The organism is Micromonospora maris AB-18-032, from assembly GCF_000204155.1.
Lineage (GTDB): Bacteria > Actinomycetota > Actinomycetes > Mycobacteriales > Micromonosporaceae > Micromonospora > Micromonospora gifhornensis.
Genome location: NC_015434.1, coordinates 6,610,389 through 6,668,059, shown reverse-complemented (window position 1 = coordinate 6,668,059; position 57,671 = coordinate 6,610,389). Strand labels below are relative to the sequence as shown.

Annotated in this window: 47 protein-coding genes (2 of these 47 cut by a window edge); 26 read left to right on the top strand and 21 right to left on the bottom strand. The window is 69.4% G+C overall.

The genetic code is table 11. The features are described 5' to 3' along the window. Positions 1–1,064: the 5' portion of a DNA polymerase III subunit beta gene (gene dnaN / locus VAB18032_RS29525; protein WP_043722439.1), read on the bottom strand. Its footprint begins 70 nt before the window's first position; 1,064 of the gene's 1,134 nt are visible here — the first part of the coding sequence; it begins with the start codon at positions 1,062–1,064; its stop codon lies off the left edge, out of view. Positions 1,065–1,829: 765 nt separating this feature from the next. Next, positions 1,830–3,626, bottom strand: coding sequence for a chromosomal replication initiator protein DnaA (gene dnaA, locus VAB18032_RS29520; RefSeq protein ID WP_232510920.1), 1,797 nt, complete (start codon positions 3,624–3,626; stop codon positions 1,830–1,832). A gap of 672 nt (positions 3,627–4,298) precedes the next feature. Between dnaA and rpmH the strand changes: the two genes are divergently transcribed. The 9 genes from rpmH (at position 4,299) to VAB18032_RS33095 (ending at position 12,488) form a co-directional block, all read left to right on the top strand. Then, positions 4,299–4,436, top strand: coding sequence for a 50S ribosomal protein L34 (gene rpmH / locus VAB18032_RS29515; protein ID WP_013736606.1), 138 nt, complete (start codon positions 4,299–4,301; stop codon positions 4,434–4,436). 34 nt (positions 4,437–4,470) lie between these two features. Next, positions 4,471–4,884, top strand: a complete 414-nt coding sequence (gene rnpA / locus VAB18032_RS29510; RefSeq protein ID WP_013736605.1) for a ribonuclease P protein component — start codon at positions 4,471–4,473, stop codon at positions 4,882–4,884. Between the two features lie 44 nt (positions 4,885–4,928). Continuing rightward, positions 4,929–5,168: a membrane protein insertion efficiency factor YidD gene (gene yidD / locus VAB18032_RS31085; RefSeq protein WP_204292969.1), complete on the top strand. Its 240-nt coding sequence runs from the start codon at positions 4,929–4,931 to the stop codon at positions 5,166–5,168. Next, positions 5,169–6,146 (top strand): membrane protein insertase YidC, encoded by a 978-nt coding sequence (gene yidC / locus VAB18032_RS29505; protein ID WP_013736603.1) that lies wholly within the window; start codon positions 5,169–5,171, stop codon positions 6,144–6,146. 213 nt (positions 6,147–6,359) lie between these two features. Then, the gene (locus tag VAB18032_RS29500; RefSeq protein ID WP_013736602.1) at positions 6,360–6,932 is read left to right on the top strand and encodes a Jag family protein; all 573 of its coding nucleotides are present in this window, start codon (positions 6,360–6,362) and stop codon (positions 6,930–6,932) included. A gap of 100 nt (positions 6,933–7,032) precedes the next feature. Then, positions 7,033–7,743: a 16S rRNA (guanine(527)-N(7))-methyltransferase RsmG gene (rsmG, locus tag VAB18032_RS29495; RefSeq protein WP_013736601.1), complete on the top strand. Its 711-nt coding sequence runs from the start codon at positions 7,033–7,035 to the stop codon at positions 7,741–7,743. Between the two features lie 245 nt (positions 7,744–7,988). Then, a complete protein-coding gene (locus VAB18032_RS33270; protein ID WP_081476224.1) occupies positions 7,989–9,263 on the top strand; it encodes a ParA family protein in 1,275 nt (424 codons plus the stop codon). A gap of 27 nt (positions 9,264–9,290) precedes the next feature. Beyond that, positions 9,291–10,301 (top strand): ParB/RepB/Spo0J family partition protein, encoded by a 1,011-nt coding sequence (locus tag VAB18032_RS29485; RefSeq protein ID WP_043722431.1) that lies wholly within the window; start codon positions 9,291–9,293, stop codon positions 10,299–10,301. A 1,212-nt stretch (positions 10,302–11,513) separates the two neighbouring features. Further along, complete coding sequence (locus VAB18032_RS33095) at positions 11,514–12,488, top strand: hypothetical protein (protein ID WP_013736598.1); 975 nt, start codon at positions 11,514–11,516, stop codon at positions 12,486–12,488. Here the strand turns inward: VAB18032_RS33095 and VAB18032_RS29475 are convergent. Next, positions 12,475–13,467: a D-alanine--D-alanine ligase family protein gene (locus tag VAB18032_RS29475; RefSeq protein WP_043722426.1), complete on the bottom strand. Its 993-nt coding sequence runs from the start codon at positions 13,465–13,467 to the stop codon at positions 12,475–12,477. The two genes, VAB18032_RS33095 and VAB18032_RS29475, sit on opposite strands and share 14 nt — an antisense overlap. An 8-nt stretch (positions 13,468–13,475) precedes the next feature. Beyond that, positions 13,476–14,789 (bottom strand): aminotransferase-like domain-containing protein, encoded by a 1,314-nt coding sequence (locus VAB18032_RS29470; protein ID WP_013736596.1) that lies wholly within the window; start codon positions 14,787–14,789, stop codon positions 13,476–13,478. Between the two features lie 292 nt (positions 14,790–15,081). Between VAB18032_RS29470 and VAB18032_RS29465 the strand changes: the two genes are divergently transcribed. Then, positions 15,082–15,747 carry a hypothetical protein gene (locus VAB18032_RS29465; protein ID WP_013736595.1) on the top strand — a complete coding sequence of 222 codons (666 nt, stop codon included), beginning with the start codon at positions 15,082–15,084 and terminating at the stop codon, positions 15,745–15,747. 47 nt (positions 15,748–15,794) lie between these two features. On the opposite strand, the gene VAB18032_RS29460 is transcribed toward VAB18032_RS29465, so the two are convergent. The 7 genes from VAB18032_RS29460 to murJ form a co-directional block, all read right to left on the bottom strand. Beyond that, on the bottom strand, positions 15,795–16,961 hold the full coding sequence (locus VAB18032_RS29460; RefSeq protein WP_013736594.1) for an N-acetylmuramoyl-L-alanine amidase: 1,167 nt from the start codon (positions 16,959–16,961) through the stop codon (positions 15,795–15,797). Positions 16,962–17,157: 196 nt separating this feature from the next. Continuing rightward, positions 17,158–17,481 (bottom strand): thioredoxin, encoded by a 324-nt coding sequence (gene trxA / locus VAB18032_RS29455; protein WP_013736593.1) that lies wholly within the window; start codon positions 17,479–17,481, stop codon positions 17,158–17,160. A 32-nt stretch (positions 17,482–17,513) separates the two neighbouring features. Next, positions 17,514–18,464: a thioredoxin-disulfide reductase gene (trxB, locus tag VAB18032_RS29450; protein WP_013736592.1), complete on the bottom strand. Its 951-nt coding sequence runs from the start codon at positions 18,462–18,464 to the stop codon at positions 17,514–17,516. Between the two features lie 174 nt (positions 18,465–18,638). Further along, positions 18,639–19,712: a hypothetical protein gene (locus tag VAB18032_RS29445; RefSeq protein WP_013736591.1), complete on the bottom strand. Its 1,074-nt coding sequence runs from the start codon at positions 19,710–19,712 to the stop codon at positions 18,639–18,641. After that, positions 19,709–20,446: an RNA polymerase sigma factor SigM gene (sigM, locus tag VAB18032_RS29440; protein WP_050814667.1), complete on the bottom strand. Its 738-nt coding sequence runs from the start codon at positions 20,444–20,446 to the stop codon at positions 19,709–19,711. The genes VAB18032_RS29445 and sigM overlap by 4 nt, the downstream gene beginning before the upstream one ends. Before the next feature lie 40 nt (positions 20,447–20,486). Then, positions 20,487–22,088 (bottom strand): protein kinase family protein, encoded by a 1,602-nt coding sequence (locus VAB18032_RS29435; protein ID WP_013736589.1) that lies wholly within the window; start codon positions 22,086–22,088, stop codon positions 20,487–20,489. A gap of 428 nt (positions 22,089–22,516) precedes the next feature. Then, entirely contained in the window at positions 22,517–24,262 is a 1,746-nt protein-coding gene (gene murJ / locus VAB18032_RS29430) for a murein biosynthesis integral membrane protein MurJ (RefSeq protein WP_013736588.1), read from the bottom strand. A 126-nt stretch (positions 24,263–24,388) separates the two neighbouring features. On the opposite strand from murJ, the gene VAB18032_RS29425 reads away from it, so the two are divergent. The 3 genes from VAB18032_RS29425 to VAB18032_RS29415 all read left to right on the top strand — a co-directional run bounded on the left by VAB18032_RS29425 (position 24,389) and on the right by VAB18032_RS29415 (position 28,966). Continuing rightward, positions 24,389–25,849: a CCA tRNA nucleotidyltransferase gene (locus VAB18032_RS29425; RefSeq protein ID WP_013736587.1), complete on the top strand. Its 1,461-nt coding sequence runs from the start codon at positions 24,389–24,391 to the stop codon at positions 25,847–25,849. A 210-nt stretch (positions 25,850–26,059) separates the two neighbouring features. Continuing rightward, the gene (locus VAB18032_RS29420) at positions 26,060–28,141 is read left to right on the top strand and encodes a S8 family serine peptidase (RefSeq protein ID WP_013736586.1); all 2,082 of its coding nucleotides are present in this window, start codon (positions 26,060–26,062) and stop codon (positions 28,139–28,141) included. A gap of 345 nt (positions 28,142–28,486) precedes the next feature. Further along, positions 28,487–28,966, top strand: coding sequence for a methylated-DNA--[protein]-cysteine S-methyltransferase (locus VAB18032_RS29415; protein WP_013736585.1), 480 nt, complete (start codon positions 28,487–28,489; stop codon positions 28,964–28,966). A 138-nt stretch (positions 28,967–29,104) separates the two neighbouring features. Here VAB18032_RS29415 and VAB18032_RS29410 read toward each other — a convergent pair whose 3' ends face one another. From VAB18032_RS29410 to VAB18032_RS29400, 3 genes are all read right to left on the bottom strand, one after another. Continuing rightward, positions 29,105–29,734, bottom strand: coding sequence for a hypothetical protein (locus VAB18032_RS29410; RefSeq protein WP_013736584.1), 630 nt, complete (start codon positions 29,732–29,734; stop codon positions 29,105–29,107). 293 nt (positions 29,735–30,027) lie between these two features. Next, on the bottom strand, positions 30,028–31,107 hold the full coding sequence (locus tag VAB18032_RS29405; RefSeq protein WP_013736583.1) for an inositol-3-phosphate synthase: 1,080 nt from the start codon (positions 31,105–31,107) through the stop codon (positions 30,028–30,030). Between the two features lie 23 nt (positions 31,108–31,130). Continuing rightward, entirely contained in the window at positions 31,131–31,769 is a 639-nt protein-coding gene (locus tag VAB18032_RS29400) for a PadR family transcriptional regulator (RefSeq protein WP_013736582.1), read from the bottom strand. A 190-nt stretch (positions 31,770–31,959) separates the two neighbouring features. On the opposite strand from VAB18032_RS29400, the gene VAB18032_RS29395 reads away from it, so the two are divergent. The 3 genes from VAB18032_RS29395 (at position 31,960) to VAB18032_RS29385 (ending at position 37,195) form a co-directional block, all read left to right on the top strand. Next, complete coding sequence (locus VAB18032_RS29395) at positions 31,960–32,418, top strand: DUF5318 family protein (protein WP_013736581.1); 459 nt, start codon at positions 31,960–31,962, stop codon at positions 32,416–32,418. A gap of 196 nt (positions 32,419–32,614) precedes the next feature. Continuing rightward, positions 32,615–35,521 (top strand): transglycosylase domain-containing protein, encoded by a 2,907-nt coding sequence (locus tag VAB18032_RS29390; RefSeq protein ID WP_081476223.1) that lies wholly within the window; start codon positions 32,615–32,617, stop codon positions 35,519–35,521. Between the two features lie 150 nt (positions 35,522–35,671). Next, a complete protein-coding gene (locus VAB18032_RS29385; protein ID WP_013736579.1) occupies positions 35,672–37,195 on the top strand; it encodes a glycosyltransferase family 87 protein in 1,524 nt (507 codons plus the stop codon). Between the two features lie 35 nt (positions 37,196–37,230). Here VAB18032_RS29385 and VAB18032_RS29380 read toward each other — a convergent pair whose 3' ends face one another. Both VAB18032_RS29380 and VAB18032_RS29375 read right to left on the bottom strand, forming a co-directional pair. Continuing rightward, a complete protein-coding gene (locus VAB18032_RS29380) occupies positions 37,231–39,423 on the bottom strand; it encodes a hypothetical protein (protein WP_013736578.1) in 2,193 nt (730 codons plus the stop codon). After that, on the bottom strand, positions 39,420–40,211 hold the full coding sequence (locus VAB18032_RS29375; protein WP_013736577.1) for a deoxyribonuclease IV: 792 nt from the start codon (positions 40,209–40,211) through the stop codon (positions 39,420–39,422). The genes VAB18032_RS29380 and VAB18032_RS29375 overlap by 4 nt, the downstream gene beginning before the upstream one ends. Positions 40,212–40,709: 498 nt before the next feature. Between VAB18032_RS29375 and rpsF the strand changes: the two genes are divergently transcribed. The 4 genes from rpsF to rplI all read left to right on the top strand — a co-directional run bounded on the left by rpsF (position 40,710) and on the right by rplI (position 42,352). Beyond that, positions 40,710–41,000, top strand: a complete 291-nt coding sequence (gene rpsF / locus VAB18032_RS29370; RefSeq protein ID WP_013736576.1) for a 30S ribosomal protein S6 — start codon at positions 40,710–40,712, stop codon at positions 40,998–41,000. Positions 41,001–41,079: 79 nt separating this feature from the next. Continuing rightward, positions 41,080–41,610, top strand: a complete 531-nt coding sequence (locus tag VAB18032_RS29365; protein WP_013736575.1) for a single-stranded DNA-binding protein — start codon at positions 41,080–41,082, stop codon at positions 41,608–41,610. Positions 41,611–41,651: 41 nt separating this feature from the next. Then, positions 41,652–41,891, top strand: a complete 240-nt coding sequence (gene rpsR / locus VAB18032_RS29360) for a 30S ribosomal protein S18 (protein WP_007073789.1) — start codon at positions 41,652–41,654, stop codon at positions 41,889–41,891. A gap of 14 nt (positions 41,892–41,905) precedes the next feature. Then, complete coding sequence (gene rplI, locus VAB18032_RS29355) at positions 41,906–42,352, top strand: 50S ribosomal protein L9 (protein WP_013736574.1); 447 nt, start codon at positions 41,906–41,908, stop codon at positions 42,350–42,352. 203 nt (positions 42,353–42,555) lie between these two features. On the opposite strand, the gene VAB18032_RS33090 is transcribed toward rplI, so the two are convergent. Beyond that, positions 42,556–42,987, bottom strand: a complete 432-nt coding sequence (locus VAB18032_RS33090; protein WP_232510872.1) for a hypothetical protein — start codon at positions 42,985–42,987, stop codon at positions 42,556–42,558. Between VAB18032_RS33090 and VAB18032_RS33085 the strand changes: the two genes are divergently transcribed. After that, complete coding sequence (locus tag VAB18032_RS33085; protein ID WP_232510871.1) at positions 42,965–43,258, top strand: hypothetical protein; 294 nt, start codon at positions 42,965–42,967, stop codon at positions 43,256–43,258. The genes VAB18032_RS33090 and VAB18032_RS33085 overlap by 23 nt on opposite strands. A 1,358-nt stretch (positions 43,259–44,616) precedes the next feature. Next, entirely contained in the window at positions 44,617–47,529 is a 2,913-nt protein-coding gene (gene dnaB / locus VAB18032_RS29345) for a replicative DNA helicase (protein ID WP_353505308.1), read from the top strand. 79 nt (positions 47,530–47,608) lie between these two features. Here dnaB and VAB18032_RS29340 read toward each other — a convergent pair whose 3' ends face one another. From VAB18032_RS29340 to VAB18032_RS29325, 4 genes are read right to left on the bottom strand one after another with little or no spacing between them, the layout of a single operon-like run. Then, entirely contained in the window at positions 47,609–47,983 is a 375-nt protein-coding gene (locus VAB18032_RS29340) for a TFIIB-type zinc ribbon-containing protein (protein WP_043722417.1), read from the bottom strand. 19 nt (positions 47,984–48,002) lie between these two features. Continuing rightward, entirely contained in the window at positions 48,003–48,635 is a 633-nt protein-coding gene (locus VAB18032_RS29335; RefSeq protein WP_013736570.1) for a phosphoribosyltransferase, read from the bottom strand. Continuing rightward, positions 48,632–49,951, bottom strand: a complete 1,320-nt coding sequence (locus VAB18032_RS29330) for a glycosyltransferase 87 family protein (protein ID WP_013736569.1) — start codon at positions 49,949–49,951, stop codon at positions 48,632–48,634. The genes VAB18032_RS29335 and VAB18032_RS29330 overlap by 4 nt, the downstream gene beginning before the upstream one ends. 13 nt (positions 49,952–49,964) lie before the next feature. Further along, entirely contained in the window at positions 49,965–52,469 is a 2,505-nt protein-coding gene (locus tag VAB18032_RS29325; protein ID WP_013736568.1) for a putative bifunctional diguanylate cyclase/phosphodiesterase, read from the bottom strand. Between the two features lie 422 nt (positions 52,470–52,891). Here VAB18032_RS29325 and VAB18032_RS29320 point away from each other — a divergent pair, with 422 nt between their 5' ends. From VAB18032_RS29320 to VAB18032_RS29305, 4 genes are all read left to right on the top strand, one after another. Further along, positions 52,892–55,957, top strand: coding sequence for an AfsR/SARP family transcriptional regulator (locus VAB18032_RS29320; RefSeq protein WP_081476222.1), 3,066 nt, complete (start codon positions 52,892–52,894; stop codon positions 55,955–55,957). A 268-nt stretch (positions 55,958–56,225) separates the two neighbouring features. Further along, a complete protein-coding gene (gene moaC, locus VAB18032_RS29315) occupies positions 56,226–56,717 on the top strand; it encodes a cyclic pyranopterin monophosphate synthase MoaC (RefSeq protein ID WP_013736566.1) in 492 nt (163 codons plus the stop codon). Then, positions 56,714–57,184: a MogA/MoaB family molybdenum cofactor biosynthesis protein gene (locus VAB18032_RS29310; RefSeq protein ID WP_013736565.1), complete on the top strand. Its 471-nt coding sequence runs from the start codon at positions 56,714–56,716 to the stop codon at positions 57,182–57,184. Before moaC ends, VAB18032_RS29310 begins: the two co-directional genes overlap by 4 nt. Positions 57,185–57,242: 58 nt before the next feature. After that, positions 57,243–57,671, top strand: the 5' end (the start) of a protein-coding gene (locus tag VAB18032_RS29305) for a molybdopterin molybdotransferase MoeA (RefSeq protein ID WP_013736564.1). The gene runs 780 nt beyond the window's last position; only the first 429 of its 1,209 coding nucleotides appear in the window; it begins with the start codon at positions 57,243–57,245; its stop codon lies beyond the right edge, outside the window.

Sequence of the window (57,671 nt, the reverse complement as noted above, 5' to 3'; positions counted from 1 at the left end):
GGGGAAATGACCGCAGGCTTGAAGGCGTCGACGAACTGGAGCACGGCGAACTGCGCGCCGAGGTTTGCCAGCCCGTCGATGAGGTATTGCGGGTTGAAGCCGATGGTGAGTGGCTCGCCGGTGAAGGTGGCCTCCATCGCCTCGCTGGCCCGTGCCTCCTCGGTGCCGCCGGCCTCGACGACCAGCCCGTCGGCGCTGAAGCTGAGCAGCACGGGGGTGGTGCGTTCGGCGACCAGGGCGACTCGCTTGACGACCTCGATGAGGGTGCTGACCGGCACCCGGGCCTCGGCGTTGTGGCTGGCGGGGAAGAGCGAGCGCACCGGCGGGTAGTTGGCGCCGTCGAGCAGGCGGCTGGTGGTGCGCCGGGTGCCGCCGGAGAATCCGATCATGCCCTCACCGGCTGCGCCCTGGGACAGGGCCATGGTGACCTGGCCGCCGACCGGGCCGAGGGCCTTGGCGGTGTCGTTGAGGGTGCGGGCCGGCACCAGCGCGTTGATGCTGATCTCCGGGTCGTCCGGGTTCCACTCCATCTCGCGCAGGGCGAGGCGGTAGCGGTCGGTGGCGAGCATGGACAGGGTGCCACCGGACAGCTCGACGCGTACGCCGGTCATCATCGGCAGCGTCTCGTCCCGGCTGGCCGCGACGGCCACCTGGGCGACGGCGGCGGCGAAGGCGGCGGCGTCGATCGTGCCGGCGCTTTCCGGCATCTCCGGCAGGGTCGGGTAGTCCTCCACCGGCATGGTGGGCAGGGTGAACCGGGCGCTGCCGCAGACCAGTTCGAGGTGCGCGCCGACTGCGGCGATGTCCACCGGCTTGCCGGGCAGTGCCTTGGTGATCTCGGCCAGCAGGCGGCCGGAGACCAGCGCGGCGCCGTCGGCGTCGCCCTGCACCTCCACCGTCACCTGGCTGGAAACCTCGTAGTCGAAGCCGGACACCTGCAGGGTGCCGTCGGTGACACGGAGCATCACGCCGGCCAGCACCGGTACGGACGGCCGGTTGGGCAGGCTCTTTGCGGTCCAGGCCACGGCCTCGGCGAGCGCGTCGCGCTCCACTCGGAACTTCATCAATGCCTCCGCGTCGACGTCGACGTCGTCAACTCTCTCATGCCGGCTGCTGCCCACCGACCCGCCTGGCGTGCGGTACCCCTCGCACCTTAGGGCGCGTGGGTATCGGCTGTGCGTCCGACCCCGTGGATCGTGTCGGTGCTGACGACTGAGTTCGGCAGCAATCGAACGATCCACAGGAAGTCCAACGGTGATGATTGGTTTTCGTTCTTTCAGAAGAGATAACTCATCGTCTTCATCGCACCTGTGCAAACTGTGGAGAACCCTCATCTGCCCAGGTCAGCGGGTTATCCACCGGTGGTTTTGCTGTGGAGAACCCGGGGTACAACTGGGCCCTCGGTCCACAGGTGGGTTCGGTGTCCCCAGTTGTCCACCGCTGTCCACTGGTTATCCACCGGTTATCCACCGACTTTCTCCCCAGCCCTGTGGATCGGGGTGGCCGGCGCGACGCCGGTTTTCCCCAGAACCTTCAACAGCTTCCCCACAGGTGGGTCGTCCGCGGTGGACAGAGCGAACGGTTGTCCCCAGGCGTCCACAGGCGTCCACAACGTTGTCCCCAGCTTTTCTCCACAGCCTGTGGGTAACCGGCCATATGCAGTGCGTGGTTGTCCACAGGCTGTGGGTGACGAGCTGTGGACAACGAGTGGGAACCTGTGTGGTCACGGCCTCGATGCTGTGGTCTACACCTCGTCGAGAGTCAACCCGCCGGGCACCAGAAAGCCCGGCCGGGTGGTCCCAGCCGGGCTCGTACGGGCGCGTACGCCCTCAGGTGTTCTGCTTGATCCGGTTGGTCAGCTCGGCGATCTGGTTGTAGAGCGAGCGCCGCTCGGCCATCTGCTGCCGGATCTTCCGGTCGGCGTGCATGACGGTGGTGTGGTCCCGGCCACCGAACGCCTGACCGATGCGGGGCAACGACAGGTCGGTCAGCTCGCGACACAGGTACATGGCCACCTGACGGGCGTTGACGAGCACCCGGGAGCGGGAGTGGCCGCGCAGATCCTCCAGGCTGACGCCGAAGTAGTCGGCCGTGGAGACCATGATCTGGTCGGCGGTGATCTCCGGGCCGGCGCCGTCCGGGATGAAGTCCCGCAGCACCTCCTCGGCCAGCGACAGCTCGACGCTGGAGCGGGTCAGGCTGGCGAAGGCGGTGACCCTGATCAGGGCCCCCTCCAACTCCCGGATCGAGTTCGACACCCGCGAGGCGATGAACTCCAGCACGTCCGGTGGGGCGTACAGCCGCTCCTGCGCCGCCTTCTTCTGCAGGATCGCGATCCGGGTCTCCAGATCCGGCGGCTGGATGTCGGCCAGCAGACCCCACTCGAAGCGGGTCCGCAGCCGGTCCTCCAGCGTGGCGAGCTGCTTCGGCGAGCGGTCGGAGGTGATCACGATCTGCTTGTTGGCGTTGTGCAGCGTGTTGAAGGTGTGGAAGAACTCCTCCTGGGTCCGCTCGCGGTTCTCCAGGAACTGGATGTCGTCGATCAGCAGGATGTCGACGTCGCGGTAGCGGCGCTGGAAGGCGCTTGTCTTGTCGTCCCGCAGCGAGTTGATGAAGTCGTTGGTGAACTCTTCGGTCGAGACGTACCGGACCGAGCGGGCGTTGCCCAGCGTGGTGGCGTAATGCCCGATGGCGTGCAGCAGGTGGGTCTTGCCCAGCCCGGAACTGCCGTAGATGAACAGCGGGTTGTACGCCTTCGCCGGTGACTCGGCCACCGCGACGGAGGCGGCATGGGCGAACCGGTTGGACGAGCCGATGACGAACGTCTCGAACATGTACTTCGGGTTGAGCCGGTTGCCCCCGCTGTCCGCGCCGGCGGGCAGTCGTCGGTCGTCCCGGCTGCGATGGTCCGTGCCGCTGCGACCGGGACCGCTGTCGGTGCCCCCACCGTCGCCGGGCAGCGAGCGGATCACGTGCTGGTCGCGGGGGGAGACTCCGGGGTCGTCGCCGTACCGGCCGGCGAATCCGCGCGGGCCGGGGTTCGGCGGATCCAGCTGGCCGGCCTGGTCGGCGAAGCCGAGTCGCTGGGGTTGCCGCCGCGCTTCCCCACCCGAGCGGCCGGGCTCGACGAACGCCGCGCCGAAGAGGGTCTCCTGGCCGTCGGCCACGGGCGGGCCGGTACGCGGACCGCCGTCGGCGACGTGCGGAGTCTCCGGTACGGGTCGGTCGAACCGGTGGGGGTGGTGCTGCTCGGGAATGAGCGGAAGCTGCTGGCGGTCGTCGGTGGTCGACCCCGACTCGGCCGGGCCTGCGTAATCGACCGGGCCGCCGTCGTGAACGGCCGGCCCGGTTTCTGCGGCGCTGTGGTAGACGGTGCCCTCGGTACGGCCGTCCTCGGGTAGCCGAACGGTGACCGCTACCTGGATCGGTCGGCCGAGTCTGCGGGTGAGCGCCTCGGTGATGGCCGGTCGCAGTCGGGATTCGATCACGTCTCGGGTGAACGCGTCGGGCACGGAGAGCAGCACGGTGTCCTCGACGATGGCCCGTAACCGGGTCAACCGCAGGTACGCCCGCTGCTGTGCGGAGATGATCTCGTCGGCGAGTTCATCCGTGGTCGCCGTCCACACCGCGGCAAGGTCGGTCGTACCGGCCACCGTCGTGCCACCCCCTCGCCTCTGCTCCCGGATGCCGCCGTTCCCCCGGCCATCCGGAGGTCCAGTGCCGGGTAGGTGTGACCGGTAGCCCACCCGTCGTCCCACCCGGTCGTTCTCCACAAGTTATCCACAGCCTGTGTGCCGACCGATTGTGGCCGCCTGCCGGGCATGGGTCGGACCTACCCCTGCCATGGCCGGGTGCTGAAGCGGGGTTCACCGTGCCGAACGATTCACCACCGTGTCCGGTCTTGCCCTGCCGGCGACATCCGGACCTGGAGACGCTGACCGCAATCGGGCACGGTAACAGCGTTGTCGCCGCATCATCAACCGTCGACGCGCCCGGTGCCTTGTCGGCATCAGTGAAATCCACCGCTTCGGTCGTACTTCACCGCAGGTAAACCGTACGGGTAGGTCGGTTTGACGGTGATTGCACCCCGACCTACGCTGGAGGGGCTGCTCTCACGCCCTCTGCTAGGGTGATGGGTGCTCGCTGCCTGTGGGGGCTCCCGGTGTTCTTGAGATGCCGCGGAGTGTGCGCTCGTCGCACCGTCCGGGCAGCACCGATCGAGGCCGCCAGCGCGGCGGCCTGGACCACCACGACCTCGGCGGTTGAAGCCGTGGCCGTCCGACAACGGAGAGCCTGACGTGAGCAAGCGCACCTACCAGCCGAACAACCGCCGGCGCGCGAAGACCCACGGCTTCCGGCTGCGTATGCGCACCCGGGCCGGCCGCGCCATCATCTCGACCCGTCGCGCCAAGGGTCGCGCCCGCCTGTCGGCCTGAGGCCGACCGGGCCCGCTCCCGGGGACTGGCAGTCGTGCTGACAGCCGCGCAGCGACTGCGGCGCAGCAGCGACTTCGCCGCAGCGGTCCGCAGTGGCCGTCGGGCTGGTCGGGGCACGGTGGTCGTGCACCTGACACTGCCGGACACAACCGGAGGCACCCCAGACGTAGCGCCGGAACCGGTGCGGGGCGGCACGGAGGAGAACTCCGCGCCGGTGTCCCGTGCCGGTTTCGTGGTTTCCAAGGCCGTCGGGCCGGCAGTGGTCCGGAACAAGGTCCGCCGTCGGTTGCGGCATCTGGTCCGGGAGCGGCTGTCGGAGCTGCCGGCCGGAAGCACCCTCGTCGTACGGGCCCTGCCGGCTGCCGCCGAGGCCACGTACCAGCGGCTCGGTGCTGACCTGGGCGACGCGCTGCGGGCCGCTCGGACCAGCCGGGGACGGCGACGGTGAACACCGAACCGAAAACGGGTCGTCCGGCTACCCTCGGTGCCCGGATGCTGGCCCTTCCTATTATCGCGTACCGTCGGTGGATAAGTCCGGCGCTGCCGGCCCGCTGTCGGTTCTACCCGTCGTGCAGTGCGTACGCCTTGGAGGCGGTAACCCGACATGGCGCGCTTCGGGGAGCCGGTCTGACGGTCCGGCGGCTGTCGCGCTGCCATCCATTCAATCCTGGTGGATACGACCCGGTGCCGGTGCCGGGCGACCGCCGAGCTGCCGACGTGACTGGAGCCTGAGTGTTTAGTCTCGACTGGATCTACTACGCGATCTCGTGGATCCTGCTGGCCTGGCATTCGGCCTGGGACGCCATCGGGGTCCCGGAGACCGCGGTCCTCGGTACCAACTGGTCGTGGATCCTCGCCATCATCTTCCTGGTGGTCACCGTTCGGGTGATCCTCTTCCCGATCTTCGTCAAGCAGATCAAGTCGCAGCGGGCGATGCAGGCGCTTCAGCCGCAGGTCAAGGCCCTGCAGGAGAAGCACAAGGGTGACCGGGAGACGCTCCAGAAGGAAATGATGGAGCTCTATCGGAAGGAAAAGGCCAACCCGTTGATGGGCTGCCTTCCGATGTTCCTCCAGATCCCGGTGTTCCTCGGCCTGTTCCACGTGCTGCGTCGCCTCAACCCGGACCCGGCGAAGGCCAACAAGGACATCTACGGGTGGACGGTCGAGCAGTTCAACAGCGCCTCGGACGCGACGCTGTTCACCGCCCCGATCGCCAGCAAGTTCGGTTCGACCGCGGCGGAGCTGGCCCAGCTTGGCGCGAACGGCACCACCGTCAAGGTCATGGCCGGCATCCTGGTGCTGGTGATGATGGGCACCACCTACCTCACCAGCCGCCAGATGATTCTCAAGACGGGCTGGGCGGAGGACCCGCAGCAGCGGATGATCCAGCGCCTGATGCTCTACGGCATCCCGCTGTCGCTGCTGATCTCCGGCGCGATCTTCCCGATCGGTGTGATCATCTACTGGGTCACCAACAACCTCTTCACCCTCGGCCAGCAGCAGTGGGTGCTGCGCAAGTTCCCCCCGCCGGTGACCGCCACCAGCAAGCCGGGCACCGGCGCTCAGCCGGCGAAGACCAGCGGCCTGTTCGGCCGTAGCAAGCCCGCGCCGGCACCGACCAAGCCGGCCACGCCGAAGGTCGCCGGCCCGAAGCCGGGTGCCAAGCCGGCCAACCCGAAGAAGGGCCGCCCCGCCAAGCGGCAGGGCTGATCCGTCCGGGCCGTCGCCGGGAAGCCGGCGACGGCCCCTCGCATTGACGTGCAGCCGCCGGAAGGTCGGCGCCGCAAGCGCGAAGCGCCGCGCAGGTCGCGGTGAACGGGCGAAACTGCCCTACAGACGTGCCCGTGGGCACCGGTGACGTCCCGCCGGCCCCGGGGAACCAGCGGACCGCAGGTCCGGCCGAGCGAGTACGGAGATGACACCGTGACCGACACCAGCATCCCCCGCGCCGACCAGTCCTTGGACGACGAGCCGACTGCGGCGGCTCCGGTCGACGGCGAGCCCGAGGAGACCGAGACTGCGCCGGCCAAGGGCGACGGCGACCTTTTCCGGCAGAGTGAGATCGCAGCCGACTACATCGAGGGGCTCCTCGACATCCTCGACTACGACGGCGACATCGACGAGTTGGTGTCGGGTGGTCGCCCGGTGGTCGAGGTGGTCGGTGGCCGTCTGCAGAACCTCGTCGGCCAGCGGGGTGCCACCCTCGAAGCCCTCCAGGAGTTGGCCCGGCTCGCCGTGTTCCGGCAGACCGGCTCGCCGAGCCGGCTGCTGCTCGACGTGGGCGGCTACCGGGCCAGCCGGCGCAAGGAACTCGCGGCGGTGGCGCGTAACGCCGTCGAGAAGGTCAAGGAGCACGGCGAAGCGGTGCGGCTGGAGCCGATGTCCGCGTTCGAGCGCAAGTGCGTGCACGACGTGGTCAACGCGATCGACGGGGTGGAGAGCGAGTCCGAAGGTGTCGAGCCCAACCGGCGGATCGTCGTCCGCCCCGCGGACTGAGCGGGTGTACGGAGACGACCTCAGGGGTGCTGTCCCGACCGGCCCGGGTGGTACGCCGCCCGGGCCGCCGGCTGTCCGCCCCGACAACCCCGATCCGGCCGTGGCACTGTTGCCGCCGGAGCTGGCCGAGGCGGCCGGACGACTTTTCGGTGCCCGCCTCGACCTGGCTGCCGCGTACGCCGAACTGCTGGCCACCGACGGCGTGGTGCGCGGCCTGATCGGGCCGCGCGAGGCACCTCGGATCTGGGACCGGCACCTGCTGAACTGCGCGGTGGTGGGTGAGCTGATCCCGACCGACGCCACCGTGATCGACGTGGGATCCGGTGCCGGACTGCCGGGACTGGTGCTCGCCATCGCCCGACCCGACCTACAGGTGACGCTGCTCGAACCGCTGGCGCGCCGTACCACCTTCCTGACCGAGGCAGTGGACGCACTGGGCCTGGAGGACTCGGTTCAGGTGCTGCGCGGGCGGGCCGAGGAGGTCGCGGCGGGACCCGATCCGGTACGGGGTGACGTGGTGACCGCCCGCGCGGTGGCACCGCTGGACCGGCTCGCCGCCTGGTGCCTGCCGCTGGCGGCACCAGGCGGTCGACTGCTGGCTCTCAAGGGTGCCTCGGCGGCCGACGAGATCGTCGAGCATGCTCCTGCGGTGCATCGCCTCGGTGGTGCGGAACCGGTGCTGCACCGCTGCGGTGAGGGCATCGTCGAACCGCCCACCGTCGTGGTGGAGATCGTGCGGGATCGTCTGGTGGGACCGACGCCTCGGGGATCGGCCAAGAAGTCCCGAGGGAGCAGGTCCCGCCGCCGGTGAGGGTGCGCCTCACGTCTCTGTCCAAACAGTCACGGATGTGGGTGTTGCACCGGCGGGTTACGAACCCAACATGGACCGGCCACGCCCATGGGCCGTAGGCTGGCCGCGCGTCGATAGTGTGGAGCGGGCGGCGATGGATCTTCTTCCGGGCCTGCCGCTCCTGCCGGGCGAGACCTCTGCGGGACAGCGCGAGTGGCCCGGTTGGCGGGTGCGGACCGACCATCCGAAGCGGGCAGGGATGACAGGTGCATGACGACGGTAGGTATGACGATCCGCGCGTGACCGGGTCGGTGAGCGACCCTGTTTCACGTGAAACCGAATACCCGGGCTGGCGACCTTCCGAGGGCGCTCAGAACCCGCCGGCCGCTCGCGGCGAGGCCTCCGTACCGGACGCCCCGTGGCCTCGCGGCGGTGCGGTGAACCCGGGTGCTTCGGATTCGGGGACTCGGCCGGGCAATGCGAGTCCCGAGGCGCGCGTGATTCCGATCCGTCGAAACAGTTCGGCGTCGGCACGCTTCGAGCCGGCATCGCCGCACCAACAGGTGCCGGATGCGCGGCCTGCGTCCGACACGCCCGCCGGGCCCTACGAGCCGGCAACCCCCGAGGCCGCGTACGTTTCACGTGAAACCCCGACGCGCGAAGAGGATGACCCACCGTTGGCTATGGAGGCGATGCGCGCCGTGCAGATCCTGAATCCCAGTGGCGAGGTGACCATGCCTCGGCCGGAGCGGACCCGGGTCATGTGTGTCGCCAACCAGAAGGGCGGCGTGGGTAAGACCACGACCACGGTGAACCTTGCGGTGGCGCTCGCCCTGCACGGCAACCGGGTACTGGTGGTGGACCTCGACCCGCAGGGCAATGCCTCCACCGGGCTCAACGTGCCGCACCACACCGGCGTCCCGGACGTGTACGACTGCCTGATCAACAGCGTGCCCCTGGAAGAGGTGGCCCAGGCGGTCGAGGGCATCCCGAACCTCTGGTGCGTACCGGCCACGATCGACCTGGCCGGCGCCGAGATCGAACTGGTCTCCGTGGTGGCCCGTGAGTCGCGACTGGCCCGTGCCATCGCCGCCTATCCCGGGCACTTCGACTACGTCTTCATCGACTGCCCGCCGTCGCTGGGCCTGCTGACGGTGAACGCGTTGGTGGCCGCCCAGGAGGTCCTCATCCCCATCCAGTGCGAGTACTACGCGCTGGAAGGGCTGAACCAGCTGATCAACAACATCAACCTGGTCCGCCAGCACCTCAACCCGCGGCTTGAGGTCTCCACGATCCTGCTCACCATGTACGACCGGCGTACCCGGCTCGCCGACGCGGTCGAGCAGGACGTGCGGAACCACTTCGGCGACAAGGTGCTCCAGGCGGTGATTCCGCGTAACGTCCGGGTCTCCGAGGCACCTAGCTACGGCCAGTCGGTGATGACCTACGATCCCGGATCGCGGGGGGCGACGAGCTACTTCGAAGCCGCCCAGGAGATTGCCGAACGGGGCGTCAAGGAGCCGGTGAGCCGGAATGCGTAGTGCGGATGAGGCGCTGGGAGGGGTGGCATGAAGAACCGTCCTAGGGGCGGTCTGGGACGGGGCCTGGGTGCGTTGATCCCGACCGGACCGGCACCGGATGCTGGTGCCGGCTCCGCCGCGATCCCGACCGCGCCGAGCGTGGCACCGGCCGTCGACGCGCCACCCACGGTGTCAGTGCCGGCGCCGGCGATCACGCCTGATCCGATCCTGAGCCCGGTGCCCGGCGCACGCTTCGCCGAGATTCCGGTCGACTCGATCGTGCCCAACCCGAAGCAGCCTCGGCAGGTATTCGACGAGGAGGCGCTGGAGGAACTCAAGACCTCGATCCGGGAGGTCGGCTTCCTCCAACCGATCGTGGTGCGCCAACTCGACGACGAGAAGTTCGAACTCGTCATGGGCGAGCGGCGGTGGCGAGCCGCCCAGGCGGTCGAACGGGAGACCATCCCGGCGATCGTCCGGGACACCCGCGACGACGCGATGCTCCGCGACGCCCTGCTGGAGAACATCCACCGGGCCAACCTGAACCCGCTGGAGGAGGCTGCGGCCTACCAGCAGCTGCTGGAGGAGTTCGGGGCGACCCACGAGGAGCTGGCTCGCCGGATCGGCCGCAGCCGGCCGCAGATCTCCAACACCATCAGACTGCTGAACCTGCCGGCCCAGGTGCAACGGCGGGTCGCCGCCGGGGTGCTCTCGGCGGGACACGCGCGGGCGCTCCTGAGTCTGGAGGACCCGCAGGCCCAGGAGCAGCTTGCGCTGCGGATCGTGGCCGAAGGTCTGTCGGTACGAGCGACAGAAGAAATCGTCGCGCTTTCGCTGAGCGAGGGGGCGGGCAAGAAGGAGACGGCGAAGCGCCGAGCCAAGCCGCACGCACCTGGCCTCAACGACCTCGCCGATCGGCTCTCCGACCGCTTCGACACCCGAGTCAAGGTCGACATCGGGCGGAGCAAGGGCAAGATCACCATCGAGTTCGCCACGGTGGACGACCTGGAGCGGATCGTCGACCTCATCGGAGTCAACCGGGAGCAGACGGAGGGCTGACCGCTCAACTCCAGTCTCCATGTGCAACGGCCGCACGCTTCTTCGGAAGGTGTGGCCGTTTGCATTGGATGCCTGCGTTTCACGTGAAACGGGATGCCGCCTGCCTTCACCACCGACACAGTTGGTCAGGAGGTTTGCGTCTGGATTCGGTCGGAGTCACTTGATCAACGCGGCGGGCGACGCGTGGAGGGTGATCGGTGTCGCGCCCGCATCGGTTCCCGCTTCGCTGCGCACCGCCCCGGCGCCTCGGCGGGTATGCCGGGGCAGCGGCCGTGGCTGCATTTCTGTTGTTGCCCTACAAGCCTGGCCCTTCCGGCTGAAAGCGCGCCACCAGACGGTTCTACGCCCTCTGGACCCCGCTGTGCCCTGGAGAAGCCCGAGGACCACCCCGAGGCTGGGGCGGATGATCCTGACGCCGCCGCGTCGACTACAGAGGGCGGAACGGCTATGAAGGGGGACGCGGCGGGGCGCAGGCGTTCGTGGTCGGCCGGCGTTTAGCGGCAAGGAGGCAACTGCCGCCTGACGACCGGACACCAGCCCGGCTGTAGCTCGGCTTCCGGGCTGCCCAAGTGGAGGTGCAAGCAGTTGCTGGTCCGGCTGTCGTCACCGGCCAAGATCCGACCGATGGCGATCCCGGCGTCCGCCTCGGCTGGGACACGGAGACACCCACAACTGCCGAGTCGCCGGCCGGGCCCCCACGACAGCGACGGAGTTGTGTGGCAGCGGGGAAAGCTGAGCTGCCGGACCTCACCCCCCGGCGGTTTCGTCCTCCTGCTGGCGCTTGTCCAGTCCAGGTAACTCGGATCAGCGTTCACCGGTGGTCGAAGACTTCGAGCCATAGAGCGGTTTCCGAGATCAGCGGGGACAGCGATGCCACGCGTCTCATCCGTCACCGGGCCGCGCTGAGCGTGGTTCGAAGGAGGCACGGTTTCACGTGAAACGTCGCCGCCTCGCGGGCCGCCCGGACCCGATGTCCACAGCCAGTCGAAGGCCTAGATGTTATCCACACCCGTTATCCACAGCCCGTCGTTGTTTCACGTGGAACACGGACCGAAATCCCTTGTCGAAGCAGGGCTCGCAGGTATGGCCGGAGTGTCGGAGAGCCTGTGGATATCCCTGGGGACAACCGTTGGTTCGGCATGATCTTCGCCCGCTGAGGCGAACTCGATTCGGGTAGGGACAGCGGTGCCGGACTCGGTTAGGGTCAGCCTCGTGCCCGACACCCCTCCCTCAGTCCCGGACTTCACCCAGTGGCCGTCTTTTCCCTTCGAGGGTGACCTGCGGGTCAAACACCTCGACGACCCGGTCCCGGTCGAGCCGCCCCGCAAGGGCGAAGCGCACCGCGAATGCACCGCCTGTCAGGCGCCGGATGACGCCTACATCTGGGTTGGTGAGCGGTGGCGCGTACGCGCGATGGATCGTCCCACCGGCCTGCCGATGGTTCTCATCCTGGAATCCCGGTCGCACCTGGACCTCGGCGACCTACCCAACCTGCTCGCCGCCGAGCTGGGCGTGATGACCGTACGACTGGAACGCGCCATCCGGTCGTTGGACGGGGTGGCCCGGGTGCACGTCAACCGCTGGGGTGATGGGTCGGCTCATCTGCACATGTGGTTCCTCGCCCGGCCGTACGGACGGCTTCAGTTACGAGGCACCTTCCTCTCCCTGTGGGACTCGATCCTGCCGCCGATCTCGGAGGGGAAGTGGCGGGAGAATCTGGCCCTGGTGGCGGCCTGGCTGGCCGAGTTCGGTGGACGCCCGCTCGCCGAGCCGCCCCGCATCCAGTGGCAGGCCCCGTCCAGCCTCGCCGCGCAGTCAGCGTCGACCGAGAACGAACCGACCGAGGGCGGGTCGCTGCTGGACGCGATCGGAGAGACAGCCGACCCACCCGACGCGCCGGGCGGCGTTCCGACGGCCCCCGCCGACGATGAGGCAGCTTCCACGGCGCAGACCGCCACGGCCCCGGCCGAGTCGTCGACACCGCCGGGACGCAGCATTGCCGAGCAGGAGGGCGACCACGCCGACGACCCCCCGGCACAGCAGGACGAGCCGAGCGGCGAAGCGTCGGGCATCCAGGCGGCGGGCATCGAGGCGCCGAGCGGCGAGGTCGCTGCGGCGCCTCCGCAGGCGAGCGAGGTGGCTGAGAAGCAGGAGGGCGTACCGCCTCAGGCAGTCACCGGCGGGTGACGGCGCGGGCGACCAGGGAGCCGATCACCCGTCCAAAGTCCAGCCCGGCGGCCTGCACCGCCAGCGGCAGCAGCGAGGTCTCGGTCATGCCCGGGGAGACGTTGACCTCCAGGACATGCGGCAGCCCGGCCGAGTCGACGATGAGGTCCACCCGGCTGAGGTCGCGGAGACCGAGCGCGGTGTGGGCGGCGAGCGCGACCTCGCCCACCTTCTCGGCGACCGCCGGTTCCAGGCGCGCCGGCGTGTGCCAGGTGGTCCGGCCCGCGGTGTAGCGCGCCGCGTAGTCGTAGACGCCGTTGCGGGGCACGATCTCGACCGGCGGCAGCGCCTGAGGGCCGTCGCCCAGGTCGATGACGGAGACCGCGACGTCCATGCCGGAGACGTACCGTTCCACAAGCGCCGTCGGGTCGTACGCGAAACAACCGACCATGGCGGCCGGCAGCGCCGCCGCGTCCCGGACCACGGCGGCGCCGAGACCGGAACCACCCTGGGCAGGCTTCACCATCAGCGGCAGCCCCAGCCGGTCCACGATGCGATCCAGCACCGCCACCGCGCCCAGCTCGCTGAACCGGTCGTGCGGCAGCGCGACCCAGTCGGGAGTGGCGATGCCCGCTTCCCGAAGCACCGCCTTCGCCGACGGCTTGTCCCAGGCCAGCCGGGAGGCCCGCGCGTCACAGCCGACGTACGGTACGCCGCAGAGGTCGAGTACGCCACGCAGCGAGCCGTCCTCGCCGGTGGCACCGTGCAGCGCGATCACCACGGCGTCCGGCGGGTCGGCGGCCAGCGCCGGCAGCAGAGCCACGTCGGCGTCGCGTAGCTCCGCCTCCACCCCGACCGATCGCAGCGCGTCGAGCACCCGGCGGCCCGAGCGCAGCGACACGTCCCGTTCGTACGACAGGCCACCGGCGAGCACGACCACGTGCAGGTCATCGGCGGTGGGACCGGACACAGGCGTTTCTTCGGCAGCGGCAGAACCCATGCCGGGCATCATGCCAAGTCAGGACCGGGGGTGTCGGAACCGGCCTGGCCGCGCCGTGTGCCCGGCCCGCCGACCGCACCGAACACCCGCCGCATGGCGATGTCCTGCTCCATCACACCGGCCAGCCGGCGCACCCCCTCCCGGATCCGCTCCGGCGGGGGGAAGGAGAAGTTGAGCCGGATGTTGCCGGCCCCGCTGCCGTCGGCGTAGAAGCCGGTGCCCGGCACGTAGGCGACCCGGGCGGCGATGGCCCGAGGCATCATCGCCTTCGAGTCGAGCCCTTCGGGCAGGGTCGCCCAGACGAAGAGACCGCCACCCGGGTTGGTCCACCTGGTCCCCGCCGGCATCAGATCCGCCAGCGCGGTGAGCATCGCGTCCCGCCGCTCCCGGTAGACCTCCCGGTAGACCTTCAGCTGCTCACGCCAGGGCATGGTGGTCAGGTACGTGCTGACGGCCGACTGCGCGTACGCGCTGGGGCAGAGGATCTGCGCCTCGCTGGCGATGACCAACTTGTCGCGTACGGCGTGCGGGGCGAGGATCCAGCCCACCCGCAGGCCGGGGGCGAACGTCTTGGAGAAGGTGCTGAGGTAGAAGACCCCGTGCCGACGGCGAGCCCGCAGCGGAGCGGGCGCCTCCTTCTCGAAACCCAACTGGCCGTACGGGTCGTCCTCGACCACCAGCAGACCGGCGCGTTCGCAGATGTCCAGCACCCGTTCCCGGCGCTCCTCGGTCAGCGTCACGCCGGCCGGATTCTGGTACGTCGGGATGGTGTAGAGGAACTTCACCCGCCGACCGGCCCGGGCCTGCTCCGCGATGGCCGTTTCCAGCGCCTCCGGGATCAGGCCGTCCTCGTCCATCGGCACGTGCACGACCTGCGCCTGGGCGGCCTGGAAGACCCCGAGAGCACCGACGTAGGTCGGGCCCTCGGCGAGTACCACGTCACCCGGGTCGAGGAAGAGTCGCGCCACCAGGTCGAGGGCCTGCTGCCCGCCGACGGTCACCACCACGTCGTCCGGTGACGCGCCGCAGGAGGCGTCGATGCCGGAGAGAGACATCACCTCGCAGATTCGCTCGCGCAGCTCCAGGGTGCCCTGGCCGATGCCGTACTGGAGGGTGGTGGTCCCGTGCTCGCTGCTGAGCCGACCCAGCATCTCGCCCACCGCGTCCAGCGGCAGCGCGGCGATGTACGGTGCGCCACCGGCCAGGGAGACGACCTCCGGCCGGCTGGCGACCGCGAACAAGGCCCGGATCTCCGAGGCGGTCATCCCCCGCACCCGGCGGGCGTACCGATCGGTGTAGTCGTCGAGCGTTGTGCCGGTCATGACATCACCTCGATGCTGCGCGGACGGCTCCTGCCCCGGATACCCAGGACACCGGCGACCATGGCGGCACGGCACGCCGAGTGCCGATCCTAGCCGCCGAACGACGCCGACGGCGTGTGTGATTCCGCGCCCGTCCACATACCGGACCGGTCGCTGACCGTCCTGAGGTGGGCGTTTGCGCGTCCTCTCCCGCGCCGCCGATCGGCGGCGTACGATCGCTCGTCGGGGCAGGAATGCGGCGGGTGGCGTCCGAGCCGGTCCCACTGCCGAGCCTAGTGTGGGGAAGCACGCGATGTCGCGACGACTGGTCAGTCTGACCCTGGACACCCTGGAGGACCTGCCCCGTCCGTGCCGGCAATGCGTCTACTGGGAGCTTGATCCGGTTTCCGCCGACCGTGCCTGCGCGGCCGGTGACCCCGGTCTCGAGAAGGAGGCGTGGGTCTCGCAGACCCTGCTGGAGTGGGGTTCCTGCGGCAAGCTGATCTACGTCGACGGCATGCCGGCCGGGTTCGTCATGTACGCCCCACCGGCGTACGTGCCCCGCTCGATGGCGTTCCCCACCTCCCCGGTCTCCGCGGACGCCGCCCTGCTGATGACGGCGAACGTGGTGCCGGCCTTCGCCGGCGGCGGGCTGGGCCGGATGCTGGTGCAGGGGGTCGCCCGTGACCTCACCAAGCGGGGGATCAAGGCGATCGAGGCGTTCGGCGACGCGAAGTTCGGTGACGCGGCCGACCCGGCGGGTGCCTGTGTCGCACCCGCCGACTTCTTCCTCTCGGTCGGCTTCAAGACCGTCCGGCCGCACCCCCGCTACCCCCGGCTGCGCCTGGAACTACGGACGGCGCTGAGCTGGAAATCGGACGTCGAGTACGCGTTGGAGAAGCTGCTCGGCTCGATGAGCCCGGAGTCGCTGCTGCGTCCGGTGCGTCCCACCCCGGCCACCCGGTCCACCACCGGCTGAGCGCGAAGCGCGGTTCGGCGTCCGAGCAGACGCCGGGTCGGCCTCGCTCAGTCGACCACGTTTCCGGCGGCGACGGCAGCCCGCAACTCGCTGACGTCAAGCGAACCGGTCGGCACGTCGCGTTCGTCCGGCAGGTACATCCGTTGCACCGCCGCCACGATGGCCTCGACGAGCTTGTCCCGGAACCGGGGCTCGATCAGCCTGCCGCGGTCCGTCGGCGAGGTGAGGTAACCGACCTCGATGCGTACCGCCGGCATGCGGGTGAGTCTGAGCAGGTCCCAGGCCTTGGCGTGGGTACGACAGTCGCGCAGCCCGGTGCGCGCCACGATCTCCCGCTGCACCAGCCCGGCCAGTCGTTCCCCGGTTGCCGAGGTGACACCGTTGTCGGTGCCGTAGTGGTACGTCGCGACCCCTTCGGCAGCAGGATTGGCGTGCCCGTCGGTGTGCAGGGAGATGAACACGTCCGCGCCGAGCGAGTTCGCCAGGTGCGCCCGGTCGATGTCGGGCAGGCACGTCTCCGGCGCCGGTCCCCGGGTGAGCTGCACCCGTACGCCCGACGCGGCGAGCCGACCCTCCAGCCGGCTGGCCAGGTCGTGCATCAGATCCGCCTCGGTCCACCGCAGCGGCCCGTCGGGTACGACCACACCGGGCTCGGTGCCACCATGGCCCGGGTCGATGACCACCGTCCGCCCGACCAGGGTGGGACCGGACTGCCGGATGGCGTCGGACTCGCGCAGCCACTGCGGTCGACCGCCGACCACCTTGCGGCCGAGCCGGCGCAGCGCCCCCATGGTGTGCGGTCCACAGGTGCCGTCGGGGGTCAGCCCCACCTCACGCTGGAACTGGGCCACTGCCCGAGACGTTCGGATGCCGTAGATCGCGTCGGCTCGACCGGTGTCGTACCCCATCTCCAGGAGCCGTTCCTGCAACGACCGGACGTCTTCGCCGGTGAGCGGCACCGGCACCGCGTGGTAGAGGGTGCGGGCACCGAGTCGCCAACGGGCGGCGTCGAGCGCCCGCCACGTCTCGGCGCCGACGCGGCCGTCGACGCTGAGGCCACGGGACTGCTGGAACGCCCGTACCGCCCGCTCGGTGGCGGTGTCGAACTCGTCGTCGTACGGGCCGGTGGCTTTCGAGAGGAGGTCCAGGCTGGTCAGTACCGCACGGATCTCGGCTACCGCAGGTCCGCGGTCACCGGAACGGATCGGACGCACGCACGACCCCCTCTGTACGGTCGGTGGCTGGCCAGGCCCGTCGGCGGCACGTGCACCGCGGACGAGGACCAGGTGGTCACCGGCGTCCGGCGGCCCCCGGTTCGAGGTTATGCGCTGGCGATCCGCAGGGTTGGAAAACGCCTCGACCCCGTGCCGGCGAGCCGGTCACGGGGTCGAAATGGCGGTGCTGCGGGGCTCAGAGAGCCGACTGGATCAGCTTGACCAGCTCACCCTTGGGCTTGGCGCCCGCGATCGACTGCACCGGCTCACCGTTCTTGAACACGGTGAGGGTTGGTACCGACATCACCCGGTAGGCGCGGGCCGTCTCCGGGTTCTCGTCAATGTTCAGCTTGACGATGCTGACCTGGTCACCCATCTCGCGGGCGATCTCCTCCAGCAGCGGTGACACCTTGCGGCACGGTCCGCACCACTCAGCCCAGAAATCCACCAGAACCGGCTTGTCGGACTTGAGTACGTCGACGACGAAACTAGCGTCGGTGACCGACTTGGTTGCTCCCACTGTTTGGTCCCTCCTGCATCGGTGTGTCTCGTTCAGTCCGTTGCCAGCGTGGCGATGAAGCGTTCCGCGTCGAGTGCGGCGGCACAGCCGGTGCCGGCGGCGGTGATGGCCTGCCGGTAGGTGTGGTCGACCAGGTCACCGGCGGCGAACACACCGGGGATGCTGGTCCGGGTGCTGGGGGCCTCGACCTTCACGTACCCCTCGTCGTCGAGCTCCACCTGCCCGCGGAACAACTCGCTGCGCGGGTCATGGCCGATCGCCACGAAGACGCCGGTGACGTCGAGCACCTTGGTCTCGCCGGTGTGCACGTTGCGGATCCGAGCCCCGGAGACCTTGCCGTCCGCGCCGAGGATCTCCTCCACCACGGAGTTCCACTCGACCTTGATCTTGTCGTTGCTCAGCGCCCGCTCGGCCATGATCTTGCTCGCCCGGAACGAGTCCCGACGATGGATGATGGTCACCGACTCGGCGAAGCGGGTCAGGAAGCTGGCCTCCTCCATCGCCGAGTCACCGCCACCGACGACCACGATGTGGTGGTTGCGGAAGAAGAAGCCGTCGCAGGTGGCGCAGGAGGAGACGCCGTGGCCCAGGTATTCCTGCTCACCGGGTACGCCCAGCGGACGCCACGCGGAGCCGGTGGCGAGGATGACGGCCCTGGCCCGGTAGGCGCTCTCGCCGACCCAGACGGTGCTGTACGCGCCGGGGCTGGCGGTGTCGGTCAACTCGACCCGGGTGACGTCATCGGTCAGGAACTCCGCGCCGAACCGCTCGGCCTGCTTGCGCATGTTGTCCATCAGCTCGGGGCCGAGGATGCCGTCGGCGAAGCCGGGGAAGTTCTCCACCTCGGTGGTGGTCATCAACGCGCCGCCGGACTGTACGCCTTCGATGATCAGGGGCTTGAGGTTGGCGCGGGCCGCGTAGACCGCCGCGGTGTAACCGGCCGGCCCGGAGCCGATGATGATCAGGTTGCGGACCTCGTCCACTGCCGTCTCCCAATCGTGTTGACTTGCCGACATCGGTGAAGCGCCGATGCCGAACCGAGTGCCGACGCGGCGGCAACTGACTTCCAGAACATCATCGTAGGAACCGGGGATTCCCGAGCCGGTCATCCGGTGGGTCAGGTCACGTGGACGGCCAAACGTCCGGCGCCTGACGACTCACCCTACCCGCGTACGGTGACGGCTGTCCGAGCCGGATCCGGGGATACCACATTCAGGGCCGCTGACCCACGCCCATCGGGTGCCGGCGGCGTCGGTGAAGCGCACCACCAGCGCCGGGTGTCCCTGGAAGCGGGCATACTCGATGTCCTCGAAGACCAGCGGCTGTGCGCCGTGTTCGGTGCCGATGTCCGCGAGGCAGGCGGTCAGCGCCACCTGGTCGTCGAGCCGGGCCAGGTCCGCGGGGCCGGCCATGCGATCGACGTCGCCACCGGCATCAGGTGTCTCGGTGCTGGAGTAGGCGCTGATCTTGGCTTCCGGCTCCGTCGCCAGTTCCTGCGGGGTGTAGTCCCTCCCGGTGTGCCGCTGCGGGGTGCCTTCGGTGACCGGGAGCCGCTGGGGCGAGGCGTTGACCGCGGCCCGCTCGGGACCGGCCTGGCCTTCCTGCACGTGCGGGGTGGCGACCGGATCGCTCAGCGCGGTGCCCGCTGTCGTGTCGCCGCCCTGATTCGGCCGGACCAGCTGCAGGGACCCCAACCCGACGACAAGCGCGGCAGCGAGGGCGACCGGCCCTGCGATGCGGGCCCAGCGGCGGCTCCGCCGACCGGGCCGGGTGGCGTTGCGGTCCGGACCAGGCCGGGTGGCGTTGCGGTCGGGACCGGACGGCGGCGCGGCTTGCGGGCGGCGGCCACCGAGCGGCTGCGCCGGAACCCGGGACGGTCGCCCGGTGGAAACCCGATCGTCGCTGTGGTCCGAAGCCGTTGCCGGGATGTCCGAGTCCAGATCGGTGTCGTCGCTGTCGGGCAGGACGTCGGAGAGGTCAGCGGTGTCGAGTGCGGCGCGGATCCGGTCGGCGACCTCGGGTGGCATCTCCACCGCGGAGCCGCCCCAGCCGAGCAGATCGGTGCGCACCTCGGCGACGGCCGGGGCGAGCAGCGCGTGCGCCTGTGCCCAGGACGGATCCTGGGCGATCAACCGGGCTACCTCGGCCTGCTCCGGGGTGCCCTCCAGGGCACCGCCGAGGTAGTCGGCGAGCAGGTCGTGGTCGACCTCGCTGAACTCCCCGGCAGTCACGTTTCCTCCTGGTTGACATCCGGCCTCCAGGACCGTCCCGACCCCGATCGGACGTCCCGCCGGGCGCCCGGGTTCCCTGGGGTGACCGCCGGCACTTCCGAAAGTGCCTCGTCACTGCCGGTCCGCAGGTGACCGAGCAGTACGGCGAGCCGGGCTCGACCCCGGGCACACCGGCTCTTGACCGTCCCTTCGGCCACGCCGAGAATCCGGGCTACCTCGGCGACCGGGTAGCCCTGCACGTCCACCAGCACCAGCGCGGCCCGCTGCTCGATCGGCAGGGTGGCCAGGGCCTCCCGGACGACGAGCGCGGTGTCGTGGTCGCGTACCGGTGCGGCGGGCTCGACCCCGCCGGTGCCGTGACCGTCGCTCGGCTCCCGAACCCCGTCGGGCAGTGGCACGGTGGGATGGGCCTGGCGTCGGCGGATCCGGTCGAGGCAGGCGTTCACCACGATCCGGTGCAGCCAGGTGGTGACGGCCGCGTCGCCACGGAACCGGGCGGCAGCCCGGTGCGCCGACAACATGGCGTCCTGGAGGGCGTCGGCGGCCTCCTCGCGGTCGCCGAGCGTACGCAGGGCAACCGCCCAGAGCCGGTCCCGGTGCCGCTGGAACAGCTCACCGAAGGCATGCCGGTCACCGGCCACGTGGGCGTGCAGCAGGTCGAGGTCACTGCCCGTCTCGCTCACCGCTGCTCCACCCGTCCGGCCGGAACCGGCGTCACCCGTCGCTGCCCCCATTGTCAGGCTCGGTCGGGGCACCAGTTCGGCCGGGCTCGGCTCATGACCCCTGGACCGTGATCTCGTTGACCCCGACCTTGTAGCCACTCCCGTTCGGCGGCAGGTCGGTGATCCAGAACAGCAGGTACCGGTACTTCTGGTCGGCGTCGAAGCCGTTGAAGGTCATCGTCGTGCCGTCGTGCGCCTCGAACGGCTGACCGATCGGGTTCTTCTTGTACGCCTTGAGAATCTCGTCGTCGCCCTTGTTGGTCGAGGGCTGGTCGATGGTGCCGGTGAGCAGCTCGGCGGAGGCACCCGTGTCGGAGAGGTTCACCTGCACCGACTTGATGGTGTGCTCGCCACCCAGGTCGATCCAGACGCCCATGCCCCGCTTGTAGTTGCCGAAGTTGCTGGCCCCCCGGTAGGTCTGCGTGGACCAGCCGTCGTCCTTGTCGCCGTCGAAGACCTTCTCGGCGTCGCGGACCTCGGCCCGGTCCCGGCTGTCCGGGTCGATGATCCGGGCGGCGCTGATCTTCAGGTTCCGGACCGCCGGTGCCGCCGGCTCCTCGCTCACCGGCGCGCTGGAGGTGGGCGCGGCGACCGGATTCTTCTGCGGCTCGTTCTCGTCACCACCGAGGGTGCTGATGCCGATCAGCAGGCCCACCAGGGCGAGCGCGAGCAGGCCCGCGATGCCCAGGGCGACCTTGCGGCCACCGGCGGCGGCCAGCGGCGAGGGCTCCTCGCCGGTCTCGGCGGCGAAGCGCAACGGACCGTTCGTGTCGAGGTAGTCGTCCTCGGGCACGTCGAGTCGGGCCAGTTCGGCCGCCAGAACGTCCGAGGAGGGCGGCGCGATGTCGGCGTCGAGCAGGTCCATCGTGAGGTCGTCCAGGTACGCCGGCACACCGGCCCGGACCTGACGGGGTGCCGCCGCCGCACCGTTGGCGTCGCGTACGGCGTCAGGAATGGCCGCCCGGCCGTGCCCTGCGGTGGCGCCGTGCAGTGGGGCCTCGGCGTGCGGCCAGTAGCCGGTCAGCGCGAAGTAGAGGAGGCCGCCGACGGCTCGGACGTCGTTCTCCTGGCTGTCGGCACCGTCGGTACGGGCATCGGCCAGCACCACCCGACCGTCGTCGCTGATCATCACCGTGCCCGGGTGCACGTTGCCGTGCACCATGCCGGTGGCGTGTACGGCCGCCAGGGCGCTGGCGACCGCGTTGCCGACGGCGGTGGCCCGGGCGGCGTCCAAGGGTCCCTCGGAAACCAGTTCCCGCAGCGAATGTCCGTCGACCCACTCGCGTACCACGTAGGCCCGCTCGGCCTCGTCGATGGCGTCGTAGACGCCCACCAGGTTGGGGTGGATGACCCGGCTGGCCGCGACCGCGGCCTGGAGCATCTCGGTGGCGGAGTCGCCACCCGGGTAACGCATCACGACCGCCACCGGCCGACGCAGTACGACATCGACCCCGCGCCAGACCAACCGGCCGGCGCTGTCGTTGTTGATGTGCTCGACCAGTTCGTAACGCTCGGCGAGGACCTCACCGGCCGTCGGAGCACCGAAGGTCATGACCGGCGGAGTGGTCTCGTCCGCGTCCTGACCCTCGCCGACCTGGGTCACCCGTCCTCCCTCGGTGATCTTGTCGATCGATGGACCCGCGCTGCTGGGCATGTGACTTCCCGCTCCGCATTCGTCTGGCACGGGGCGACCGGTTCCGACGCGAGCCGGTGCCTGCCGTACCCGTCGAGAGCGACCTTACCTGGGATGGCCGTCTCCCCGACATGTCATCTTCCCGCCGTGACCAACAGGGGTGTTCGCACTCGGGCGCACTCGTCCGGTTACGACCGATGTCAGCCACGTTGCTGGTACATGTACCAGCCAATCTAGAGGCCGCCTACAACGAGCTGTCGCCGGGGCGGTGCTGGCTGTACGCGGTGGATCAGGTGCCAGCGGGGTTCCCGTCGATCGGCCGACCACACTCGGCCTTCCGGTTGGTTATCCACAGGCTGATCCGGCAGGTGAGCGGCGACGCGCTGAGTTATCCACAGGCACATCCCCAGCCTGGTGATCCTCGATCACACTCGGTGAATTCGTGGAGATCAGCGGCCGAGTCGGCGACGGACCATGCCGACCACCTCGGTGATCTCGGAGATCCGGAGCAGCATCGCCAGACCGAGGTACGCACCGCCGATCACCGCACCGCCGACCACCAGCTGCACGAGGGCCTGCAGTCGGGTGGGCGTGTCGTCGCCGGGCAGCACCGCCACCACCAGCAGGCCGACGAGTGCGGCGCCGAGCGCGGCCACCGCCACCCGGCCCAGGGTGCGCAGGATGGTGCCCAGCCCGATCCGGCCCACCCTCGGACGCAGCAGCCAGGCGGAGGCGATGGCGGCAGCGAGGTACGAGATCGTGTTGCCGATCATCATTCCGGACGCCGCGAAGCTCGCCGAGAAGGCCGCGAACAGCCCGATCTGCACCAGCGCCCGCAGCGCCACCACCGGGATGTTGATCAGAGCCGGGGTGCGGGTGTCCGGCAGCGCGTAGAAGGCGAAGGTGAACAGTTGGCTCACCGCGAACGGCACCAACGCCACCGCCGCGAACAACAGCACCGGGGCGGTCGCCTTCGCGCCTTCGTCGGTGAACGCCCCCCAGCGGAACAGCGTGAAGGCGATCGGGGTGGCCAGCACGGCGTAGCAGACGGCGATCGGTGCGAGCACCGCCGAGACGGTGCGGGTGCCGCGGGACAGGTCGGCCGCCAGATCGGCGTACCGGCCGTCGGCGGCGGCGGCGCTCATCCGGGGCATCAGCGCGGTGATGATCGAAACGGCGATGATGCCGTGCGCCATCATCAGCAGCAGGAACACGTTGTTGTAGATCAACGCACCGGCGGCCTGCCCACTGGTGCGGCTGAGCAGGTTGAAGACCACGATCAGGCCGACCTGGCTGACCGCCACGTAACAGAACATCCAGGCGCCCAGCCGACCCAGCTCGCCCAGGCCGAGCGCGCGGAAGTCGAACCGGAACCGCCACCGGAAGCCGACCTTGCGCAGCGCGGGCAGCAGCCCGGCGGCCTGGATGGCCACACCGAGCAGGGTGCCGCCGCCGATCAGCAGGATCCGGCCGGTGGTCATCTCGTCCGGGGCGAGGATGTCGGTGCTGAAGATCGCGATGTAGAGGCCGGCGGTGGCGATCACCACGATGTTGTTCAGGATCGGCGCCCACATCGGGGCGGCGAAGTGCCCCCGGGTGTTGAGCACCGCGCTGATCAGCGCGCTCAGGCCGGTGAAGAAGATCATCGGCAGCATCAGCCGGGCCAGCGAGGTGACCAGGGACCGGTAGTCGGCAGGTGCCTCGTCGCTGGCGTACAGCCAGGTGAGCACCGGTGCCATGGCGACGGCGAGCAACGCCGCCGCGCCGAGCGCGACCACCGCCAGGGTGAGCAACCGCTGGGTGTACGCCTGACCGCCGTCCTGGTCGAACTTGCGTCGCCGCACCAGCACCGGGATCAGCACGCTGGTGAGAATGCCGCCGAGCAGGAACTCGTACACCATCCCGGGCAGGATCTGGGCGGTGGTGTACGCGTCACCGATGGCCGAGCCGAGTGCGGCGGTGATCGCCAGGGTGCGCAGGAAACCCGTACCTCGGCTGACCAGGCTGCCGATGGCCATCACCGCGCTGTTGGTCGCGGCGCTGCTCTCCGCGACCTGCTCCTGCGGTGGGGCGACCGACTCGGCGGCGGGCTGGTTGAGCGGGTCGGCGGAGATGAACGTGGCACCGTCACCGGGCCGGCCGCCGGGCGCGCCGCCCTGCTGGGCGTTCGCGCTGCGGTAGAGCCCGCCGCTCATCTGCGCCTCCAAAGGGATAGGCCGGAACCGGCATCGGCCCGCACGCCACAGACCTTAGTCAACCCCGGCCCGTTACCCGCGCCCGGCGGAGGAGATGCCAGTCAGGACCGATAGGCTGCTGATCCGATGTCCGACGCCGCCGCATCCCACGCCACCGACCGCCGCGAACTGAGCGCCGCGCAGCGCAACGCCGTCGCCGAACTGCTCCGGGTCTCCCCGGTCGCCGACGAGTTGGGCCGCCGATTCGCCGCCGCCGGTCACGAACTGCATCTCGTGGGCGGTTCGGTACGCGACGCGCTGCTCGGCCGGCTCGGCGAGGATCTCGACTTCTGCACCGACGCGCACCCGGATCAGACGCTCGGCATCGTGCGCGGCTGGGCCGAGGCGATCTGGGAGACCGGACGCGAGTTCGGCACCATCGGCTGCCAGCGCGACGGTCTGCGACTGGAGATCACCACCTTCCGCGCCGAGTCGTACGACCAGGTGAGCCGGAACCCGGTGGTCGAGTACGGCACCAACCTGACCGAGGACCTGCGGCGGCGGGACTTCACCATCAACGCGATGGCGGTGAGCCTGCCGGATCACCGCTTCACCGACCCGTACGGCGGCCTGGCGGACCTGGCCGCGAAGGTGGTGCGTACCCCGGGCACCCCCGCCGAGTCGTTCGGCGACGACCCGCTGCGGATGCTGCGGGCCGCCCGCTTCGCCGCGCAACTGCGCTTCGCGGTCCACCCGGACGTGTACGCGGCGATGACCCGGATGGCGGCCGACCTGGACCGGATCACCGCCGAGCGGATCCGGGACGAGTTCACCAAACTGCTCTGTGCCGCCGACCCGATCACCGGGCTGCGCCTGCTGGTCGACACCGGGCTGGCCGAACGCTTCCTGCCGGAGTTGACCGGCCTGAAGCTGGAGATCGACGAGCACGCCCAGCACAAGGACGTCTACGAGCACACCCTCACCGTGGTGCGCAACGCGATCTCGTACGAGCAGGACGGGCCGGACTTCATCCTGCGGATGGCCGCCCTGATGCACGACGTCGGCAAGCCGGCGACCAAGGCGGTCGGGTCGGACGGCCGGGTCAGCTTCCACCACCACGAGGTGGTCGGGGCCCGGCTGACCAAGGCGCGGATGAAGGCGCTGCGCTACCCGAAGGACATCACCGCCAAGGTCACCGCCCTGGTCGCGCTGCACCTGCGCTTCTACGGGTACGGCCGGGGCGAGTGGACCGACTCGGCGGTTCGCCGGTACGTCACCGACGCCGGTGACCTGCTGTCCCGACTGCACAAGCTGACCCGGTCGGACTGCACCACCCGGAACCGGCGCAAGGCGGCTCAGTTGGCGGCGGACTACGACGCCCTGGAGGAGCGGATCGCCCGGATCGCCGCCGAGGAGGACCTGGCCCGGGTCCGTCCCGATCTGGACGGTAACGCGATCATGGAGTTGCTCGGCGTACCGCCGGGGCCCATCGTCGGGCAGGCCTGGAAGTACCTGAAGGACCTACGCCTGGAACGTGGGCCGCTGGACCGTGACACGGCCGAGGCCGAACTGCTGCGCTGGGCCCGCGAGCAGGGCATCGGTAGCTGAGCGCCGGCCGGTCTTCACGTTATCCACGGGCGTCCTGCCGCGACGGTCGCTACGACGAAACGCCCACGTTCCGACCAAACGGTTGAGCCCTGCCTTGCGCAGTTCATTCATGATGTTGAGGCGTCCTGCTCGTGTCATCTGCCGCAGTAGGACATTCCATTGCCCGTCCGGCCGCCGCTGGCTGCCGACGACAAACGGGGAGATCGCCTAGTGAAACGACGTGGCGTACTGCGCCGCACGGCGGTAGCGGGGCTCGCCCTCGCCACCGCCTCGTCCATCCTGACCGTCGCCACCGGCGGCGTCGGGATGGCTGCTCCCGCCGACTCGGCCCGCGCCGAGGTCCGCGGCAGCGAGGGCACCGGCGTCGTGCCGGGCCGTTACATCGTCGTCCTCAAGGACAAGCAGGCCACCTACAGCAGCGTCCGGGCGCTCGCCTCGACCTTCGTCAAGCAGCATGGCGGCACCGTCCGTCAGGTGTTCGACTCTGCTCTCGTCGGCTACTCGGCCACGATGGACCAGCGGCAGGCCGACAGGCTCGCCGCGCATCCCGCCGTGGACTACGTCGAGCCGGTGCGCCGGCTGTCGGCCAACGGCACGCAGAGCAGCCCGCCGTGGGGTCTGGACCGGCTCGACCAGTACACGGCGAAGCTGAACAAGACCTACAAGTACCCGAACACCGGTAGCAAGGTCACCGCGTACATCCTGGACACCGGCATCAACGTCAAGCACCAGGACTTCGGCGGCCGGGCCACCATGGGGTACGACGCCATCGACCCGCCGCCGCCCACGCCCGACCCCGAGCCCACCGACCCGCCGGCAGGCGGCGTCCAGGCCAACGCGAACGGGGACTGCAACGGTCACGGCACGCACGTGGCGGGCACCGTCGGCGGCACCAAGTACGGTGTCGCCAAGGGCGTCAAGCTGGTCGGCGTACGGGTGCTCGACTGTGACGGCTACGGCACGACCGAGCAGGTCATCGCCGGTGTCGACTGGGTGACCGCGAACGCGCAGAAGCCGGCCGTGGCCAACATGAGCCTCGGTGACGTCGTCACCATCCCGTCGCTCGACGAGGCGGTGAAGCGCTCGATCGCCTCGGGCATCACCTACTCGCTCGCCGCCGGCAACTCGATGATGGACGCCTGCAAGACGTCCCCCGCCCGGGTGCCGGACGCGATCACCGTCGGCGCGACGGACCGGGTCGACATGCGGGCCTGGTTCTCGAACTACGGCAAGTGCCTCGACGTGTTCGCGCCGGGCGTCAGCATCGTCTCGGCGCGGCACGACAGCAACACCGGCAGCGTCGGCTACAGCGGCACGTCCATGGCCGCTCCGCACGTGGCGGGTGCGGCGGCGCTGCTGCTGCACGCCAACCCGACCTGGAAGCCGAAGCAGGTCCGCGACCGCATCGTCACCACCGGCGTCGCGGGCGCGGTCTACGACACGAAGGGCTCGATCGACCGGATGTTGACGGTCGGTTCGATCACCCCCACCCGCAGCGGCTTCGGCTTCAAGGCCAAGTCCAACGGCAAGTTCGTCACCGCCGCCAGCACCAAGAAGGCGCTTGTCAACAACGGCAAGAGCCTGGGCACCGCGCAGCGCTACGACTTCGTCAACGCCGGCAGCGGCCTGATCGCGCTGCGCTCCAAGAGCACCGGCCGGTACGTGGTGGCGCCGAGCAACGGCACCAAGCCGCTGATCGCCAGCCACAAGACGATCGTCAAGTCGGCGAAGTTCCAGATCATCAACCACGCCGACGGTACGGTCAGCCTCAAGTCCAAGATCAACGGCAAGTACGTCACCGCGCCGAAGTCGGGTACCTCGACGTTGAAGGCGAGCAAGACCAGCATCGGCTCGTCGGAGAAGTTCAACATCGAAGCGCCGGCTCCGGTGATCAGCATCAAGTCGAAGGCCAGCGGCAAGTACGTCGTGGCCGGCAGCAAGCCGCTGATCGCCAGCAGCAGCAAGGTCACCAAGTCGGCGAAGTTCCAGATCGTCAACATCGGTGACGGCTTCTTCGGCCTCAAGGCCCTCGCCAACGGCAAGTACGTGACCGCCGCGAGCAAGGGCACCAAGCCGCTGATCGCCAGCGCCAAGTCGCGCGGCGTGTGGGAGAGCTTCGACTTCCTCGACTACAACGGCGATGGCACGGTCTTCTTCCGGGCCAGCGACAACCAGGCGGTCTCCGCCGGATCGGCCGGCACCAAGCAGCTGATCTCGAACAAGAACATCAAGTGGTTCGATTTCGAGTTGGGGCTCGGCAAGGGCGAGAAGTTCACCGTCTCGGCCGCCTAACACCCCACGCACCACCCGACGCCCGTCGGAGCACCCGGGACACCCGGGCCGCTCCGGCGGGCGTCGCCCGTTGAGCCACCCGCACACTCAGGCCGCTCCAGCTGGGTGTTCGGCGCGCGCCCTGTGGCGCGGGTCTGTGGGCCTCCACCACCGTCCGACGAAGATCATGCTCGATCTGGGATCGAGTGGCTTTCCCGGCTCGGGAGACCACTCGATCCCCGATCGAGTGCCGGTCGGGCGGGGTGGTGGGTTGGCGGGCGGGTGTCAGTCGGGCGGGGTGGTGGATTCGTGGATGGGTGCGGCGGGGTCGTGGTTGCGGAGTCGGGCGTCGGGGAGAATGGCGGGATGCGTTGGACGCTGCTCGACTCGCCGATCGGGATCTTCTCCGTGGCCACCGAGGGTGGCAGCGTGTGCGGGACTCGTTTCGGCCCGGTCGAGACCGCGACCGAGGTACCGGCCGACGAGACGTCCCGCCGGGCGGTGGCGGAGTTGCGGGCCTACTTCGCCGGGGAGTTGACCGAGTTCGACATCCCGGTGACGGTGCCGCGCGGCTCCGACTTCGAGCGGGCGGTGTGGCGGGAGATGACCCGCATCCCGTACGGGGAGACGCTGACCTACGGGCAGGTGGCTCGGCTGGTGGGTGACCCCGGTGCGGCACGGGCCGTCGGGGTGGCCTGCAACCGCAACCCGATCCCGGTCATCGTGCCCTGCCACCGCATCATCGGTGCCGGCGGCAAGCTGGTCGGCTTCGGCGGTGGCCTGGACCGCAAGGTCAAGCTGCTGGAGTTGGAAGCCGGGGTAGCCCTGCAACAAGCCTGGTCCTGACGGCAACCCTGCAGACCGCCGCGGCCAGCGCGGTGATCGACTCCGTTTCGCCGAGACGGCGGTGTCCGACCGCCCCAAAACCCGCCGTTTCGGCGAAACGGCGGTGCCACCCCGCTCCCAGCCCGGATCGGGGTCTGGTCAGCCTGGGGCGGGGAGGCAGCCGCCGTCGGCGATGCGGGTACCGAATTCCACGGTGATGTCGTCCTGACGGACGCTGCCGAAGACGCATGCCCGACCGGTCCAGCCGGAGAAGACCAGCCCGTCGCCGGGGCCAAGGTCGAGTCGACCCGGCGGTCGGACGACCACGTCCAGCAGCCCGGTGTCGGCCACCGCCTGCCGTACGGCTTCCTCCTCGGGCGCGTCTTGACCGCCGACGGTCAGCAGGTTGAGGACGCGTTGCACCTCCGCCGCGCAGGCGTGGGCGCCACCGGTTGCCGCCGGGTCGAGGGTGCCGCGCTGTCGGAAGGCCTTGTTGGCCGCCTGCTGGCGCAGGAATTCCTCCTGGCGCAGCTGCTCATCGGTCATCGGATGTCCGCTGCCGACCGCCTCCGGGGTGCCCGGGGAGGTGACCGTCCCGCTGGGCTTCGCCACCACCTCTGGCGGCGTACCGGCCGCAGCCGCGCAGCGGGCCTCGACGATCGGTGTCGCCGGGACGGCCGCTGATGCCGGGACGGTCGGTGATGTCGGCCCGGCCGACGGGGCGCTGTCGGGCGGTGCGCAGGCGGTCAGGGCGGACACGAGCAGGACGCCCGCGATTGCGCCGCCCACCCGATGCCGCGACCTGACGATGCCGGCCGAGGAACTCCAGATGCCGGTCGGGCAGGTGGCCGCCGTGCGGTTGCCAAGCCGGGAGAAACGAAACGATCGCCCCCGCATCGGCCATGGCCCGCCGCCATGCCGCAGTCGCCGGAACGACCGACACTCGTCAATGGACAGCACGCCGGTCAGCCTAACCCGCTCTCGCGGTACGAAAACGTACTTCGTACCGCCGCCTTGCGGTGGGGGTGGGTAGCGGGGAGGGCCGGGTCCGTGCGGACCCGGCCCTCAGCGGTGTGGCTGCGTCAGCGCTCGACCTCGCCGGCGATGAACGCCTCGACGGCGGCGTGCGCGTCGTGGTCGGCGTACTGCACGGGCGGGGACTTCATGAAGTACGACGAGGCCGACAGGATCGGGCCGCCGATCTTCCGGTCCAGGGCGATCTTGGCGGCGCGGACCGCGTCGATGATGACGCCGGCCGAGTTCGGGGAGTCCCACACCTCGAGCTTGAGCTCGGCGTTGAGCGGGGTGTCGCCGAACGAGCGGCCCTCCAGGCGGATGTAGGCCCACTTGCGGTCGTCCAGCCACGGCACGTGGTCGGACGGGCCGATGTGCACGTCGCTCTTGGCCATCTCGTGCGGCACCTGGGAGGTCACCGACTGGGTCTTCGAGATCTTCTTCGAGACCAGGCGGTTGCGCTCCAGCATGTTCATGAAGTCCATGTTGCCGCCGAAGTTGAGCTGGTACGTACGCAGCAGCTCGACACCGCGGTCCTCGAAGAGCTTCGCCAGGGCCCGGTGCACGATGGTCGCGCCGACCTGGCTCTTGATGTCGTCACCGACGATCGGCAGACCGGCGTCGGTGAACTTCTGCGCCCACTCCGGGTCGGAGGCGATGAAGACCGGCAGGGCGTTGACGAACGCGCAGCCGGCGTCGATGGCGGCCTGGGCGTAGAACTTGTCGGCCTGCTCCGAGCCCACCGGCAGGTACGAGACGACGACGTCGACCTGGGCGTCACGCAGCGCCTTGACCACGTCGACCGGTGCGGCGTCGGATTCCTCGACGATCTCGCGGTAGTACTGGCCGAGGCCGTCGAAGGTCGGGCCGCGCTGGACGGTCACGCCGGTCGGCGGTACGTCACAGAGCTTGATGGTGTTGTTCTCGCTGGCGACGATCGCCTCTGCGAGGTCCATGCCCACCTTCTTGGCGTCGACATCGAACGCCGCGACGAACTGCACGTCCGAGACGTGGTAGTCGCCGAAGGTGACGTGCATGAGACCCGGGACGCGGTCGTTCGGGTCGGCGTTCCGGTAGTACTCGACGCCCTGCACGAGGGACGAGGCGCAGTTACCCACACCGACGATGGCGACGCGGACGGAGCCCATCGCGTGTGCCTCCTTCTTTTCTGTCACGGCCGCTCTTTCCTGGACTCTCCAGGCGGAGGCGGGCTGTTGTCTTCTCGTCGGCCGCCGGCCGTCCCGTCGTTCGGGACCGTCGGGGCACGGCCGGAGCGCTCGTTGGCGATGAGCTCCTCCAGCCAGCGGACCTCACGCTCACAGGCCTCCAGGCCGTGGCGTTGCAGCTCCAGCGTGTACGCGTCGAGGCGCTCGGCCGCTCGGCCCAGCATGTCGCGAAGTCCTTCACGACGTTCCTCGATCGTGCGACGGCGACCTTCCAGGATTCGCAGTCGGGTCGCCTGGTCGGTTCGGGAAAAGAACGCGAAGTGCACGCCGAAACCGGTGTCGCCGTACGTCTCCGGCCCGGTCTGCGCGATGAGCTGGGCGAAGCGTTCCTTGCCCTCCGCGGTGATGGTGTAGACCACCCGACCTCGTCGGCTGGTCAGCGCGGGAACCTCCTCGGCGGTCGCGGGTGTGTCGGCGGCCTCGGTGATCCAACCCGCCGCCTGGAGGCGGCGCAGGGTCGGGTAGAGAGAGCCGTAGCTGATCGCCGCCCGGATCGCTCCGAGCTTGGCGGTGAGCTCCTTGCGCAGCTCGTAGCCGTGCATCGGAGCCTCCTGCAGCAGGCCGAGGATGGCCAGCTCAAGCATCGGCCAACCTCCCCATTACCCTGTGCGTGGATCGCTAACCACCACGATGTATCGGACCGATACATCGCACCGTAGCGGCTAGCTCCGATCGGGGCAAACCCCCTCCTGTTAAACCCTCGGTCCGAGGTCTGCTCGTTACAGATCGTGACGGTGGTCGCCTCGTCTGGCGAGACCGCGTACCCTTTGCCGCATGCGTACGCAGCGCCAGGTCGTCGACTACTCGCTTCGGAGGCGAGCGCTGCTGCGTGAACTCGTCGCCGGTCGGGTCGGCACCTATGACCTGTGTGACGCGTCTCCGTACCTGAAGAACGCGGCTCGGTTCCACGGCGAGCCCACCGACCAGCGGTGTCCGATCTGCCGGAGCGAAAACCTCACCCACGTCCACTACATTTACGGCGACGAACTCAAGCAGTCCGCCGGCCAGGCCCGTACGGTGGCCGAGTTGTCGATGCTGGCGATGACGCTGCGTGAGTTCCAGGTGTTCGTGGTGGAGGTGTGCCTCGGCTGTGACTGGAACCATCTGGTGGAGCAGTACCTGCTCGGGCGGGACGGACTGACCGAGAGCGAGGCGGAGCATGAAGCGGCCGGCGGGGTAGCCGCCGCTGCTGCGGGAGCCAACGCTCAGCGAAGGCGAGAGGCCCAACGGTGATTCGAGCGCGATCGGCCAGCCCTGGCCGTGACGTACCTGGCCGGGGCGACCGACGGCTCGTAAGTGCGAATAGTCCGAAAGATTCGTATCTGATGCCGGCACCACGGCACCCCCGTGCCGTGCGCGCGGGTGTCGCATCTCACGGCAAACCGGTGGCGGCGCGACAGCGCCCCACCGCGACGGCAGGGTGTGAGGAATGAACTCGTACGGTGATCCCAGCTCCTCGCGCGGCCGGGCCCGGATACCGGGCCAGGACGACCCGGGGCAGGCGGACGACGCGTACCGCAGCCCGAGTGGTGACCCGCGCGGAGTCAACTGGACGACCGGACCTGAGGGCGCGGCCCCGTCGGCTCGTGCCTCGGTCGGTGGGCGGGCCTCGGTCGGTGGTTCGGCGAGCGTGCCGACGCCGGGTCGATCCGCCGGCTCGGCCTCGGTCGGTCGCGCCGGTCCGGGTCGTGCGTCGGTACCGGTCTCTCCGGCACCCGGTGGTCGTGCGTCGGTACCGGTCTCACCTGCCTCCGGCGGTCGGGCCTCGGTGCCGGTGTCGCCCGCAGCCGGCCTTGCCGGTCGTGCGTCGGTGCCGGTCTCCCCGGCTCCCGGCGGACCGGCGGGTCGGGCTACGGTCGGTGCGGCTGCCGTCGGGGCGGCCTCGGCCGGCCGGGCGAGTGTCGGTTCGGCTTCGGTGGGTGGTGCCGGCGGTCGAGCCGCCGTGGCGCGGGCCAGCGTCGGTGGCCCCGGAGGGCCAGGTGGACCGGGTGGTCCCGGTGGCCCGGGCGGACCAGTTGGTCCCGGGCGGGGCGGGCGTGACCCGAAAGCGGTAGCCCGGGCCCGTAGGCGCAAGCGGATGAACCTGCTGATCGCCAGCTTCGCCGTCTTCATCATGCTTGCCGGCATCGGCGTCGTCGGGTTCACCTACTACTCGACGAACGTGGTGCTGCCCAAGGAGATCCCGCTGCCGCTGTCCACCACCGTCTACGCCAAGGACGGCAAGACGCTGGTGGCCAAGCTCGGCAACGAGAACCGCACCTTCGTCACCATCGAGAACATCCCCCAGCACGTGCGCGACGCCGTCGCCGCCGCCGAGGACCGCAACTTCTACCGGCACTCGGGTGTGGACTACAAGGGCATCGCCCGGGCCGCCTGGAACAACCTCTCCGGCGGCGACAAGCAGGGTGCCTCGACCATCACCCAGCAGTACGCCCGCAACGCCTACGAGAACCTCCAGGACGTCAGCTACTCCCGGAAGGTGAAGGAGGCGATCCTCGCCTCCAAGCTGAACGACCAGTTCACCAAAGACGAGATCATGGAGAACTACCTCAACGTGATCTATTTCGGTCGCGGGGCGTACGGAATCGAGGCGGCGGCGCAGACGTTCTTCGGCGTCAGTGCCAAGAAGCTGAACGTGGCGCAGGGCGCGGTGCTCGCCGCGATGATCAAGCAGCCGGACGCCAGCGCGACCCACCAGGGGTACGACCCGGAGACCAACCCGACCGAAGCCAAGATCCGTTGGGAGTACGTGATCAACGGCATGGTCGAGGAGGGCTGGCTGGGTGCGCCGGGCAAGCCCGAGCGTCCGACCGAGTACCCGAAGGTCCAGAAGATCAAGAAGGACAACGGCTTCGGCGTGGCCTCCCCGCGCGGCAACGTGATCAACTACGTCCGCAAGGAGATGGCCGATTGGGGCATCTGCACTGAGAGCGGTGAGCCGGGCAAGCCGAGCTGTGTGAACGAGTTGCGCGAAGGCGGCTACCGGATCACCACCACCCTCGATCCGAAGATGCAGAAGGCGCTGGAGGAGATCGCCCAGGTAGGCCGCAAGGGGGTGTTCCTGGCGGACCAGCCGAAGAACCTGATGCCGGCTGTGGTCTCCGTCGAGGCGAAGACCGGCCGCGTACTGGCCTACTACGGCGGCAACAGTGGCGCGGACTTCGACTACGCGGGCCTGAACACCGACCAGAACGGCAACCTCGTGGGCGGCCACCCGCCGGGCTCGACGTTCAAGGTCTACACCCTGGCCGCGGCCATCGACGCCGGCATCTCGGTGAAGTCGTACTGGGACGCCACTCCGTTCAAACCGGAGGGCTTCAAGGATCCGATCGTGAACGCCGGTCGCGACGTGCGGCAGAGTTGCAACAAGTCCTGCACCCTGCAGGAGTCGACCGTGCTGTCGTACAACGTGCCGTTCTTCCACATCGCAGAGCAGATCGGCACGGACAAGGTGATCGACATGGCTCGCCGGGCCGGGGTCCGCACCATGTGGAACGACAAGCAGAAGGCGTTCGACCTCCTGAAGAACAAGCCGGAGGATCTTGCGCCGGGACAGTTCGACCGGGTGGCCGCCTACGGGCAGTACCCGATCACCGTGCTCGACCACGCCAACGGCATGGCCACGTTCGCCAACGGCGGCAAGTACAACAAGGCGCACTTCGTGCGGACCGTGGAGAAGCTGAACAAGGCAACTGGTAAGTGGGACAAGGTCCCTGGCACCGGCGAGAAGCTCAAGCCGCAGCAGGTGATCCGTCCGGAGGTCGCCGACGAGGTGACCGCCGTGCTCAAGGAGATCCCGGGTAAGAACAACGCAAGCGTGCCGAACCGTCAGGTGGCCGCCAAGACCGGTACCTGGCAGCTCGGCGACACCGGCAAGAACCAGGACGCCTGGATGGTCGGCTACGACAAGAACATCGCCACGGCGGTGTGGATCGGTAGCCGCGACGTCAAGAAGCGGGCCATCATCGACCGAGGCGGCAGCAACATCGGCGGTGGCGGTCTGCCAGGCCAGCTGTGGAAGCGGTACATGGAGCAGGCGCTCAAGGGTTACGACCCCTCCGACCTGCCCAACGTCTCCGGGATCGGGGACGCGGAGGCCGGCAACGGCGTACCGCCGGCTCCGCCGCCGCCGGAGCAGCCCGAGTGCGAGCCGACGGACTTCCTCTGCCGGCTGGGTGGCGGTCGCAACGACGGCGGTGACAACCGGGGCGGTGGCCGGGACAACAACGGCGGCGGCACCATCCCGACCAACCCGCTGCCCCCCGGTCGGGACTCACCGCCGGGCGGCGGTGGCGGTGGCGGACTGCTGCCACCGCGATCAACAGATCAGGAGTAGACGCGTCGACCCGTGGGCGGCCGGACACCAGGTCCGGCCGCCCACGGCGTGTCTGTCGGACGACCCTGCGCCAACCGTCCGTGAGGGATCCGCGGTGTCGTCGCGGTTTCGACTTCTACCCGGGCAACTGATACGGCAGGATGCACGGTCATGAGCACGAAGTCGACGCCGGGCATCGATGAATCTGGTGCCATCGACCATCCGTCCCGCTCCGACGGCTTCGTCCGTGGGCTGTCCGGGCTGATCGGTGGCCCGCTCGGCGACCACGCCGTCACCCGCGACCGCCCGAGCGGCGGGCGAGGACGGTTCTGGACGGCTGTGCGGATCGTCCTGGCGTTGACCTGCCTCACTCTCACCCTGCACTGGGTGCAGAAGTCGCCCTGCCAGGACGGCGCCTGGGTCAACAACCAGCAGTACACCCGGTTCTGCTACACCGACGTGCTGGCGCTCTACTACGCCGAGCGGCTCAACGAGGGCGCCGTGCCGTACCGGGACCATCCGGTGGAGTACCCGGTGCTGACCGGGTACTTCATGGGAGCCCTCGGGCTGCCGGTGCACTCCGCCGGTGAGGGTAACCCGGACATCAACCAGGGGCAGTGGTTCTACAACCTCAACGCGCTCGTGCTCGGCGCGTTGGCGTTGGCCACGGTGATGGTGCTGCTGTCGCTGCGCCGTCGACGACCCTGGGACGCGGCGATGTTCGCGCTCTCCCCCGCGTTGCTGCTCACCGCCACCGTCAACTGGGACTTCCTCGCCATCGGCCTGGCCGCGCTCGGCCTGCTGGTCTGGGCGCGTACCCGCGACGACCGGACAGGACTGACACTCGCGATCCTGTCCGGAGTGCTGCTCGGGCTCGGCGGCGCGGCCAAGATGTGGCCGCTGTTCCTCCTCGGTCCGATCCTGGTGCTTGCGATCCGCGCCAACCGGGTGCGGGCCGCCGTGCTGTCGATCATCGCCGCCGCGGTGACGGTGGTGCTGGTCAACCTTCCGGTGGCGATTCCGTACCGGGACAACTGGAACCGGTTCTTCGAACTCAACACCGAGCGCCCGATCGACTGGGGAACCCTCTGGTACATCGGTCGATACCTGGACGGCAAGTTCGGCGACCCGGCCTCCATCGGCCCGTTCCAATGGCTCGACGCGAACATCCCCACCCTGAACTACCTGTCGTACGCCCTGTTCGGGCTGGCCTGCCTCGCCATCGGCGCGCTCGCGTTGCTAGCGCCGCGCCGTCCGCGCCTCGCGCAACTCGCGTTCCTCGTGGTCGCGGCGTTCCTCATCTTCAGCAAGGTCTGGTCGCAGCAGTTCGTGCTCTGGATGCTGCCGCTGGTGGTGCTCGCCCGGCCCAAGTGGGGAGCGTTCCTGGCCTGGCAGATCGCCGAGGTGGGCTACTTCGTCGCCTTCTACGCCGAGCTGCTGGGCGCCGCGACCAGCACCTCGGTCATCCCGGAGGGCGTGTTCGTGCTGGCCGCGAGCCTGCGCCTGGCCACCGTGGTGACGCTCTGCGTGCTGGTCGTCCGGGAGATTCTGCACCCCGAACAGGACGCGGTACGCCGCAACTACGCCGACGACCCCGACGGCGGCCTACTCGACGGCACCCCGGACGCCCCCTGGCTCGACCGCTTCCGCAACCGTCGACCCGCCCCGACACCCACTCCCGTACCGACCGCCTGATTGCCGGGGCACCTCCGCAGAGGTGCCCCGGACTCTCAGAGCCGGAAGAGGAGGACGGAGCCCATCTCCTCGCGGGTGATGTCCAGGCCGTCAAGCGGTGCGTCGACGCTGACCTCCCACGGGGTGCCGGCGATCTCGTCGCGCAGCACCAGCACGTTGCGCACGCCGAGGGTACGCAGGTAGTCGACGCTTGTCTGGTCGGGGAACGTCATGGTCACCTGACGTACGTCGGCGAGTTGGCGAGGGGTGAATCCACTGCCACCGTTGACGATGTCCTGGAACCGGGTGGTGGACCAGAGCATCACCGGCTGATCGTGGTTCTGACCGCTGGGCAGCACCAGCAGCGGACCGCCGACCGTCCGCATGGCGGCCGGCTGTGGTGGCACCACCGGATGCGGTGTGGTGTTCGTGCCCTCGACGATGACCAGCAGCAGCGGCAGCAGGGTGGCCAGCCGCAACCACGGGCTGGGCCAGGACGGGATCCGCTGGGCGGAAACCTCCCGCACCCGCTCGGAGAACGCACTGACCGCGCCCGCCGCGAGCAGCCCGAGCAGCAGGGTGGCCCAGATCATGAGCCGCCCGGGCGTACGGATGCCGTTCCAACCGGGCAGGTGATCGAAGAGCGGCACGTAGGTGAAGTCGCCGCCGAAGAACCTGGTGCCCATCGACAGCGTCATCGCGACCAGCACCCCGGCGAGCAGGAACAGCCGTTGACGGATGGTCCAGATCGAGAAGAACAGGCCGCCGAGAGCCAGCGCGTAGAGCGCGAAGCCGGGCAGCAGCGTCATCTCCGGATGCCACGGCAGTACGGAGCGGGCACCTTCGTGCAGCCCGCCCCAGATCCGGGACTCCGCCGGAGCGGTGACGAAGCTGTTGGCGGGTGGCGAGAACGCGGCAATGTCCCTGATGCTCCGCTCCGCCTGCGGGTGCAGTTGCGCAACGGTGAAGTAGGGGATGGCCATCAGCACACCCACCCCGGCGAAGATCAGCCCGCCGATCAGGTCGGCGACGAACAGCCGCTGACCGAAGGGCCGCTTCACCCGCCAGAAGATCCGCTTCGCGAACCAGATCAGCATGGCCACGACGACCGTACCGGCCAGGACGTACGCGAACGGCAGGCCGATGCCGAAGCCCAGGCTCAGCTGCCAGGCGGCGACCAACCAGCCGGTGTAGACCCAGCCGTCGTGTCGACGTTCGGGGCGATAGCCGTGCCGTAGCGACCAACCATGGCCCCGGGCGAGCATGGCCAGGGCCAGCGGAATGCCCCCGTTGGAGATCACGTGCAGGTGCCCCGCCTGGGACAACAGCCAGGGTGCGTAGGCGTAGCTGACCCCCGCCACCGCGGAGCCGATCCGGCTCGCACCGAGCTGCCGAGCCAGCACGTACGCCCCGAAGGTGGCCAGCGCGTGGGCCAGCACGAACATGATGTTGTAGCGGAGGAGGGCGTCCTGCGGGCCGCTACCGATCAGGCCGGCCGGCGCGTAGCCGAGCAACGTGTCGGAGAAGGCGAAGCTCCACCGCTCCGGGAAGAAGGCGTTGGAGTGCCACAGTTGGGCCGGGTCGGTCCGTAGGGCGTGCCCGGACCAGGCCATCTGCCAGGCTTGCAGGCTCGGATCCCAGTAGTCGTGGGGCAACGTGTGCCGGGGGTAGCGCAGGGCCGGCCAGGTCATCAGCACGGCCAACACCAGGGACCCGAGAGCGGCCAGGGTCCACTCGTGGATCAGCAGCCGACCGGTCCTGCGGGCGAGTCGGCCGTACCATCGCGGCACCGGCTCGGGTGCGGGCCCGAACGCCGCCCACGGATCCTTCTTCTCGACGTCGCCCTTGTCCTTACCGTCCCCGTCCTTACCGTCCCCGTCCTTACCGTCCCCGTCCTTACCGTCCCCGTCCTTACCGTCCCCGGCTGCGGACTTCTTGTCCTTATCGGATGCCGGGGTCTCGGCCTCGTCCCCTGGGGTCTTGGGCTTGGCCTCGTCCCGCGGAGTTTCGGCCTTGGCCTCGTCTGTCGGGGTTCTGGTCTCGTTCCCCGGAGCCTTGGTCTTGCCGGCAGCATCGGTCTGGGCCTCGGCCTTGCCGCCCGTCGGGTCCACGCCGCCCGTCGGCTTCCTGGCCTGGTCGTCGGTGCCGTCGGCGTCGGCCCGCCCGCCGGCGGCAGCCTGGATTCGGGTGTCCCGGCGACCGCGCGTGGTCGGTCGGGGGCCGCCCGAGGGAGACTGATCGGTCGTCATCGCACCGCCGTCTCCGCCTCGAGTTGCGCGCGCAGGAAGGCGATGTCGTCACCCTGCCCGGTGGTGCCGCCCGGGGTCTCGACGATGGCCGGGGCCCCGGCTGCTCTGATCACCGTCACCAGGAGTTCCGGGTCGATGGTCCCGCCGCGCAGGTTGTCGTGGCGGTCGCGACCGGACCCGAACGCGTCCTTGGAGTTGTTCGCGTGCACCAGGTCGATCCGCCCGGTGATGGCCTTCACCCGGTCGACCAGGCCGAGCAGTTCCTCGCCGCCGGCGTGTGCGTGGCAGGTGTCGAGGCAGAAGCCGACTTCGTGATCACCGACGGCGTCCCACAGTCGGGCGAGCGCGTCGAGGCGGCGGGCGCAGGCGTTCTCGCCACCGGCGGTGTTCTCGATCAGCACCGGCAGACCGAAGCCGCCCGCTTCCTGCGCGTAGGTCAGGGCCTTACGCCAGTTGTCGAAGCCGGTCTGCGGATCGTCGCCGGCGTTGACGTGCCCACCGTGGACGATCAGGCCCTTCGCGCCGATGGCCGCTGCGGCCTTCGCGTGGGCGAGCAGCAGCTTGCGGCTGGGAATTCGGATGCGGTTGTTGCCGGTGGCGACGTTGACGACGTACGGCGCGTGCACGTAGATGTCGACATCCGCGGTGCGTAGCTGTTCCGCGTCCGCGCGGGGCTGTGGCGCCTTCCAACCCTGGGGATCGGCGAGGAAGAACTGCACGGCGTCGGCTTCACGAGCAGCCGCCTCCGCCAACGGGTCGGTCGGATCGACGTGGGCTCCGATACGCATGCAGGCGAGCCTACGTCGCGTGCCCGACAGTGGTGGTGACCCACCGCCGAGTCGCGTCACCGCAGCTGGCCGGAGTCGTTGATACCGGTGGATGCGACAGCTGACCCTGACGATGGCCCAAAAAATTGTCGGTAATTTTAGGATTTGCCCCGCGAAGCGCCGACTTCAGCGATAACGTCAGGTAACAACATGATAAAGCTCCGCAGGGCGTCTCCGGTCCAACCTCATCGGTGTGGTCGTTCCTCCCCAGGTCCCACCCAAGGAATGCGGACGAGACGCCCTGCGGTCACGTGACCGGGGGTCCACGCCGACAGCGACGTCGGCGCGGACCCCCGGTTCGCTGTGTCGGTCACCTCGATGCTGGTGATCGTCATGGCCGGGTATCCTGGTCAGGTTGTCCGCTCCCGACCGGGTCCCCCCGGATCAGGGCGGGCCACGACGCAGACCTCCTGCCACGGAAGGACCGTGGCCGCTTAGCCCACAGGAGGTGAGTAAGTCTTGCGTCATTACGAAATCATGGTGATCCTCGACCCCAGCCTCGAGGAGCGCACCGTCGCCCCGTCGCTCGACACGTACCTGAACGTGATCAGGACCGCGGGTGGCTCGGTGGAGAAGACCGACGTGTGGGGCCGCAGGCGCCTCGCGTACGAGATCAACAAGAAGGCCGAGGGCATCTACGCCGTCGTCGACCTCCAGGCAACGCCGGAGGCTGTGGCCGAGCTGGACCGCCAGCTTCGGCTCAACGAGTCCGTGCTGCGCACCAAGGTCATCCGGCCGGAGATGCGCTAAGCATTCCACCCAGCCCCCCACCCGGACAGCCTCATCGTGCTGTCGGAGGGTTCTGAGAACCTGTACGGCAAACGCATGAGTGCGCGAGGAGATGGTCATGGCAGGAGACACCACCATCACGGTCATCGGCAACCTGACCGATGACCCCGAGTTGCGGTTCACCCCCTCCGGGGCCGCGGTCGCCAAGTTCCGGGTCGCTTCGACGCCCCGGTTCATGGACAAGGCATCCGGCGAGTGGAAGGACGGCGAGCCGCTGTTCCTCGCGTGCACCGTCTGGCGACAGGCCGCGGAGCACGTGGCGGAGTCGCTCCAGCGCGGCGCTCGCGTGATCGTGTCGGGCCGGCTGCGTCAGCGGTCCTACGAGACCCGCGAGGGCGAGAAGCGCACCGTCATCGAGCTGGAGGTCGACGAGATCGGCCCGTCGCTGCGCTACGCCACGGCGAAGGTGCAGAAGATGTCCCGCTCGGGCGGCAGTGGCGGCGGCTTCGGCGGCGGCGGTGGTGGTGGCCAGGGCGGCGGCGGAGGCAACTTCGACGACCCCTGGGCTTCAGCCGCACCGGCACCCTCACGTTCGGGTGGCGGCAACTTCGATGAGGAGCCACCGTTCTAATGGCCCCGAGCGCCCGTGATCGTAAACCAGGAGCAAGAGCAATGGCGAAGGCTGCGGCACTGCGCAAGCCGAAGAAGAAGGTGAACCCGCTCGACAAGGACGGGATCACCTACATCGATTACAAGGACACCGCGCTGCTGCGCAAGTTCATCTCCGACCGCGGCAAGATCCGCGCTCGGCGGGTGACCGGCGTCACCTCGCAGCAGCAGCGGCAGATCGCCCGCGCGGTCAAGAACGCCCGTGAGATGGCGTTGCTGCCGTACACGGCGACGGCCCGCTGAGAGGAGGTGCCGACATGAAGATCATCCTGACTCAGGAAGTGTCCGGGCTCGGCGCCCCGGGCGACATCGTGGAGGTCAAGAACGGCTACGGCCGTAACTACCTCCTCCCGCAGGGCTTCGCGATCGCCTGGACCAAGGGCGCGGAGAAGCAGGTCACCCTGATCAAGCGGGCCCGCTCGGCCCGGGAGATCCGCGACCTCGGCCACGCCAACGAGGTCAAGGGCCAGCTCGAGGCCCTCAAGGTCAACCTCAAGGCCCGCGCCGGCGAGGGCGGTCGGCTCTTCGGCTCGGTCACCCCGGCCGAGATCGTCGATGCTGTCAAGGCGGCCGGCGGCCCGTCGCTCGACCGACGTCGGCTGGAGGTGTCCGGTCACATCAAGTCGATCGGATCGCACCCGGTGCGGATCAAGCTGCACCCCGAGGTGACCGCCACGTTCAACCTCAACGTCGTGCAGGGCTGACCCCGCAAGACGGCACTGACAGGGCCTGCACCATCACCAGATGGTGCAGGCCCTGTCACGTTCCTCCCCGCCAATCGCCGGCAGAACGCCACCGCCGCCCCGCGCCAGGTGGCAACCGCCGTCATGGCTGCTGCTCGCCGCCGCCGCCGACACCTTGCCGCAGACCCGCAATGCGGAAGCCGGAGACGCTGCGGTACCGGCGCTCAGCCGATGGGCTCACCGGTCACGGCGCTGATCATGACAGTCGACAGACCGCCACCGACCACCGCCGCCGCGAGTGCCACCGTGGTCGGCTTCCAGGAGGTGCCGACCCGCCGCAACAGCGTGGCGACCACCAGGCTGCTCACCAACGCCAACCCGAAACGCGGTATCCCACCCACTGTGGCCCCGAAGGCGCGGGCCCGCGGCGACTCGCAACCACCGCCGCTGATGTCGGTCACACAGCCCGTCGGTGGCGCACCGTCCAAGGTGAGAAGCCAGAAGAAGATCACCACCGCGGGCAGCAGATAGCAGGCCGCCGTGTAGAGCAGCGGCAGCCAGGGCGCCCCGGGATCCGGATCCAGCAGGTCGTCTTCCAGCCGCCGACTCCACCCGCCGGTGCCGACCGCCTCGATGCGTCGCCGTACCGACTCCATGCCGGTCTGCCGCGGCGCAGGCACCGCCGCGGGCCGCCGCCGGGTCGCCGAACGCGGACGGGGCGCGGTGTACCCGACCACCGGTGACCTCGGCGCCGACGCGCTCGCCTCCACCCACCGTGGATCGTCCCCGGCCAACCTGGTTCCCGGCCAGAAACGCTCCGGTGCCGGCTCCGGTGCGGCCGGCTCAGCCCACGCCCACTGGCCGGCACCCGACGTGGCACCCGAACCGGGCGGCTGCGTACGGTCCCACCGGTCAGGTCCGGAATAGCCGTCCCACCGGTCCTCGCCGCGCCGCCGATCCCACCGGTCGACCTCCGCGGGACGCTCCCACTGACCCGTGGTGTCAGGCTGAAGCCACTGACCGGTCTGATCCGGCTCAAGCCACTGATCCGAGGCGGACGTCCGGAGCCACTGACTGGTGCTGTCGGCGTCCCAAGGGTCGGCGGGACCCGCCGCACCCCGGTCGCGGATCTCAGCCGGCTCCTGCCAGGCGTGCAGACCCGAAGCGTCCCACGGATCCACCGCAGGCCGAACGGACTCCGGCGCCGCCCTACGCTCCCACGGCTCCGCCGCCCGCTCCCACGGCTCCACCGCCGAACCGGCAGCGGACTCGACCCCGCGCCGCCGCCGCGTCGAGGGCTCCGCAGTCGGCTCCGAAGCGGCCGACTGCTCGCCCTCCTCGGCCAGGCCCGACCAGGTCACCTGACGGTGACGAGACTGCGCACGCCGCGGTCGGCTCTGCGGCGTCACACCCGAGACCGGGTCGTCGTCAGCAGCCCGCCGACTGCCGACATAACCGCCGTCCTGAGGACGCTCGAACCTCCACTCCCGAATGTGATCGGACGAGGACTCGGCGGCAGAGAACGAAGAGTCCCGCTCCGTCGAAGCGGCGGCCCGCCGGCCCTGGGTGACGTCCGGCGCACGACGACTCCCCGCATAACGCGTCCGGTCGTCATCGTCATCGTCGTCCGGAGCGGCATGCCGGCCGCCGCCGTCGACACTGCGTACGCCCGACTCCAGGGCCCACCGCGGCAGGTACGGCTCAGCCGGCTCGTCCTGCCCACGTTCGATCGCGCGGCGACGGCTAGGGGTGCGGTAACGCTCGACGGCGGAGTCGTAACGGTCGCCCGGATCGCCCTCGACGGGATCGGCCCACGAAGCGGCCGGCCGTCGCTCACGCGGGCCATCCTCCCCGCGTGCCCAGTCCCGGTAACTCACGGCCGGAGCGTGACCCTTCTCAACCGAAAGTGCAATCCGCTGTCCAGGTGTAGCCGTAGGCCACCGATCCTACGGGAGTATCGGGACAAAGCCCTACCCGGAAATTCTCACCCACAGGCTGTGGATGAAGTTTTCGCAGGTCAGAGCGGTAATGCCGGGAGATCCCCAAGAGTTATCCACATCATGTGCACACACTGCGCACACCTCTGCCCACCGGTGTCCACAGGTTGTCCCGAGGCTCGTCCACCGCTGTGGTTGAGGGCCTGAGCTCGTGTTCCGTATGGTTGCCCCAGCCGCCCGCCGATGGCCCCCGATCGCGTGGACGGTCAACCTGGTGGTACCCGGGCGGATCCGTGCCCGGAGCCGCGCCGACGCAGTGGAGGGGGGCCCGTGTCGGTCACCGACGACATGCGGACAGAGCCGTATCCGAGTGGGCCGTCCTCCGGCCCGCCGCCCCGCGACGGCCAGTTCGACAAGACTCCGCCGCAGGACATCGCCGCCGAGCAGTGCGTCCTGGGCGGCATGTTGCTGTCCAAGGACGCCATCGCCGACGTGGTCGAGATCCTCAAGACCAACGACTTCTACCGGCCGATGCACGCCACCATCTTCGACACCATCCTGGAGATCTACGGCCGAGGCGAGCCGGCCGACGCGATCACCGTGGCGGCGGCCCTGGCGGACTCCGGTGACCTGGCCCGCGTCGGTGGCGCCCCGTACCTGCACACGCTGATCGCGAGCGTGCCCACGGCCGCGAACGCCGCCTACTACGCGCGAATCGTCAGCGAGCGTGCCGTGCTGCGGCGACTGGTCGAGGCCGGCACCAGGATCGTCCAGCTCGGCTACGGCACCGCGAGCGGCGGCAGCCGCGACGTCGACGACATCGTCGACCTGGCACAGCAGGCCGTCTACGACGTCACCGAGCGTCGGGTCAGCGAGGACTTCGCCGTCCTCGCCGACATGCTCCAACCGACCCTCGACGAAATCGAGGCGGTCGGTGCCCAGGGCGGGGTGATGACCGGGGTGCCCACCGGCTTCACCGACCTGGACCGGCTGCTCAACGGCCTGCACGCCGGCCAATTGATCATCGTGGCGGGCCGACCTGGTCTCGGAAAGGCACTCGCGCTCGACACCCCCCTGCCCACCCCGACCGGCTGGACGACGATGGGCGAGGTGCAGGTAGGCGATCAGCTGATCGGTGCGGACGGCCGACCCACCACCGTCACGCACGCCTTCGAGGTTCGCCACGGTCGCCCCTGCTACGAGGTCGAGTTCTCCGACGGCTCCGTCATCGTTGCTGACGCTGAGCATCTGTGGAAGACCACCACCCGCGCCTCACGCCGGCAGCGCGCGGAGGCACGATCGTCTTACCAATGGGCCGAGGACGCGCGAGCCGCTGCTGCCGCTGCACACCGGGCGGTCATGGCCGCCCCCGATCGGCTAATGACCTACCGGGAGGCGGTCGAGATAGCGGGCGACCGATTTCGTTACGTCCTGCACGCCGTCGGCCATCGGGTTGGCGTATCAGGGAAGGTCCGGCGGGAGTACGTCAGGCGCGGCCAGCCGTGGCATCGCACCATCGACGCCTACTCGACTCACATGCTGTTCGGCGCCCTGCTCGACCGGGTGAACCGGCAGATGAACACCGAAACGACCGCCAACCATGACGGGGCGGTGACCACGGAACACATCGCAGCGACGCTGCGCCACCCGGCCGACGGGCGGCTCAACCATGCCGTCGAGAACACCCGCGCGCTGGTGCTGCCGACACGAGACCTGCCGGTAGAGCCGTATACGCTGGGTGCGTGGCTGGGGGACGGAACCTCTGCTGGGTCTTCCTTCACCACAGCAGACCCCGAACTCCTGGCGCTCATCGAGTCGGATGGCTATGTCGTGGAGTCGTCGGCAGCACGCTTCCGTTACGCCCTCAAACTTCCGAAGGCTCCGCCGCTGACCGACCGCGAGTGCGTCGTCTGCGGCACCCGGTTCACACCCAAGGGCTCTGGCATTTGGGCATGCGGAAGGTCGTGCGGCGGAAAGTCAAGAGGTCTGGTGGACGCCGCAGCCCGCGCCCGCTGTTCGTTCTGCGGCAGGGCGTTCAAGTACATGTCAGGTTCATCTCGGAGTTGCCAAGCCTGCCATTCGGCACGTGGGTCATTCACTGGCCTACTGAGGTCCGCAGGCGTCCTTGGGAACAAGCACATCCCACCGATGTACCTGCGTGCATCCGAGGACCAGCGGCGGGCGTTGCTGGCCGGCCTTCTTGACACTGACGGCACCGTCACCAACGGTGGCAGCGTCCAGTTCACAACCACGTCGGCCCGTCTAGCCGACGACGTGAACGAACTCGTCGTCAGCCTCGGGTATCGGTGCTCCATCTCCCGCAGGTCGGTCAAGGGCCGCCGCCCGGAGTCGTCGGTGGCGTACAACCTCAACTTCAGCACAGCCGACGACGTGTTCCGGTTGGCCCGCAAGCGTCAGGCCCACGCGCAGCGGCGGCATGACGGGACGGCCGTCCGCACTGGCCACCGGTACATCGTTGCGGTCCGGCCGGTGCCCAGTGTCCCGGTCCGCTGCGTGACCGTCGACAACGATGACCACCTGTACCTGGCCGGTCGGTCGATGATCCCGACGCACAACAGCACTGCGAGCATGGACTTTGCCCGGAATGCGGCAATCAGGGCCAATCAGGCGGCGGCCATCTTCTCGCTGGAAATGAGCAAGGTCGAGATCGTCATGCGACTGCTCTCGGCCGAGGCGCGCGTACCCCTGCACGTGCTGCGCAGCGGGCAGCTCTCCGACGACGACTGGACCAAGCTGGCCCGCTGCATGGGCGAGATCAGTGAGGCACCGCTGTTCGTGGACGACACGCCGAGCATGAACCTGATGGAGATCCGGGCCAAGGCCCGCCGCCTCAAGCAGCGACACGACCTCAAGCTGATCGTGGTCGACTACCTCCAGCTGATGACCTCACCCAAACGCACCGAGAGCCGGCAGCAGGAGGTCGCGGACCTGTCCCGAGGGCTCAAGCTGCTGGCCAAGGAGGTCGAGTGCCCGGTCATCGCGGTGAGTCAGCTGAACCGTGGCCCGGAGCAACGTACCGACAAGCGGCCGCAGCTGTCCGATCTGCGCGAATCTGGATCAATTGAGCAAGATGCGGACGTTGTCATCCTGCTGCATCGGGACGACTACTACGACAAGGAGTCGCCCCGGGCGGGGGAGGCGGATTTTATAGTCGCCAAGCACAGAAATGGTCCGACCGACACGGTGACTGTGGCGGCTCAGTTGCACCTGTCGCGCTTCGTGGACATGGCCATCGTCTGACCCGAGGGCCGTCGACTGTGGCACGGTTTCCCCGCTCCGGCGCGGTCTGATCCGACGCCGGAGCGGAGACCGCACAGGCTCAGCCGAACATGTCGTCGAGAAAGCTCTTGCGCTTCTTGCGCCGGTAGTGCCCGTGGTAGCCGTAGTGCTGCTGCCCGTGGCCGTACGCCGGTGCCGGCGCGGGGTAGCCGGGCGGCGGCACTGCGCCGTAGCCCGGCTGGTGCGGGGCGGGCGCGGGCGGCGGGTAGCCGCCCGGCTGGGCGACGTGCTGGGGCGGCTGCGGGGCCGGCGGGGTCTGCTTGGCGTTCCAGTTGGCTTCCGCCTCGAACAGCTTCTCCAGCTCACCGCGGTCGAGGAAGATGCCCCGGCATTCGCCGCACTGGTCGATGACGACGCCACTGCGCTCGTACTGGCGCATCTCTCCGTGACACTTGGGACAGGTCAGGCTCATCATCCGAAGGTACCTGGTCGATTCACGCGGTGGCGGTCAGCGCCTCGGTGACCTCGTCGTCGGAGACCTCGTGGAAGTCGTCGTAGTAGGCCCCCACCGCGCCGAAGTTGGCAGGTCGTTGGGCGCAGATCGCCTCGTCGGCCTCGGCGGCCAGCATCTCGCAGGCCTCCTGCGCGCCGACCGGCACGGCGAGCACGACGCGGCGAGCGCCGAGGTGCCGGGCGACCTGGACGGCGGCTCGGGCGGTCGCGCCGGTGGCCAGGCCGTCGTCGACGATCAGGGCGGTACGACCGGTCAGGTCCAGCGGTGGGCGGCCGGCCCGGTAGAGCTGTTCCCGTCGGTCGAGTTCTGCCTGCTCCCGGCGCTGGACCTCGGCGATGTCGTCGGCATCGAGTTGGCCGGCGACCAGGTCGTTGAGTACGCGTACGCCGCCGGGACCGAGGGCGCCGAACGCCACCTCGGGTGCCCAGGGCATGCCGAGTTTCCGGACCACGAGCACGTCCAGCGGTGCGCCGAGCCGGTCGGCGACGACCTTGGCGACGGGCACTCCGCCGCGTACCAGGCCGAGCACGGTGACGTCCGGTCGGCCGCTCAGGGCAGCGAGCCGGTCGGCGAGTGCCCGGCCGGCCTCGCTGCGATCGCGGTAGGTGGTCATGCCCTCAGGTGTACGCCCTGCCGGGCCTCTTCGCCCGCCGGTTGCCCGATCCGGGGAAGGTCGAGCGCGGGGGCCCAGACGAGAAACGCGATCGGGTACAGCAGGTAACCGAAGCGGGTGGTGGGCATCAGCAGGATGGCCGCGAGTAGCCCGTACGCGCAGATCAGGCTGATGGTCCGGGCGGTGCGGGGCGGTCGGCGGGCGAGTCGGACGGCGATGGCCAGCCCGGCCGCGACGAGCAGCGCGGCGGCGACGGCGCGGCCGGCCGGTAGGTTGGCCGCGATCAGGTAGCCGGGGAACGGCGACTGGGCGGGGCTGGCGACCAGGCCGTGTCCGAGCGGGAACCGCAGCACGTTCTCCACGAGGGCTTCGTGGTCGACAAGCAGGACGGGCAGCAGAGCGAGGGCGGGGATTCCGAACGCTCCGGCGGCGACCCGCAGGCCGGCGCGTCGGGTAAAGCCCCAGATGACCAGCACCATCGCGACCGGCCAGGCGAACAGCTTGAGCGCGCCGGCCACGCCAACGGCGATGCCGGCCCAGCCGGGTCGTGCGGTGCCGGCGCAGGCGAGCGCCAGCAGGCAGAGCGCGAGTACGGGCAGGTCGTCCCCGCCGGTGGCGAGGGTCAGTGCACAGACCGGGAGTACGGTGGCGGCCTGCATGCCGCGGAGCAGGGTGGCCCGGTTCCGGGCCGGCAGTCCGGGGGTCGGGCGCAGGAGGCGCGCGGCCAGGACGAGGGCCAGGGCGGTGCCGACGGCGAACCAGACCCGGGCGTCGGTCCACCAGCTGTCGTGCACGGCGCGGGGCAGCCCGAACAGGGCCATCCCCGGCTGGTACGGGGTGTAGCCGAGCAACTGCTCGCCCGCTGGCAGGGCGGCGATCGCGTCGGGGCCGAGGTACGGGGTGCCGGTCTCCAGCAGGCGGCGGCCCGAGTCCTCGACGACAAGCACCTCCTCCTGTGCCCGGTCGGTTCGCCCGGCTGCCCGCTGGATGCTCTGCCAGGTCAGTGGCAGCAGGGTGACTGTGGACCAGGTGAGGCTGGCGACCAGCCAGCGTGCCGGTACGCCGCTCAGGGCGGAGTCGGGACGTCGGCGACGGATGAGCAGTTGACCGGTGACCAGCAGCGCGGCGGCGAGGTAGCCGACGGCGGCGAGGCTGCCCCAGTGGCGGTGCGTGACCAGGGTGGAGGTTGCGGCGGTGATCGTCGCGAACGCGGCTGAGCCGGCGTAGATGCCGAGGTCGAGGCCGAGTCCGCCGCCGGTGGCGTCGAGCCGGTGCCACCATGCGGGGCGGGGGGCGGTCGCATCGGCGTTGCTCATCCGGGTCAGTGTGTCAGGCCGGTTGGTGTCGGCCTCGGCCCCCCTGACGGCGTCCGGGTGGTAGTCGGACCACCGCGCCGGCGTCGTGTAGTGCGGTCGCGAGGTGGCCGGGGCGACCGGCGGTGCCGCGTTGCAGCGCCGCGAGCAGGGCGCCGGCGGCCAGTGGGCGGGCGAAGAGGTGGCCCTGACCTGCGACGCAGCCGAGTTCCCAGAGGGCGAGGCGCTGCGGGTCCCGTTCCACCCCTTCGGCCACCACGGCGAGGTTGAGACTTCGGCCGAGGTCGAGAGTGGATCGGACGATGGCGGCGGCTTCGGCGGAGGACTCCATGGCGGTGACGAAGCTGCGGTCGATCTTCAGTTCGTGCACCGGGATTCGGGAGAGCAGCGAGAGCGAGGAGTAGCCGGTGCCGAAGTCGTCCAGCGCGAGCCGGACGCCGGAGTCGCGGAGTCGGGTGAGTACCTGGTCGACCACGTCGAGTTGGCTGAGGGTGAGGGTCTCGGTGAGTTCCAGCATCAGCCGGTCGGGCGGTAGGTCGTGGGCGCGCAGCCGGGCCAGGACGGCGCCGGGGAAGCGGGCGTCGAGCAGGCTGCGGGGGGAGACGTTCACCGCCACCGGTACGTCGAATCCGGCGTCGCGCCAGGTGCTGGCGGCGATCAGTGCCTGGTCGAGGATCGCCTCGGCGAATGCGGGGAGCAGGCCGGACCGTTCGACGGTCTCCAGGAACCGGAGTGGGTCGATCATGCCGTGGGTGGGGTGCCGCCAGCGGGCCAACGCCTCGGCGGCGATCACCTCGCCGGTGCCGAGGTCGACGATGGGCTGGAAGTTGACGACGAATTCCTGGTCGGCGACGGCGCGGGGCAGTTCACCTCCGAGGGCGAGTCGGCCGAGGTCGGCGGTGTCCCGGGCGGGTGCGTACGTGGCGACCCGTTGCCCGGCCCGTTTGGCCTGGTACATCGCGACGTCGGCGCGGCGCAGCAGCTCGACCATCCCGCCGGCGGCCGGCGCGATGGCGATACCTCCGCTGGCCTCGACGCTTATCTGCATGCCTTCGATGTCGAACGGCTCGTGCAGCGCCGCCAGCAGGGTCTCGGCCCGGTGCGCGGCCACCGCGGGGGCAGGCAGGGCGCGCAACAGTACGGCGAACTCGTCGCCGCCGAGCCGGGCAACCAGGTCGTCGGTGCGGGCTGCGGCGCGGAGCCGTTCGGCAACCCGGATCAGCATCTGGTCGCCGGCGGCGTGCCCGAGGGTGTCGTTGACTTCCTTGAAATGGTTGAGGTCGATGAGCACCAGCGCGGTGACCCCGTCGGCGTGCCGTTTGTGCAGTTGCTCGTTGCCTTCGTCGAGCAGGTGCCGCCGGTTGGCCAGCCCGGTGAGTGCGTCGTGGGCGGCGGCGTGGGCGTGGGCCTGCGCGACCCGGGCGAGTTCGGCGTACGCCTGGGCGTTGCGCACCGCCGTGCACAGCGCCGAGGCAAAGGTACGCAGGGTGTACCGCTCCCGTTCGTTGAGCTGGACCGACCCTCGGAAGCGCAGCCGCAGTACGCCCACGTCGATGGATCGGTCGTGCCCCTCCAAGGGCGCGGGCACGACCGCGCCCGTCGCGTCGGGGGCCTCGGCGGTGGGGCCGTCGTAGCTGATGCCGTCGGAGTTGCCCCGGACGAGCCGGGCGGCGTCGCGCAGTTCCACCTCCACCTCGTCGGCGGAGAAGAGTTCGGCGGCCCGGGTGACGGCGGTGGTGAGGACCTCGTCCAGCTCGACGACGTTTAGCGCGTCGGTGGTCTGGGCGAGCCGCTGCCACGCCTGCTGCTCGGTGCGGCTGCGCACCCGGGTCAGGTAGAACAGGTGAAGGCTGAGCACCAGGGGTGGTACGGCGAGAAGCATGCGGATGTCGGTCCTGATCGTCAGAACCGTGCCGATGATGACGATGAGACGGGTGACGGTTGCGGTCAGCCGCAGATCCCAGTCCTCGCGGAACAGCTTTCCCAACGAGGTGCCGGTGGCCATGGCGATGACCGGCAACGTGACGAGTTCGTCGAGCAACACGGCGGCCAGGTAGGCGGCCGTCAGCGGAACGATGGTGCTGGTGATCTCCGAGTTCGTCGGGGGCCACTGGAACAGCTGAAGGACCAGGCCGGCGGCGGTGGCGACCAGCATGTTCTTGCCGATGCCGAACCACCGTTTGATCGGCGGCAACCGGATCAGGGTGCTGGCGATGGCCACGCCGAAGCCGGTGGCGAGGATGACCACGGGTGAGGGCGCGACGGCCAGCCCGACTACGATCGCGGTTTCGGTCCAGGCGATGCGGTGGTTGGTGGAACGGATTCGTACCTGGACCTTGACGATGAAGCCGAGCGTCACCAGAGAGATCAGCGCGGGCCAGAGGAACGTGGCGGTGAGGACACCGTAGTTCGGCAAGTGCGCGACGGAGACGGCACCGGCGATGCCGGCCAGAACGACGACGAGACCGACTAGCGGCCGTAGCCGCCGATCGGTCCCGGTCTGTCGATCCTGCGAAGTCAACCGTCATCCCCATTCGTCACCGAGGGGCTGCGCTCCGCAAGCGTACTTTGGCTGCTCCTCATCGAGAAGCTGGGATCATCCCCATTCGTGCGAGTTCATTTTCTACCCCCAGCTGAGTCCGGCTTGTTGCTGCCGAATCTAGGGGGACTTGTGGCCGGTTGGTACCATTACATGTCGTATTGCGCATAATGGGCCAATACGGCGCTTTTCTGTCACGTTCTGTCCCCGCTTTGCTGACGGAGGGTTTCGTTTCGTCATTGGGGCCAGTTTTTGTCTCCCGCTCTCTTGGTCGGCGGAGGATTTCTAGCCGAGCAAGTGTCTCCAGAGAGTTTGTTTGTTTCATCATCGCTTCGGTCGGGATTGCCGGGATGTGGGGGTCAGCTCGTCGGCTCTGAGCTGGCTAAGCTGCACACGGTGATCCTATGAGTGCAGCTGAGGAGTCGGTGCAGATTCAAGTCCTCGGCGGTCTCGCGGTGCGTCACGGGTCAGCGGTGCTGCCCCTCGGGACTCCAAAACAGCGGACAGTTCTGGCGATGCTCGCGTGTAATCCTGGCCGGCTGGTGTCGGTCGCACAGCTCGTCGACGAGCTGTGGTCGGAAGAGCCGCCGCAGTCAGCCGTACCCAATGTCCGTACTTATGCCGCCAACCTTCGCAGGAGTCTCGCGAAGCTGGTGCCGGAGCGTGAACTGCTGACCCGGGTTCAGGACGGCTACCGTCTCGACGTCGAACGGTCGGACGTGGACCTGTTCGCCTTTCAGGCAGAGGTTGCCGAGGCGCGTCGGCTGGTGCCATCGGACGAGGTGGCGGCAGTGGAGCTGTTGTCCGGTGCGTTGGCGCGATGGCAAGGGCAGGCGCTCACGGGAATTGCGCTCGGCTCGTCACTCTCCGCTCAGGTGGTCGCGGCGGCCGAGGATCGAATGCTCGCGGCCGAGTTGTACGCCAGACTGCAGATCCGGCTCGGCAACTACGACGAGGCCCTACCGGTACTGCGCAAATTGTTGATCACGCAGCCGCTCCGCGAGCCGGCTCACCTGCTTCTCATGCAGGCGCTTCATCTGCGCGGTGACCATGCCGGGGCGGTCGCGGCCTATGCCACGGCCCGACGAGCCCTGCGTGAGCAGCTCAACATCGAGCCCGGTGGTGAACTGCAGCAGTTCTACCAGCGGATAGCGGCACACGAACGGCGCGTCACGCACCGCGAACGGGAGGCTGGCCCGACTGCGACGGTCGTTCCCGCGCGTACCGGACAGGTGATCCGGTCCTTTCCGCCTCTGCCCAGGGCGTTACCGGACTTCATCGGCCGAGCCGACGCGGTCGAGCGTCTGCTGGCTGAGACGCGGCGAGCATCGGGCGTCGCTCCGGCCGTGCACTTCATCGACGGCATGGCGGGTAGCGGCAAGACGTCTCTTGCCATGCATGTCGCTGCCCAGCTCACGGACCGTTTTCCGGACGCGCAGTTGTTCATCGACCTGAAGGGGCACAACCAGGCTGAGTCGGTGGCACCGGCTGCCGCCCTGGCGGCGCTGCTGAGACAGCTCGGTGTGGCGGGTAGCCGGATACCGGGCGACTTCGACGAGCGGGTCTCGCTCTGGCGTCACGAACTTGCAAGTCGACGAGGAATCGTCGTGCTGGACAACGCGGCTGGTGCCGAGCAGGTTCTCCCGCTGCTTCCCAGTGGGCCAGGCAACGTGGTGATCGTGACATCCCGACGCAGGATCACCGGGCTGGATGGAGCGCCACCCGTCTCCCTGTCTGTGATGACACTGGACGAAGGTGTTGCCCTACTGGCATCTGCCGCGGGCGCACAACGGGTGGCGGCAGAGCCTGATGCGGCAGCGACCGTGGTCAAGCAGTGCGGTCACCTGCCGTTGGCAATCCGGCTGGCCGGCTCCCGGCTCGCGCATCGCCCCACCTGGCGGGTGGCCGATCTCGCGGCTCTGCTGGTAGGCAATGCACACCGACTGGTTCATCTCGCCTCGGGCGACCGGAGTGTGGCGAAAGCATTCGCGGCGTCGTACGAGTCGCTCGGCGATTCGGCGCGGCGGTTGTTCCGGTTGCTGAGCGTGCATCCGGGCGACTATTTCGACGTGTTGATCTGTGCTGCGGTCACTGGCTTTTCGATGGACGACACCACCGCTGCCCTGAACGAGCTTCTCGACTGCCATCTGGTCGACGAGGTGAAGGCGGGGCGTTACCGGATGCATGATCTGATCCGACAGTACGCCCACGAACTGTCCGTCACCCAGGACCGCGGGGTGACACGTGACCGGGCGTTGGTGGATCTGGTCGACATCATGCTGCACCTGTCGTTTCCCATCGCAGAAGAACTCGAGTCTCGCGGTGTGCGTAAGTACGTGTCACTCGACCCGCCGCGCCTGCCGGATCTCTTGGCCGTCACGGCATCGCGCACGAAAGAATGGATGGAGGATGAGCGCTCGACTCTGGTGGCGCTCGTCGTGCGGGCCGGCGAACGGGGGCACCATGACCATTCCTGGCGCCTGGCCCGAGTGCTCTGGCGATTCCTCTATGTTCGCGGCTATTACGATGACATCGTCCGTACGCACCTTGCCGGGCTGGAGGCCGCGCGGGCAGCCAAGAACGAGCCCGCCGCCGCCATCATGCACAACTATGTCGCCTCTGCCTATCTCCGCAAAGGCAACTACGCCGAGGCGCTGAATCACGTCCGTGCGGCAGTGACGTCCGCCGAGCGGCGCGGTGACGTCATCAATGGCGACCGCTATCGGGCCAATCTGGTCGCTGTTCACTGGATTCGGGGCGAACTCGACGAGGCGGTGCGGGTCGGGCTCGAAGGACTGCGCTGGCGAAAAGGCTTCGATCTCGGTGAACTGCCCAGCTCTCTGCCGAACGTGGGGCTCGCCCTGGCCCTGCTCGGCCGATACGACGAGGCGCTGCGTCTGCACCGCCTGCACCTCTACCTGGCCCGCCAGCACGGTAATCAGTTCCACCTGCTCAACGCGCTGAGCCACATCGGCGCAGTGAAGTGCCGGGTCGGGCAGCACAAGGCGGCGATACGCGTGTTGCGAGCGGCGCTGGCGCTGCGGGAGCGTACCGGCCACCGTTTCGCGGAGGCAGAGGTACGCAACGACCTCGGTATCGCGTTACGAGGTTTGGGGCGGGTTGCCGAAGCGGCTGTGCAGCACGAGGCCGCCCGACAGTTGGCATTCGAGGCGGGTGAGCCGCATGCGCAGGCGGCGGCGCTCAACGACCTGGCACTGACCATGGCGATCCTCGGCGACGGCAGCCGTGCGTCCGACCTGCACCACGAAGCATTGCGGTTGGCAACCCGGATAGCCCACCCGTACGAGCAGGGGCGGGCGTTGGCTGGGTTGGCGGAGCATCTGCTCGCCACCGATCCGGCGGAGGCGCGCCGGCACTGGGAGCGGGCACTGGCGATCTTCCGGCGGATGGGGGTGCCGGAGCAGTCGGAGGTGGAACGCCGGCTGGCCCAGACGGATCAGGGCAGCTGAAGTCCGGTGGGTGGTAGCGGCGTCGATGCGAGCGGCGTTCCGGCCCACGATCCCCAGGGAAAGGTTCTTATCGAATTTTTATCGCCTGGTTCGATAGCGTCCGACTGTTCGGCGACGGGGGAGATCCCGCTGACGCAGGATCTTGTCGCGACCACCGCCGTCAGGTGACCCCAGCTACCTGACGGCGGGCCGGTGAGGAGGGGGCGGCTCTGTGGGTGCCGCCCCTTCCCTCAGCGCAGGGACGACGCGCACAGATAGGCTCGCCAGCGTGACCCAACCCGCCGAACTCAGCCATGTCGACGAGACCGGCGCGGCCCGCATGGTCGATGTCTCCGCCAAGGAGGTCACCGGCCGCCTGGCGGTTGCCGCCGGTCGGTTGCGTACCACCGCTGAGGTGATCGAGTTGTTGCGCCGCGACGGGCTGCCCAAGGGGGATGCGCTGGCGGTCGGGCGGTTGGCCGGGATCATGGGCGCGAAACGTACGCCGGACCTGATTCCGCTGTGCCATCCGATCGCGCTGCACGGCGTCACGGTCGACCTGTCCCTGACCACGGACACGGTGGAGATCACCGCGACCGCTCGCACCGCCGACCGTACCGGCGTCGAGATGGAGGCGTTGACCGCGGTCGCCGTCGCCGGGTTGGCCCTGGTCGACATGGTCAAGGCGGTGGATCCGGCGGCAAGTGTCGAGGCGGTACGCGTGCTGCGCAAGGAGGGCGGCAAGACCGGCCTGTGGCAGCGTCCGCAGGACCGACCGTGATCCGGGCCCGGGTGGTGGTGGCGTCCAACCGGGCCGCCTCCGGTGTCTACGCGGACACGAGTGGTCCGCTGCTCGTCGCGGGACTGCGCGAGTGGGGCTGCGCGGTGGACGAACCGGTGGTGGTGCCCGACGGCGAGCCGGTCGGTCTGGCGATCCGACAGGCCGTGGCGGATGCCGTCGACGTGGTGTTGACAAGCGGCGGGACGGGAATCACCCCGACCGACCGGACCCCGGACGTGACCCGGGCGCTGCTCGACTACGAGATCCCCGGCATCGCCGAGGCGATCCGCGCCCACAGCCGCGACAAGGTGCCCACGGCGGCGCTGTCCCGGGCGGTGGCCGGGGTGGCGGGTCGAACGCTCGTGGTGAACCTGCCCGGCTCGACCGGCGGAGCGCGGGACGGCCTCGCCGTGCTGGGGCCGATCCTCACGCACGCGGTCGAACAGTTGCGCGGTGGCGACCACTGACCGAACCGATAGGCTCTCGCTGGTGAGCACGAGAACCGCAGACGCCGCCACCGGGCCGATGGGCTGGGAACAGGCGCGGTCGCGGGCGTACGCGGTCGGTCTGGCTGCCGCGCTTCCCACCGTCGACGTGCTGCTCGCCGACGCCGACGGGCACACTCTCGCCGAGCCGCTGGCGCCCCGGACCGATCTGCCGGCGTTCACCACGTCCAGCGTGGACGGCTGGGCGGTACGCGGCCCCGGCCCGTGGCGGATCGTCGGGCGGGTGCTGGCCGGCACGACGCCGGCGCCGTTGACCGAGGACGGGACGACCGTCGAGATCGCGACGGGGGCGATGGTGCCTCCGGGGGCGTCGGCGGTGCTGCGGGTGGAGGAGTCGACGCGTACGCCTGAGGGGTTTGTCGACGGTGTGCCGCGACCGGCGCCGGAGTGGCGGCTGCCCGGCGAGGAGGCTGCCGCCGGCGAGGAGCTGCTGCCGGTCGGGACCCCG

Coding starts and splice junctions, on each gene's coding strand:
- VAB18032_RS29335 (WP_013736570.1), bottom strand. CDS start 48,635: ATGACCACCTACCGCGATCGCAGCGAGGCCGGCCGGGCACTCGCCGAC.
- VAB18032_RS29390 (WP_081476223.1), top strand. CDS start 32,615: ATGAACTCGTACGGTGATCCCAGCTCCTCGCGCGGCCGGGCCCGGATA.
- VAB18032_RS29330 (WP_013736569.1), bottom strand. CDS start 49,951: ATGAGCAACGCCGATGCGACCGCCCCCCGCCCCGCATGGTGGCACCGG.
- VAB18032_RS29320 (WP_081476222.1), top strand. CDS start 52,892: ATGAGTGCAGCTGAGGAGTCGGTGCAGATTCAAGTCCTCGGCGGTCTC.
- VAB18032_RS29415 (WP_013736585.1), top strand. CDS start 28,487: ATGCGTTGGACGCTGCTCGACTCGCCGATCGGGATCTTCTCCGTGGCC.
- VAB18032_RS29435 (WP_013736589.1), bottom strand. CDS start 22,088: ATGCCCAGCAGCGCGGGTCCATCGATCGACAAGATCACCGAGGGAGGA.
- sigM (WP_050814667.1), bottom strand. CDS start 20,446: ATGGGGGCAGCGACGGGTGACGCCGGTTCCGGCCGGACGGGTGGAGCA.
- rpsR (WP_007073789.1), top strand. CDS start 41,652: ATGGCGAAGGCTGCGGCACTGCGCAAGCCGAAGAAGAAGGTGAACCCG.
- VAB18032_RS33085 (WP_232510871.1), top strand. CDS start 42,965: ATGCGTCGCCGTACCGACTCCATGCCGGTCTGCCGCGGCGCAGGCACC.
- VAB18032_RS29385 (WP_013736579.1), top strand. CDS start 35,672: ATGAGCACGAAGTCGACGCCGGGCATCGATGAATCTGGTGCCATCGAC.
- dnaB (WP_353505308.1), top strand. CDS start 44,617: ATGCGGACAGAGCCGTATCCGAGTGGGCCGTCCTCCGGCCCGCCGCCC.
- VAB18032_RS29405 (WP_013736583.1), bottom strand. CDS start 31,107: ATGGGCTCCGTCCGCGTCGCCATCGTCGGTGTGGGTAACTGCGCCTCG.
- VAB18032_RS29485 (WP_043722431.1), top strand. CDS start 9,291: ATGAAGAACCGTCCTAGGGGCGGTCTGGGACGGGGCCTGGGTGCGTTG.
- yidD (WP_204292969.1), top strand. CDS start 4,929: ATGCTGGCCCTTCCTATTATCGCGTACCGTCGGTGGATAAGTCCGGCG.
- VAB18032_RS29465 (WP_013736595.1), top strand. CDS start 15,082: ATGTCGCGACGACTGGTCAGTCTGACCCTGGACACCCTGGAGGACCTG.
- rplI (WP_013736574.1), top strand. CDS start 41,906: ATGAAGATCATCCTGACTCAGGAAGTGTCCGGGCTCGGCGCCCCGGGC.
- murJ (WP_013736588.1), bottom strand. CDS start 24,262: ATGAGCGGCGGGCTCTACCGCAGCGCGAACGCCCAGCAGGGCGGCGCG.
- VAB18032_RS29475 (WP_043722426.1), bottom strand. CDS start 13,467: ATGGGTTCTGCCGCTGCCGAAGAAACGCCTGTGTCCGGTCCCACCGCC.
- VAB18032_RS29340 (WP_043722417.1), bottom strand. CDS start 47,983: ATGATGAGCCTGACCTGTCCCAAGTGTCACGGAGAGATGCGCCAGTAC.
- VAB18032_RS29470 (WP_013736596.1), bottom strand. CDS start 14,789: ATGACCGGCACAACGCTCGACGACTACACCGATCGGTACGCCCGCCGG.
- VAB18032_RS33090 (WP_232510872.1), bottom strand. CDS start 42,987: ATGGAGTCGGTACGGCGACGCATCGAGGCGGTCGGCACCGGCGGGTGG.
- VAB18032_RS29400 (WP_013736582.1), bottom strand. CDS start 31,769: ATGCTTGAGCTGGCCATCCTCGGCCTGCTGCAGGAGGCTCCGATGCAC.
- VAB18032_RS29375 (WP_013736577.1), bottom strand. CDS start 40,211: ATGCGTATCGGAGCCCACGTCGATCCGACCGACCCGTTGGCGGAGGCG.
- VAB18032_RS29380 (WP_013736578.1), bottom strand. CDS start 39,423: ATGACGACCGATCAGTCTCCCTCGGGCGGCCCCCGACCGACCACGCGC.
- VAB18032_RS29425 (WP_013736587.1), top strand. CDS start 24,389: ATGTCCGACGCCGCCGCATCCCACGCCACCGACCGCCGCGAACTGAGC.
- VAB18032_RS29395 (WP_013736581.1), top strand. CDS start 31,960: ATGCGTACGCAGCGCCAGGTCGTCGACTACTCGCTTCGGAGGCGAGCG.